The organism is Streptomyces sp. NPDC088730, from assembly GCF_044751215.1.
Lineage (GTDB): Bacteria > Actinomycetota > Actinomycetes > Streptomycetales > Streptomycetaceae > Streptomyces.
This window is the reverse complement of the sequence record NZ_JBIVLK010000011.1, coordinates 170,699-227,693: the sequence shown is the minus strand read 5'-3', so window position 1 is coordinate 227,693 and position 56,995 is coordinate 170,699. Positions and strand designations below refer to the sequence as shown.

53 protein-coding genes (2 of these 53 cut by a window edge) are annotated in these 56,995 nt (G+C 70.4%); 32 read left to right on the top strand and 21 right to left on the bottom strand.

Annotated elements, in window-relative coordinates; all coding sequences use genetic code 11:
* The 4 genes from ACIP89_RS28250 to ACIP89_RS28235 all read right to left on the bottom strand — a co-directional run.
* Positions 1-256 carry the 5' portion of an acyl-CoA dehydrogenase family protein gene (locus ACIP89_RS28250; RefSeq protein ID WP_402117407.1) on the bottom strand. It extends 959 nt beyond the left edge of the window, so only the first 256 of its 1,215 coding nucleotides appear in the window; it begins with the start codon at positions 254-256; its stop codon lies off the left edge, out of view.
* A gap of 4 nt (positions 257-260) precedes the next feature.
* Complete coding sequence (locus ACIP89_RS28245) at positions 261-734, bottom strand: SCP2 sterol-binding domain-containing protein (RefSeq protein ID WP_401925460.1); 474 nt, start codon at positions 732-734, stop codon at positions 261-263.
* Between the two features lie 92 nt (positions 735-826).
* On the bottom strand, positions 827-1,090 hold the full coding sequence (locus ACIP89_RS28240; RefSeq protein WP_073734355.1) for a hypothetical protein: 264 nt from the start codon (positions 1,088-1,090) through the stop codon (positions 827-829).
* A 217-nt stretch (positions 1,091-1,307) separates the two neighbouring features.
* The gene (locus tag ACIP89_RS28235; RefSeq protein WP_401925458.1) at positions 1,308-2,522 is read right to left on the bottom strand and encodes a helix-turn-helix domain-containing protein; all 1,215 of its coding nucleotides are present in this window, start codon (positions 2,520-2,522) and stop codon (positions 1,308-1,310) included.
* 958 nt (positions 2,523-3,480) lie between these two features.
* On the opposite strand from ACIP89_RS28235, the gene ACIP89_RS28230 reads away from it, so the two are divergent.
* The 17 genes from ACIP89_RS28230 (at position 3,481) to ACIP89_RS28150 (ending at position 20,719) form a co-directional block, all read left to right on the top strand.
* The gene (locus ACIP89_RS28230) at positions 3,481-4,098 is read left to right on the top strand and encodes a hypothetical protein (protein WP_401925456.1); all 618 of its coding nucleotides are present in this window, start codon (positions 3,481-3,483) and stop codon (positions 4,096-4,098) included.
* Between the two features lie 137 nt (positions 4,099-4,235).
* Positions 4,236-5,702 carry a DUF6801 domain-containing protein gene (locus tag ACIP89_RS28225; RefSeq protein ID WP_402117406.1) on the top strand — a complete coding sequence of 489 codons (1,467 nt, stop codon included), beginning with the start codon at positions 4,236-4,238 and terminating at the stop codon, positions 5,700-5,702.
* A 78-nt stretch (positions 5,703-5,780) separates the two neighbouring features.
* A complete protein-coding gene (locus ACIP89_RS28220) occupies positions 5,781-6,734 on the top strand; it encodes a hypothetical protein (RefSeq protein ID WP_401925451.1) in 954 nt (317 codons plus the stop codon).
* 541 nt (positions 6,735-7,275) lie between these two features.
* Positions 7,276-8,271 (top strand): ABC transporter ATP-binding protein, encoded by a 996-nt coding sequence (locus tag ACIP89_RS28215; RefSeq protein ID WP_401925450.1) that lies wholly within the window; start codon positions 7,276-7,278, stop codon positions 8,269-8,271.
* Positions 8,268-9,125: an MlaE family ABC transporter permease gene (locus ACIP89_RS28210; protein ID WP_401925448.1), complete on the top strand. Its 858-nt coding sequence runs from the start codon at positions 8,268-8,270 to the stop codon at positions 9,123-9,125. Before ACIP89_RS28215 ends, ACIP89_RS28210 begins: the two co-directional genes overlap by 4 nt.
* 3 nt (positions 9,126-9,128) lie before the next feature.
* Positions 9,129-9,932 (top strand): MlaE family ABC transporter permease, encoded by an 804-nt coding sequence (locus ACIP89_RS28205; RefSeq protein ID WP_401925446.1) that lies wholly within the window; start codon positions 9,129-9,131, stop codon positions 9,930-9,932.
* Positions 9,932-11,245 carry an MCE family protein gene (locus ACIP89_RS28200; RefSeq protein ID WP_402117404.1) on the top strand — a complete coding sequence of 438 codons (1,314 nt, stop codon included), beginning with the start codon at positions 9,932-9,934 and terminating at the stop codon, positions 11,243-11,245. Before ACIP89_RS28205 ends, ACIP89_RS28200 begins: the two co-directional genes overlap by 1 nt.
* Positions 11,242-12,273 carry an MCE family protein gene (locus tag ACIP89_RS28195; protein ID WP_401925441.1) on the top strand — a complete coding sequence of 344 codons (1,032 nt, stop codon included), beginning with the start codon at positions 11,242-11,244 and terminating at the stop codon, positions 12,271-12,273. The genes ACIP89_RS28200 and ACIP89_RS28195 overlap by 4 nt, the downstream gene beginning before the upstream one ends.
* Entirely contained in the window at positions 12,270-13,289 is a 1,020-nt protein-coding gene (locus ACIP89_RS28190; protein ID WP_401925440.1) for an MCE family protein, read from the top strand. The genes ACIP89_RS28195 and ACIP89_RS28190 overlap by 4 nt, the downstream gene beginning before the upstream one ends.
* A 1-nt stretch (position 13,290) precedes the next feature.
* Complete coding sequence (locus ACIP89_RS28185; protein WP_402117402.1) at positions 13,291-14,406, top strand: MCE family protein; 1,116 nt, start codon at positions 13,291-13,293, stop codon at positions 14,404-14,406.
* The gene (locus tag ACIP89_RS28180) at positions 14,403-15,566 is read left to right on the top strand and encodes an MCE family protein (protein WP_402117400.1); all 1,164 of its coding nucleotides are present in this window, start codon (positions 14,403-14,405) and stop codon (positions 15,564-15,566) included. Before ACIP89_RS28185 ends, ACIP89_RS28180 begins: the two co-directional genes overlap by 4 nt.
* A complete protein-coding gene (locus ACIP89_RS28175; protein WP_401925432.1) occupies positions 15,563-16,828 on the top strand; it encodes an MCE family protein in 1,266 nt (421 codons plus the stop codon). The genes ACIP89_RS28180 and ACIP89_RS28175 overlap by 4 nt, the downstream gene beginning before the upstream one ends.
* Positions 16,825-17,346, top strand: a complete 522-nt coding sequence (locus tag ACIP89_RS28170) for a hypothetical protein (RefSeq protein ID WP_402117399.1) — start codon at positions 16,825-16,827, stop codon at positions 17,344-17,346. Before ACIP89_RS28175 ends, ACIP89_RS28170 begins: the two co-directional genes overlap by 4 nt.
* Entirely contained in the window at positions 17,343-18,071 is a 729-nt protein-coding gene (locus ACIP89_RS28165; RefSeq protein ID WP_402117397.1) for a hypothetical protein, read from the top strand. Before ACIP89_RS28170 ends, ACIP89_RS28165 begins: the two co-directional genes overlap by 4 nt.
* A gap of 70 nt (positions 18,072-18,141) precedes the next feature.
* Positions 18,142-18,672, top strand: a complete 531-nt coding sequence (locus tag ACIP89_RS28160; RefSeq protein WP_401925428.1) for a hypothetical protein — start codon at positions 18,142-18,144, stop codon at positions 18,670-18,672.
* Positions 18,673-18,711: 39 nt separating this feature from the next.
* The gene (locus ACIP89_RS28155) at positions 18,712-19,458 is read left to right on the top strand and encodes a hypothetical protein (protein ID WP_402117395.1); all 747 of its coding nucleotides are present in this window, start codon (positions 18,712-18,714) and stop codon (positions 19,456-19,458) included.
* Positions 19,459-19,480: 22 nt separating this feature from the next.
* Positions 19,481-20,719 carry a hypothetical protein gene (locus ACIP89_RS28150; protein WP_401927615.1) on the top strand — a complete coding sequence of 413 codons (1,239 nt, stop codon included), beginning with the start codon at positions 19,481-19,483 and terminating at the stop codon, positions 20,717-20,719.
* A 15-nt stretch (positions 20,720-20,734) separates the two neighbouring features.
* Here ACIP89_RS28150 and ACIP89_RS28145 read toward each other — a convergent pair whose 3' ends face one another.
* Positions 20,735-21,802, bottom strand: coding sequence for an ATP-dependent DNA ligase (locus tag ACIP89_RS28145; protein WP_402117394.1), 1,068 nt, complete (start codon positions 21,800-21,802; stop codon positions 20,735-20,737).
* A gap of 97 nt (positions 21,803-21,899) precedes the next feature.
* Here ACIP89_RS28145 and ligD point away from each other — a divergent pair, with 97 nt between their 5' ends.
* Together ligD and ACIP89_RS28135 are read left to right on the top strand one after the other, a co-directional pair.
* Positions 21,900-22,910, top strand: a complete 1,011-nt coding sequence (gene ligD / locus ACIP89_RS28140; protein WP_402117428.1) for a non-homologous end-joining DNA ligase — start codon at positions 21,900-21,902, stop codon at positions 22,908-22,910.
* Entirely contained in the window at positions 22,907-24,025 is a 1,119-nt protein-coding gene (locus ACIP89_RS28135; RefSeq protein ID WP_402117392.1) for an ABC transporter permease, read from the top strand. Before ligD ends, ACIP89_RS28135 begins: the two co-directional genes overlap by 4 nt.
* A gap of 20 nt (positions 24,026-24,045) precedes the next feature.
* Here the strand turns inward: ACIP89_RS28135 and ACIP89_RS28130 are convergent, their stop codons facing one another.
* Together ACIP89_RS28130 and ACIP89_RS28125 are read right to left on the bottom strand one after the other, a co-directional pair.
* Complete coding sequence (locus ACIP89_RS28130; protein ID WP_402117391.1) at positions 24,046-26,289, bottom strand: OmpL47-type beta-barrel domain-containing protein; 2,244 nt, start codon at positions 26,287-26,289, stop codon at positions 24,046-24,048.
* A complete protein-coding gene (locus ACIP89_RS28125) occupies positions 26,286-28,775 on the bottom strand; it encodes a ThuA domain-containing protein (protein WP_402117389.1) in 2,490 nt (829 codons plus the stop codon). The genes ACIP89_RS28130 and ACIP89_RS28125 overlap by 4 nt, the downstream gene beginning before the upstream one ends.
* 263 nt (positions 28,776-29,038) lie before the next feature.
* Here ACIP89_RS28125 and ACIP89_RS28120 point away from each other — a divergent pair, with 263 nt between their 5' ends.
* Positions 29,039-30,109, top strand: a complete 1,071-nt coding sequence (locus ACIP89_RS28120) for a multicopper oxidase domain-containing protein (RefSeq protein ID WP_402117387.1) — start codon at positions 29,039-29,041, stop codon at positions 30,107-30,109.
* A 48-nt stretch (positions 30,110-30,157) separates the two neighbouring features.
* Here ACIP89_RS28120 and ACIP89_RS28115 read toward each other — a convergent pair whose 3' ends face one another.
* The gene (locus ACIP89_RS28115) at positions 30,158-30,886 is read right to left on the bottom strand and encodes a restriction endonuclease (RefSeq protein WP_402117386.1); all 729 of its coding nucleotides are present in this window, start codon (positions 30,884-30,886) and stop codon (positions 30,158-30,160) included.
* A 178-nt stretch (positions 30,887-31,064) separates the two neighbouring features.
* Entirely contained in the window at positions 31,065-33,314 is a 2,250-nt protein-coding gene (locus ACIP89_RS28110) for a DEAD/DEAH box helicase (protein ID WP_402117385.1), read from the bottom strand.
* Positions 33,315-33,498: 184 nt separating this feature from the next.
* On the opposite strand from ACIP89_RS28110, the gene ACIP89_RS28105 reads away from it, so the two are divergent.
* The gene (locus ACIP89_RS28105; protein ID WP_401925409.1) at positions 33,499-34,284 is read left to right on the top strand and encodes a VOC family protein; all 786 of its coding nucleotides are present in this window, start codon (positions 33,499-33,501) and stop codon (positions 34,282-34,284) included.
* 83 nt (positions 34,285-34,367) lie between these two features.
* Positions 34,368-34,622, top strand: a complete 255-nt coding sequence (locus ACIP89_RS28100; RefSeq protein ID WP_024490309.1) for a WhiB family transcriptional regulator — start codon at positions 34,368-34,370, stop codon at positions 34,620-34,622.
* 72 nt (positions 34,623-34,694) lie between these two features.
* Here ACIP89_RS28100 and ACIP89_RS28095 read toward each other — a convergent pair whose 3' ends face one another.
* From ACIP89_RS28095 to ACIP89_RS28080, 4 genes are all read right to left on the bottom strand, one after another.
* Entirely contained in the window at positions 34,695-35,612 is a 918-nt protein-coding gene (locus ACIP89_RS28095) for a chitosanase (protein ID WP_401927889.1), read from the bottom strand.
* Between the two features lie 94 nt (positions 35,613-35,706).
* Positions 35,707-36,681, bottom strand: coding sequence for an acyl-ACP desaturase (locus ACIP89_RS28090; RefSeq protein WP_401927636.1), 975 nt, complete (start codon positions 36,679-36,681; stop codon positions 35,707-35,709).
* Between the two features lie 278 nt (positions 36,682-36,959).
* Complete coding sequence (locus ACIP89_RS28085; protein WP_401925405.1) at positions 36,960-37,151, bottom strand: hypothetical protein; 192 nt, start codon at positions 37,149-37,151, stop codon at positions 36,960-36,962.
* Between the two features lie 9 nt (positions 37,152-37,160).
* Positions 37,161-38,012, bottom strand: coding sequence for a helix-turn-helix domain-containing protein (locus ACIP89_RS28080; protein ID WP_402117383.1), 852 nt, complete (start codon positions 38,010-38,012; stop codon positions 37,161-37,163).
* Between the two features lie 154 nt (positions 38,013-38,166).
* On the opposite strand from ACIP89_RS28080, the gene ACIP89_RS28075 reads away from it, so the two are divergent.
* Positions 38,167-38,640, top strand: a complete 474-nt coding sequence (locus tag ACIP89_RS28075; RefSeq protein WP_402117382.1) for an ATP-binding protein — start codon at positions 38,167-38,169, stop codon at positions 38,638-38,640.
* Positions 38,641-38,685: 45 nt separating this feature from the next.
* On the opposite strand, the gene ACIP89_RS28070 is transcribed toward ACIP89_RS28075, so the two are convergent.
* The 3 genes from ACIP89_RS28070 to ACIP89_RS28060 form a co-directional block, all read right to left on the bottom strand.
* Complete coding sequence (locus tag ACIP89_RS28070) at positions 38,686-40,317, bottom strand: ABC-F family ATP-binding cassette domain-containing protein (RefSeq protein WP_402117381.1); 1,632 nt, start codon at positions 40,315-40,317, stop codon at positions 38,686-38,688.
* Positions 40,318-40,608: 291 nt separating this feature from the next.
* Entirely contained in the window at positions 40,609-41,025 is a 417-nt protein-coding gene (locus tag ACIP89_RS28065; RefSeq protein ID WP_401925397.1) for an SsgA family sporulation/cell division regulator, read from the bottom strand.
* Between the two features lie 125 nt (positions 41,026-41,150).
* Positions 41,151-41,444 carry a YciI family protein gene (locus tag ACIP89_RS28060; protein WP_402117379.1) on the bottom strand — a complete coding sequence of 98 codons (294 nt, stop codon included), beginning with the start codon at positions 41,442-41,444 and terminating at the stop codon, positions 41,151-41,153.
* Between the two features lie 99 nt (positions 41,445-41,543).
* Between ACIP89_RS28060 and ACIP89_RS28055 the strand changes: the two genes are divergently transcribed.
* Positions 41,544-42,221 carry an endonuclease V gene (locus tag ACIP89_RS28055; RefSeq protein WP_401925393.1) on the top strand — a complete coding sequence of 226 codons (678 nt, stop codon included), beginning with the start codon at positions 41,544-41,546 and terminating at the stop codon, positions 42,219-42,221.
* 79 nt (positions 42,222-42,300) lie between these two features.
* Entirely contained in the window at positions 42,301-42,444 is a 144-nt protein-coding gene (gene mmpA / locus ACIP89_RS28050) for a morphogenic membrane protein MmpA (RefSeq protein WP_401925391.1), read from the top strand.
* Between the two features lie 28 nt (positions 42,445-42,472).
* Here the strand turns inward: mmpA and ACIP89_RS28045 are convergent, their stop codons facing one another.
* A complete protein-coding gene (locus tag ACIP89_RS28045; RefSeq protein ID WP_401925388.1) occupies positions 42,473-43,663 on the bottom strand; it encodes a saccharopine dehydrogenase family protein in 1,191 nt (396 codons plus the stop codon).
* 230 nt (positions 43,664-43,893) lie between these two features.
* Between ACIP89_RS28045 and ACIP89_RS28040 the strand changes: the two genes are divergently transcribed.
* From ACIP89_RS28040 to ACIP89_RS28025, 4 genes are read left to right on the top strand one after another with little or no spacing between them, the layout of a single operon-like run.
* A complete protein-coding gene (locus ACIP89_RS28040; protein ID WP_402117378.1) occupies positions 43,894-45,054 on the top strand; it encodes a CaiB/BaiF CoA transferase family protein in 1,161 nt (386 codons plus the stop codon).
* Positions 45,054-46,196, top strand: a complete 1,143-nt coding sequence (locus tag ACIP89_RS28035; RefSeq protein WP_401927644.1) for an acyl-CoA dehydrogenase family protein — start codon at positions 45,054-45,056, stop codon at positions 46,194-46,196. Before ACIP89_RS28040 ends, ACIP89_RS28035 begins: the two co-directional genes overlap by 1 nt.
* A 50-nt stretch (positions 46,197-46,246) precedes the next feature.
* Complete coding sequence (locus ACIP89_RS28030; RefSeq protein ID WP_401927646.1) at positions 46,247-47,461, top strand: acetyl-CoA C-acetyltransferase; 1,215 nt, start codon at positions 46,247-46,249, stop codon at positions 47,459-47,461.
* Positions 47,462-47,492: 31 nt separating this feature from the next.
* Positions 47,493-49,700, top strand: a complete 2,208-nt coding sequence (locus ACIP89_RS28025) for a 3-hydroxyacyl-CoA dehydrogenase NAD-binding domain-containing protein (protein ID WP_402117376.1) — start codon at positions 47,493-47,495, stop codon at positions 49,698-49,700.
* A gap of 30 nt (positions 49,701-49,730) precedes the next feature.
* On the opposite strand, the gene ACIP89_RS28020 is transcribed toward ACIP89_RS28025, so the two are convergent.
* The gene (locus ACIP89_RS28020) at positions 49,731-50,462 is read right to left on the bottom strand and encodes a MerR family transcriptional regulator (RefSeq protein ID WP_402117374.1); all 732 of its coding nucleotides are present in this window, start codon (positions 50,460-50,462) and stop codon (positions 49,731-49,733) included.
* 237 nt (positions 50,463-50,699) lie between these two features.
* Between ACIP89_RS28020 and ACIP89_RS28015 the strand changes: the two genes are divergently transcribed.
* On the top strand, positions 50,700-51,176 hold the full coding sequence (locus ACIP89_RS28015) for a macro domain-containing protein (protein ID WP_402117373.1): 477 nt from the start codon (positions 50,700-50,702) through the stop codon (positions 51,174-51,176).
* An 86-nt stretch (positions 51,177-51,262) separates the two neighbouring features.
* Positions 51,263-51,919 carry a TetR/AcrR family transcriptional regulator gene (locus ACIP89_RS28010; RefSeq protein WP_402117372.1) on the top strand — a complete coding sequence of 219 codons (657 nt, stop codon included), beginning with the start codon at positions 51,263-51,265 and terminating at the stop codon, positions 51,917-51,919.
* A 16-nt stretch (positions 51,920-51,935) separates the two neighbouring features.
* On the opposite strand, the gene ACIP89_RS28005 is transcribed toward ACIP89_RS28010, so the two are convergent.
* A complete protein-coding gene (locus ACIP89_RS28005; protein ID WP_402117370.1) occupies positions 51,936-53,936 on the bottom strand; it encodes a PQQ-binding-like beta-propeller repeat protein in 2,001 nt (666 codons plus the stop codon).
* Between the two features lie 502 nt (positions 53,937-54,438).
* Here ACIP89_RS28005 and ACIP89_RS28000 point away from each other — a divergent pair.
* On the top strand, positions 54,439-55,326 hold the full coding sequence (locus tag ACIP89_RS28000) for a polysaccharide lyase (RefSeq protein WP_402117368.1): 888 nt from the start codon (positions 54,439-54,441) through the stop codon (positions 55,324-55,326).
* A gap of 18 nt (positions 55,327-55,344) precedes the next feature.
* Here ACIP89_RS28000 and ACIP89_RS27995 read toward each other — a convergent pair whose 3' ends face one another.
* Both ACIP89_RS27995 and ACIP89_RS27990 read right to left on the bottom strand, forming a co-directional pair.
* Positions 55,345-56,310 (bottom strand): formylglycine-generating enzyme family protein, encoded by a 966-nt coding sequence (locus tag ACIP89_RS27995; RefSeq protein WP_402117366.1) that lies wholly within the window; start codon positions 56,308-56,310, stop codon positions 55,345-55,347.
* On the bottom strand, positions 56,307-56,995 hold the 3' portion of the coding sequence (locus ACIP89_RS27990) for a Gfo/Idh/MocA family protein (RefSeq protein WP_402117364.1). 235 nt of this gene lie beyond the right edge of the window; only the last 689 of its 924 coding nucleotides appear in the window; the start codon falls outside the window, past its right edge; the stop codon is at positions 56,307-56,309. The genes ACIP89_RS27995 and ACIP89_RS27990 overlap by 4 nt, the downstream gene beginning before the upstream one ends.

Sequence of the window (56,995 nt, the reverse complement as noted above, 5' to 3'; positions counted from 1 at the left end):
CGATTCCGGCATCGCCCCAGAACAGCTCCTCGTTGGCTATCTGGAGGGAGAGCCCCGAAGGGTCGCCGTACATGTCGGCCAGTGACTCGAACCCGTACAGACCGATCCGGGCCGCCTCCTGGATGACCGGCCACGGGGTCTCCTCGCGGGCGTCCCATTCGGCGGCCGCCGGCCGCACCACCTGGGCGGCGAAGCCGTGCACCCAGTTGCGCAGGTCCTGCTGCTCCTCGGTGAGGGCGAGGGAGAAGTAGCTCATCGGCTCAGGCCTTCGGGATGTCGAAGTAGCGGGTGAGGCCCGAGGCCAGGCCGACGTCGCCGGCCACCTTCAGCTTGCGCATCATGAACATCGTCACGGGATTGCCGTTGCCGGAGACCAGTTTGAGGAACTCCGCGTCGCCCATCACCAGCGTGGTGCGCGGTTCGGCGTCGGAGCGGCCCGCGCTGACGGTGCAGGCGCCGTCGGCTATCGCGGTCTCGTACACCTCGTCGGTGTCCCCGGTGATCTTCCAGCGGATCAGCGCCCTGAGCTGTCCGGCCGCCTCCGGGCGGAACTGCTGCCTCATCCGGCCGAAGACCTCGCCGAGCACCCGGGCGCGCAGTTCACCGTGCATGACCTCGCCGAGCTGCCTGGCGGACAGGCCCTTCACGATCCGCGCGAACTCCGGCGGGGAGACGGCCGCGAAGTCGAGTGCGGCCAGTTCACCGGTGAGGTTGCCGCTGCTGTTGTCGGCCACGCCAGTTCCTTACTCTGAAGTAAACTTACTTTTGAGTAAGGTAAGCGCCGGGCCGCCCCTCCGCAAGCAGGTGCCGCCCGTCCGTGCCGGGGTCACCAGGCGCTGCCGGGGCGCACCGTCAGCAGGGGGTGGTGGGCGGCCAGGACCTTGTTGGCGCGGGCCAGCTCCGACAGGGCCTGCTCGCGGTCCGCCTGGTCCTCGATGCCGAGCCGCGGACCGCGGAACCTGCGGACCTCGCGTGCGGCGCACTCGGCGTCGAACTCCGCCTCCAGGATGTGCTGCGGGATGCAGGAGCCGATCAGTGCGGCGACCCGGTCCGGAATCGGCACGGGGACGAGCAGGTGCGAGGCGGTCATGGGTGTTCCCTCTCGAATGGTGGCCAGGAGGTCGAACGGTGCGGCCGCCGGTTGGGCGGTCGTCTCCTCCATATAACGGGACGCGGTTCCGGGTTTCTCGTTGAGAACGTCTCCGTGTGGCAACCGTTTGGGAGTGACCGGGTATTTCGCCTTACCCATAAGTAAGTTGACTCGACGTGAGGGCCGTGATCCGGCCTGAGACCGTTCCGCGGGACTACTACAGGACGGATTCCTGACTCCGGGCCTGCAACTGCAGCGCCCGCAGCACCGCCTCGGTGGAGAACCTGCTTGCGGGGTCGATCAGTTGTTCTCCGAAGATGGACTCCAGGTTGCGCATGCGGTAACGGACGGTCTGGGGGTGGACGTCGAGCAGCTCGCCCATGTGGGCCGCGGTGCCGCGGGTGTCGAGCCAGATGCGCAGGGTCTCGACGAGGCGTTCGCGGCGGTTGGCGCTGATTCCGGCGATGGGCGCGAGTTCCCGCTGGGCGAGCTGGTCCAGGAGGACCGGATCGGACAGCAGCCACAGGGTGATGAGGTGGTCCTCGCACAGGACGAACGGCGCGTCGTCGATGACACCGGCGTCGACGAGTTCGAGGACCCGCCTGGCCCAGCGGATCGAGTCCGAGGCCAGCGCGGTGGGGACGGTCAGGCCGATCGCCGCGCGGGTGCCCAGGAGCGACTGGTCGAGCATGGATCTTCGCGCGTCGTCGAGCGGTCCCGGGATCAGTAAATGCGGCTGCGGATCGCTGAGATCGGCCAGGATGTCGCGGTCGGCGCCGACCCGGTCGAGCCTGGCCGGGGCGCGCACGGCGACGAGGGTGACCTTCTCGGGCAGCGTCCACCCGGTCTGTTCGCACAGCTCGGCGATGGCGGTACGGGGCACGGGGCGGCCGGCCAGGATCAGGTGGAGCAGGCGCCGGCGCATGGCCTCGCCCTGCTCGCCCGACTGCGACTGCACCTCCAGGAAGCCCTCGCGGGAGAGCGATTCGAGCTCGTCTATGTAGGCGAAGAGGGCGTCCGCGAAGCTGAGCATCAGGGTCGGCGAGAAGTTGTAACTGCGGCCGACCTTCTTCGCCCGCCGCAGCGCGACCCGGGCGCCGAGCCGGTACGCGCCCTGGAGCGTTTCCATGGTGCGGCCCTCGTAGGCCTCGAACCGGCCGAAACGGCGGCACATGTCGTCACGCAGCGAGGTCGATGTGGACGGTTCGGCGACCAGGTCCACGAAGGAGGAGAGGCTCTGTTCCACGCCGACCCGAATGGCCTGCCCGTTGGGTCCGCTGAGCAGGCGCGCGTATTCCGGATAGGCCCGGGTGACCTCGACGCCGATCTCCTTTATGAGGCTCGGCAGTTCGGGCCGCATGATGGCGGCGAACTCCTGGGGGAGCGGCCCCAGCGGATCCCCTGTGTCCAATGGCGAAATGACTTCTCGCATGACGTGTCCCCTCGCTCTCCGGCGCCCGGTGGGGGGTGAGGCAGTGGGGGAAAGCGCTCCCACGAACCGACAGGTGCGTACCAAGTCCGCGATGAAGATAGACCAAGTCAGCTGTTGTTCCCACCACTTGTGCAAGATCGAAGTGCAGGGGGCACACATGCCGGCCGCATCGTGGTGCTCCGGTGCAGGTAGGGCGGGAGTGCTCACTTCCGGACAATATTTTCAGCCGCCCGCTTCGTCACGGAATAGGGGCGGCCGGGCGGCGGGGTGCCGGACTGTGGCGCCAGGAGCGGATTCGGCCCGTTCGGCAAAGCGGAGCCGGACATTCAGCGATCTGTCTTTCCTGCTCACCGAGTGACAAAGGGGCCGTGGAAGCGGTTTCGTCCGGGGTGCGCGGAATGCCCCGGCCGGCTTCCGGTGCGCCGGCGCCCGGCGGGAGCGGCGGGGGCGGGAAAGGCCGGGCGGGTGGATATGCGCTCCTCCGCCGGGAGAACGCTTCCGCCGCTGAGCGGTCCGGGCCGCCGACCGGTGCTCTCCGTGTCCGCGCCGGGCGCCGCGGTCCCCGGTCCGGTGGGCGGGTCCGGGCCCTCCTGGCGCATCGATGGTGTGCCAGCCCCTGCCGGTGAACCGTGGGCACCGCCGCGGCCCGTACGACTGCCCGGTGCCGGCTGCCCGGCGGAACCGCCGGCGATACTGCGCACTAAATGACAAGTGGTTCGGGAGAGTTAGTAAGCCGGGTACGAGAAAAGAACTCCGTGCGAGCAATTTCGACCAGCAGGATTGTGCTGGAAGTTTCTCGCAAGTAACGTCACGGCCTGTCACAGATTAGATGTGGCCGAGAGTGTACGTCTCCCCCTCGGAGAAGTGGTTCGTAGACGTGCTTCCTGCCCCTTGGGCAGCTGTGAAGCACGTCCCCGCAAGCAGTGCCGCCCGCATTGTCGAATCGGAGGAACTAACTGTGCGTAATACCCTCAAGAAGATCGCCGTCACCACCGGCGTGGCTTCTGCGGCTGTCGTACTCGGTGCCGTCCCGTCCATGGCCCTCGCCGCCACCACCTGGACGGTCGCGCCCAACCCGGCACCCTTCACCGCGGTGTCGACCAACACCGTCCTGTCGGTGAGCGGCATCCCGCTCACGTGTCCGACGGCGAGCGCGGGCGGTTCCGCGTTCAGCGCCACGGGCAACCCGGCCACCGTCGGCAACATCACCTCCGCCACCTTCGGTACGACGGCCAGCCCGTGCACGAGTGCGCTCGGCCCCGTCACGCCGGTCGCCACGACCACGCCGGCGTGGCAGCTCGTGGCCCAGGACTACACCTCCGGTGTGACGACCGGCTACATCAAGAACATCCAGGCCAAGCTCACGGTCCTCACCTGCAGCTTCAACGTCACCGGTGAGGTCAACGCCAAGTACACGAACAGCACCAAGAAGCTGTCGGTCTCCAACTCGAGCGCCCACCAGCTGACCGTCTCGGGCGCCACCGCCGCCTGTGCCGGGATCGTCGCCAACGGGGCTCACCCGACCTTCACGGGCGACTACAGCGTCACCGGGATCACGAGCATCATCGGCACCTGACGGACTGCCGGACTGCCGGGCAGTCGAACGTTCAGCAGACCGCACCGCGGGAACCCTGCCGTGCGGTCTGCGCCGTCGATGGAAGGAAATGACGAGGAATGATGATGCGCGGGACAGCGGGGCGGAGCCGTGGGCGTGTGACGGCACGGAGCGGAGCCGTTCTGGCCGCGGTCCTCATGGCCGGAATGATCCCTGGCGCCCAGGCGTCCGCCGGGGATCGTGACGTCCACATCGACGTGAAGTACGGCTGCGACTTCCCCTCCGGGACCAGACCGGTCTCGGTCCGCGTGTCCGCGACGGTCCCGGAGGAGGGTGAGGTGGACAAGCCCGTTCAGCTCAGGGACGTCAGCACCGAGCTGGCCCTGCCGGAGGCCGGGCTCCCGGACCTGGCCGGCCTCGGGGAGGCGGGCGTCGAGGCCGAGACCAAGCTGACCATGGGTGTGGCGCAGGGCGATCACACTGCCGAGACCGTATGGATCGGGACCACCGACGACCCGGTGGCCGTTCCGGACGCGGGGGAGTTCGCCGTCACCTCATCCGGTGACGTCCCCTCGGTGACCGCGGGTTCGTCCGGCGGCCTCACCTTCACGGCGGGGAAGCTCACCGCGCTGCTGACCTCGCCGAAGACCGCCGACCCGGCCGCCGAGCCCTCGGCCGTGATGCTGAACTGTGTCCCGGAGCCGGACCAGGTCCTGGAGCTCGGCACGGTACGGATCGCCGGAGACCCGCAATGGCCTTCGCCGCAGCCCTCCGGGACCGGAGAGGACACGGCCTCCGGCGACAGCGGCATTAGCCGGGACGAGGCGACGCCGAAGGTGGACGACCCGGTGAAACCGACCCTCCAGGACGGGAAGGCCCCGCCCTGTGTGGGCGACCAGGACGACCAGTTCAGCCTGAACGCCTACGTCACCGGCTACGCGAACGTGGCCAAGCTCAAGGGCGCCACGCTGTTTCCGGTCGCCTGCTCGCAGATCGAACAGGGTGTGACGGAGATCAAGTTCCAGGACGGTCTCATCCACATCTTCCAGGACTCGTCGGTGATCCTGGACTACCAGGGGAAGCCCCAACTGCCGCCTGCCACGGGCACGTTCCTGACGTTCGGCTTCATGCCGACGACCGCGACCCTGGAGATGACCCAGATCCCGCCGGCCGACGGACCGGACGGCAAGCCGTCGGCGAACATCCACTCCGACCTGAAGATCCTCAGCCCGGGAAACAGTGAGGGCACGACCACCATCGATCTCCAGCTCCAGTTGCGGCTGCACGACGTGAAGGTCAACGGCGTCCCCCTGGACGTCGGCGCCAACTGCCGTACCGCACGGCCCTTCAAGCTGCCGCTTCAGGGGAACATGGTCCTCAAGGACGGCGTCCAGACCGGATACACGCTGGTGACGGGCGGTGTCCTCACCGGCCAGGTCACCCTGCCGCCGTTCTCGGGCTGCGGGGTCGGTGAGGACCTGGACGACATCTTCACCGCCTCCATATCGGGTGTACCCGGCTATGTGAAGCAGGTCCAGGCGCCGCCCTGCGCGGCGGCCCAGCACGACCAGTCGGTGTGCACGGAGGACAACCAGCCGGTACACGTTCCCAAGCCGGAACGCTGAACCGGAGTCTGTCCCCCCTTTCCCGCCGTCGCTACCGAACCATCCCATTCGCTCGGCCCACCATGAATTGAGGGAGTAATGAGAGCTGTCCCGAAGAGATGGCGTACCGGCCTGCTCGCCGCCGGCGCCGCCGCGGTGGTCGCGATCCCGCTGACCCCTCTGTCCGCCTCCGCCGCCTCCGCCGCGAACCTCAACGGGGACTGGGCGCCCTTCTCCCGCTGCCCCGTCGACGATCCCGCCATGCTCGCCGCGGACGGCCAGGACCTCGTCGCGTCCTGTGTGTCCTCGTACTCGCCCAGCGGGGCCATCAAGCTGGGCAGCACGGAGGCCACCACCGGCGCCAACGACATGCAGTTCGGTGTCATCCAGGACACCGCGGCCGGCACGTTCAAGGTCATTCCGCCGGCCGGCGGCTCGCTCGTGGGCGCGCCGACGGCGATACCCGGCGGGCTGCTCGGGCTCATGTGCCCCAGTGACATTCCCGTGGTCACGGGAGTCTGCAACTCGATCACCAATATCAGCCTGAACAAGGTGATGGCGACGGTCGAGTCGGCCGGCACGCCCACCGAGTTCAACCTGACGGCCGGGCTCACCACCGGCCAGCAGATCGTCAAGCTGCCGGTCCGGATTCACCTGGAGAACCCGCTCCTCGGCTCCAACTGCTACATAGGCTCGGCCTCGGACCCGGTGATCCTGCGCCCGCAGAACACCACGGCTCCGGCCGTCGCCATCGAGCGCTTCGACGGTGACGGCACGCCCAACGCGACCGACGGCTCGATGCTGAGGTTCGCGCTCACCGGCAACACCCAGGGCGACACCACGTTCTCCGTGCCGAAGGCCACCGGCTGCGGTCTGGGCGGAATCCTGAGCTGGGCGGTGAACCTGAAGACGGGCCTGCCGTCCGCCTCGGGGAACAACCACCTCACGCTCAACAACGCCTCGACGTACAGCGGCGCGCTCACCGCTCCCGGGCTCGTCCTGCCCAATGCCGGCAAGGTGCTTTCCCAGAACTGGCACTCCGCGGTGAAGTAGCACCGCTTCTCACCGCCGTTCGACGATGCCCGCCCCGTCCGGGAAATCCGCCGGAGGGGTGGGCATCGTCATGGGCCGTTCCATACGAAAGTGAGCACTCCGGATGACAACGGATGCTCCGGAGCTACTCACTTTCCGATAACTCCGCATGGGTCCCTGCTCATCTCCGTACAGAAACAGCACCGTCGTCGAGAACCGTGCAAAAAGTTCAGGAACCGCTATTGCGAAGGCAGGTTACTGAGCCGTAGCGTCCCAGGACCAGGGGCGGTTCCCCCGTTGCCGGGGCCCAGCGGCCCCGACTCGCACGCCGGCGATCTTGCGCAGATTCCGACAAAGCCGCCGTACGGCTTTGTCACTCGGTGACAAGTGATCCACAACGAGCACCTCGTTCGTCGATTCCCGCTGTTCAACGGCTTGTCCTGGCGGTTTCAGCGGACATACCGTGCGCCTCCTGGTGCATGTGTGACGAGCCGCCATCGGATTTCTCAGAGCCGGAGCGCTGACAGATGACCACGTTCACCTACACGTCGAGGGAGGGCCGATGGGAATCGAAGTAGTCGTTGAAGGCCTAACGAAATCCTTCGGAAAGCAGAACATCTGGCAGGACGTCAGCCTCACCCTGCCCGCCGGCGAAGTGAGTGTGATGCTCGGTCCTTCCGGTACCGGAAAGACCGTCTTCCTGAAATCGCTCATCGGGCTGCTCAAGCCCGAGCAGGGGCGCGTGCTCATCAATGGCGTCGACATGGTGAACAGCCCCGAGCGGAAGATCATGGAGACCCGGAAGCTGTTCGGTCTCATGTTCCAGGACGGTGCGCTCTTCGGATCGATGTCCCTCTTCGACAACATCGCCTTTCCGCTGCGTGAGCACACCCGCAAAAAGGAATCGGAAATCCGCCGGATCGTCATGGAGCGGATCGACATCGTCGGACTGCTCGGCGCCGAGGACAAACTGCCCGGCGAGATATCCGGCGGTATGCGCAAGCGGGCGGGGCTGGCCCGCGCCCTGGTGCTGGACCCGCAGATCATCCTGTGCGACGAGCCGGACTCCGGGCTCGACCCGGTCCGCACCGCCTACATCTCGCAGCTGCTCATCGACCTCAACGCGCAGATCGACGCGACGATGCTGATCGTCACCCACAACCTCGACATCGCGGCCACCGTCCCGGACAACATGGGCATGCTGTTCTGCCGCAACCTGGTCACCTTCGGACCGCGCGAGGTACTGCTGACCAGCGACCTGCCCGTCGTCTCCCAGTTCCTCTCCGGCCGCCGCGAGGGGCCCATCGGCATGTCGGAGGAGAAGGACGCCGCCACGCTCGCCGCCGAGGAGGTCAACGGCTACGGGCAGGGCATCAGCTCGGCCAACGCCCCCCGCACCGTGGTCCCGCAGCTGGAGCCCTCGCCGGGCCTGCCCGTACGGCAGGGCGCGCTGCGCCGCCGGGAGCGGGTCATGTCGATGATGGGCCAGCTGCCGGAGGCCGCCCGTACGGCCATCCTGAACAGCTACAGCCCGGCGGCGGGCGGTGGACGCCCGTGACCGCCCCCATGCCGGTGCGGCCCCCCGAGCCCACCGGGCCGCCCATGGACCGGGTGCCGGAGAAGGCGCCGGAGCAGAGACGCCCGACCCGGCTGTTCGCGCCGCTGCGCGAGACGGGCAGGCTCTTCACCCTCGCCGGGACCGTGTGCCGCGAGACCTTCCGCCGGCCCTTCCAGGTGCGGGAGTTCATCGAGCAGTTCTGGTTCGTCGCCAGCGTCACGATCCTGCCCGCCGCCCTCGTCTCCATCCCGTTCGGCGCGGTCATCGCCCTCCAGGTCGGCTCCCTCACCCAGCAGCTCGGCGCCCAGTCGTTCACCGGTGGCGCCAGCGTCCTCGCCGTCATCCAGCAGGCCAGCCCGATCATCGTCGCGCTGCTGGTCTCCGGGGCCGCCGGGTCCGCGATCTGCGCCGACCTCGGATCACGCAAGATCCGCGAGGAGCTCGACGCGATGGAGGTCATGGGCGTCTCGCCCGTACAGCGCCTCGTCGTCCCCCGGGTACTGGCGACGATGCTGGTGGCCGTGCTGCTGAACGGACTGGTCTCCGTCGTCGGCACCCTCGGCGGCTACTTCTTCAACGTGATCCTCCAGCACGGCACCCCCGGCGCCTACCTGTCCAGCTTCTCCGCCCTGGCCCAGCTGCCCGACCTGTACATCAGCGAGATCAAGGCCCTGATCTTCGGCTTCATCGCGGGCATCGTCGCCGCCTACCGCGGCCTCAACCCGCGCGGCGGGCCGAAGGGGGTCGGGGACGCGGTCAACCAGTCCGTCGTCATCACCTTCATGCTGCTGTTCTTCGTGAACATGATCCTCACGGCGATCTACCTCCAGATCGTCCCCGCGAAGGGGAGCTGACCGATGTCGATGCTCAGCTGGCTCGACCGGTCCGGCGACCAACTCACCTTCTACGTACGGGCACTGGTCTGGATACCCAGGACCCTGCGGCGCTACCTCAAGGAGGTGCAGCGGCTGCTGGCCGAAGTCGCCTTCGGCAGCGGCGGCCTCGGCGTCGTCGGCGGCACCATCGGCGTGATGATCGCGATGACGCTGGCCACCGGCACGGTCGTCGGCCTCCAGGGGTACGCGGCGCTCAACCAGATCGGCACCGCCGCGTTCACCGGCTTCATCTCCGCCTACTTCAACACCCGGGAGATCGCCCCGCTCGTCGCCGGGCTCGCGCTCTCCGCGACCGTGGGAGCGGGCTTCACCGCCCAGCTCGGCGCCATGCGGATCAACGAGGAGATCGACGGCCTGGAGGCGATGGGCGTGCGGTCCATGCCCTACCTCGTCACCACCCGCATCATCGCCGGGGTCGTCGCCATCATCCCGCTGTACGCGATCGGGCTGCTCTCCTCCTACGTCTCCTCCCGCTACGTCACCGTCCTGTTCAACGGGCAGTCGGCCGGCACCTACGACCACTACTTCAACCTCTTCCTCTCCCCGCAGGACGTACTGCTGTCGGTGCTCAAAGTGCTGATCTTCAGCGTGATGGTGATCCTCGCGCACTGCTACTACGGCTTCCACGCCACCGGCGGACCCGCCGGGGTGGGGGTGGCGGTGGGCCGCTCCGTGCGCAACGCGATCGTGCTGATCAGCGTCACCGACTTCTTCCTCTCGCTCGCCATCTGGGGCGCCACGACGACGGTGAAGGTGGCCGGCTGATGAACAACCGGACCACGCGGAACACCCGCCGCAGACTCGCCGGAGTGGCCCTCCTGCTCGTGCCCGTCGTGCTCATCTGGGTGTCGATAGCGGTGTACAACAAGGACTTCACCGACGACGCGACCGTGACGGTACGCACCGGAAGCGTCGGCAACGAGATGCACGACAACGCCGATGTGAAGCTGCGCGGAGTCGTCATCGGGCAGGTCCGCGACATCTCCGCCGACGGCGAGGGCGCCCGCCTCACCCTGGCCATCGAGCCCGGCAAGCTCGACCGGATCCCCGCCGACGTCACCGCCCAGATGCTGCCCACCACCCTGTTCGGGGAACGGTTCGTGGCCCTCGTACCGCCCCCCGTACCCTCCGCGGACACGCTGCGGGCCGGGGCCGTCATCCCGCAGGACCGCTCCAGCAACGCCATCGAGCTGGAAGAGGTCCTCGACAACGTCCTGCCGCTGCTGACCGCCGTCCAGCCGGAGAAGCTCTCCGCCACCCTCAACGCGGTCTCCCAGGCGCTCAGGGGACGCGGCGAGAAGCTCGGCGACACCCTCGTCAGGCTCGACGCGCACCTGGCGAAGTTCAACCCGCAACTCCCCACGCTCAACGCCGACATCAGGGAACTCGTCAAGGTGAGCAGGGTGTACGGGGACGCCGCCCCCGATGTCCTGGACGCGCTCACCGACTTCACCACCACCAGCGGGACACTCGCGGACCAGCAGGCGCAGCTCGCGGACCTCTACGGTTCCACCAACGCCTCCGCGCAGGACCTCACGACGTTCCTCCAGGAGAACAAGGACAACCTGATCCGGCTCTCCGCCACCGGCCGGCCGACGCTTCAACTCCTCGCGAAGTACTCCGACGAGTTCCCCTGCACCCTGCGGACCGTGGCCGGATTCGTCCCGGCGATGGACAAGGCGCTCGGCAAGGGCACCGGACAGCCCGGTCTCCACGTCACCCTCAAGTCCGTGAAGTCCAAGGGGAAGTACGTGGCCGGCAAGGACACCCCGGTCTACGACGCGACCGGCGGACCGCACTGCTACTCCGTGCCGTACGTCGGTACGACGGAGCCGACGGCGGCCGGACGGGCCGCGGCGTCCCAGGCCCCCGGCGACAAGCCGGCCGCGGACCCGCCGTCCGGCACCGGCCCGAAGGCGACGGACACCTCCCTCGGCATGCCCAACTCCCCGCAGGAGAGCCGGCTCGTCAACGAGCTGGTCGCTCCCTCACTGAAAGTCCAGCCGCAGAGCCTGCCCGACTGGAGCAGCGTGCTCATCGGCCCGGCCTTCCGCGGCGCGGAGGTGAAGCTCAAGTGAAGCGCCGCTCCCTCGCGGGACCGCTCGCGAAATCGATCGTCTTCATCCTGGTGACCGTTCTGGCCACCACCGTCCTGGGGCTGTCCATCGCCAACACCGGGGTCGGTGACACCACCTCGTACAAGGCGAGGTTCACCGACGCCACCGGGCTGATCGTCGGTGACAGCGTGCGGATCGCCGGGGTGAAGGTCGGGCAGGTCGAGTCGATCAAGGTGGCGGACAGGCGGGTCGCCGAGGTCGGCTTCGCCGTCCGCAAGGGGCGCAGCCTCCCCGCCTCCGTGACCGCCTCGATCAAGTACCTCAACATGGTCGGCCAGCGCTACATCGACCTCGACCGGGGCGCCGGACCGGTCGGCCGCAACTTTCAGGCCGGAGCGACGATCCCGCTCTCGCGCACCACACCGGCCCTCGACCTCACCCAGCTCTTCAACGGCTTCCAGCCGCTCTTCGAAGGACTCTCCCCGCCCGACGTCAACCAGCTGGCCGGCTCCATCGTCCAGGTGCTCCAGGGCGAGGGCGGCACCGTCGACAGCATCCTCCAGCACGTCGGCTCACTGACCTCCACGGTCGCGGCCAAGGACAAGGTGATCGGTGAGGTGATCAAGAACCTCAACACGGTCCTGAAGACCGTGAACGACCGGGAGGCCGGCTTCAACGACCTCGTCGACACGCTCCAGAAGCTCGTCACCGGCTTCTCCGGCGACCGCAAACCCCTCGGGCAGGCGGTCACCGCGATGGGCGCGCTGACCACCGTCACCGCAGGGCTGCTCCAGGACGGCCGGAAGCCCCTCAAGGACGACATCAAGCAACTCGGGCGGCTTTCGGACCAGTTGGGCAAGGGGACTCCGCAGATCGAGAACTTCCTCCAGAAGACCCCCGCCAAGATGGAGGCGATCAGCCGGCTCGCCTCCTACGGTTCCTGGCTCAACCTCTACCTCTGCGAAGCCAAGGTCAGCGGTGTGACGACAGAGGACGGCAGCACGCCGCCCACCGGCATCGCGATCACCCAGCCGAGGTGCCTGGCATGAGAATCAAACCCCTGCGGGAACGCAACCCCGTCGCCATCGGCATCGCCGGACTGCTCGTCCTTGCCCTGATCGGCTTCGGCGCCTACCGCGCCGACTCGCTGCCCTTCATCGGCGGCGGCACCACCTACACCGCCGACTTCACCGAATCCGCCGGACTCGGCTCCGGCGACGAGGTACGGATCGCCGGCGTCAAGGTCGGAGAGGTCACCGGCGTCTCGCTCGACGGCGCCAAGGTCAAGGTCAGCTTCCGGGTCAAGGACGCCTGGATCGGCAACTCCTCCACGGTGGGCATCGCCATCAAGACCCTGCTGGGCGACAAGTACCTCGCCGTCGATCCGCTCGGCACCGGCCCCCAGGACCCGGACCGGCGCATTACGGCGAGCCGCACCACCTCCCCGTACGACGTCACCCAGGCGTTCAACGGACTCGGCGAGACCATCGGGGAGATCGACACCAAGCAGCTCGCCAAGAGCTTCGAGACGATCTCCGCCACCTTCAAGGACTCACCGCCCGACGTGAAGAGCGCCGCCGACGGGCTCTCCGCACTCTCCAGAACGGTCTCCCAGCGCGACGCCCAGCTGGCCACCCTCCTCAAGGGCAGCAAGCAGCTGACGAAGACCCTCGCCCACAAGAAGAGCAGCTTCGAGACCCTGCTGGAGGACGGCAACCTGCTCCTCGGCGAGATCCAGGCCCGCCGCGACTCCATCCATCTGCTGCTCACCGGCACCCAGAACCTCGGCAGCCAGCTCACCGGGCTGGTCGCGGACAACAACAAGCAGCTCAAGCCCACCCTGGAGTCGCTCGGCAGGGTCACCGCCGTCCTGGTGAAGAACCGCAAGAGCCTCGACAAGGTGCTGTCCCTGACGGGCTCCTACAACCGGCTCGTCGGCAACACCCTCGGGAACGGCCGCTGGCTCGACAACTACGTCTGCGGAGTCGTGCCCAGGGACTACCTCCCCGCCGGCACGCCCCCGGCCACCGGATGCATGCCACCCAAGCAGCAAGGCGGCCGCTGACATGAGAATCACGCGCATCGTCGGCATCGGCGCCGGACTCGCCGTCGTGGCCGTCGCCGCCACCTCGGGGGTGATGGCCATGGACGACGAGGGCAAGACGACGGTCACCGCCTACTTCGACCAGGCCACCGGCGTGTACGCCGGATCGGACCTGCGGATCCTCGGGGTGAAGGTCGGCACGGTCGAGTCCGTGCGGCCCAAGGGCGAGGAGGTCGAGGTGAGGCTCCGCGTCGACAAGGGCGTCAAGGTGCCCAAGGACGCCCACGCCGTCGTCGTGGCCCCCAGCCTGGTGGCCGACCGGTACATCCAGCTCGCCCCCGCCTACCACGGGGGACCGCTGCTGGCGGACGAGGCCGAACTGCCCGCGTCGCACAACGCCACCCCGGTCGAGGTCGACCAGCTGTACGCCTCCATCACGGAACTCTCCACCGCGCTCGGCCCCGACGGAGCCAACTCCGACGGCGCACTGGCCAGACTGCTGGACACCGGAGCGAAGAACCTCGACGGCAACGGGAAGGCGATCGGGAACTCCATCGAGCAGTTCGGCAAGGCGACGAAGACCCTCGACAAGAGCAGCGGAAACCTCTTCGACACCCTGTCCTACCTGCAGACCTTCACCACCATGCTGAAGGACAACGACGGCAACGTCCGCAAGGCGGAGCAACAGCTCAACTCGGTCACCGGATTCCTGGCCGACGACAAGGAGAACCTCAGCGCGGCCCTGAAGGAACTCGGCACCGCCCTGGGCCAGGTCAAGACCTTCATCAAGGACAACCGCGGCGTCCTGAAGGCGAACGTGGACGCCCTGGTACCGATCACCCAGACCCTGGTGGACCAGCGGGCCTCGCTGGCCGAGTCGATGGACACCCTGCCGCTCGCCGCGGACAACGTGATCAAGGCCTACGACCCGTTGAACCGCACCATCAACGGACGCACCAACCTCAACGAACTCTCCATGGGCGGACCGCTCACCGACGAATCCGCCGGACTGAGCGGACTCACGCCGGTGGACACCGCCCGCCGGAAGGCGCTGCCCTCGCTGCCGCTGCCCGCGGTGGGCACCGTCTACGGCACCCCGGAGAAGTCCGCCACGCAGAAGAAGGGGGCGAAGCGATGAGCCGCTTCCCGCGCCGGGCCGGCGCCCGCGCGACCGGCGTCGCCGCCGTGCTGGCGGTGGGCGTCGGCCTGGCCCTGATCGCCACCACGGTCGACCTGCCGACGTTCACCGGCATCGACCAGGTGCCGCTGCCCGGCGGCGCGGACCTCGGCGACCACCCGTACGAGATCACCGCCGAGTTCGGGGACGTGCTCAGCCTTGCCCCGCAGTCCTCCGTGAAGGTCAACGACGTGGCCGTCGGCCGGGTCACCAAGATCTCGCTCGCCTCCGGCAGCTGGAACGCCAAGGTGACCATGCGGGTCAACGGGGGGATCAGACTCCCCGCGAACGCGTACGCGCACCTGGAACAGTCCAGCCTGCTCGGTGAGAAGTACATCCAGCTCTCACCCCCCGCGGCCGGCACCGCCAAGGGCGCCCTCGCGGACGGGGACCGCATCCCGCTCACCCGGACCAACCGGAACCCGGAGGTCGAGGAGGTGTTCGGCGCCCTCTCGATGCTCCTCAACGGCGGCGGCATCAACCAGCTCAAGACCATCACCACCGAGCTCAACAAGGCACTGGCCGGACAGGAACCCCAGGTCCGCTCCATGCTCAAGCGGGTCAACACCCTCGTCACCAACCTGGACGACCACCGGGCGGACATCACCGAGGCCCTCGACGGCGTCAACCGGCTGTCCGCCACCCTCGCCACCCGCAAACAGGACGTCGGCACGGTCCTCACCAAGCTCAGCCCCGGCATGAAGGTCCTGGAGAAGCAGCGCGGCTCGCTCATGACGATGCTGCACTCGCTCGACACCCTCTCCACCGTCGCCGTCGACACCGTGAACAGGAGCAAGGCCGACATCGTCGCGGACCTCAAGGCCCTCGCTCCCACCCTCCAGGCACTCGCGGACTCCGGCCAGGACCTGCCCGACTCCCTCCAGGTGCTGCTCACCTACCCGTTCACCGACGAGGTGCTGCGCGGCGTCAAGGGCGACTACCTCAACGTCTACCTGGACGTCACCGCACTGCCCGGCACCCAGATCATTCCGCCGATCATCCCGGCCGGCGGCGCCACACCCCCGGCCGTCCAGGGCGCCACCACCCAGAAGTCCGACGCGGCACTGCCGCTGCCCCTTCCCTCGGTGACGGGCCCGGCCACGAAGGGGAGCAACCGATGATCACCCTGGCCATCCGGCTCAAGAACATCGCCTTCCTGATCATCGCGGTGCTCGTCCTCGGCTACCTCGGGGTGCGCTACGCGGACCTCGGCCACTACGTCGGCATGCGCGACTACTACACCGTCAAGGTCCAGCTCCCGCGGACCGGCGGCCTGTTCACCCACTCCAACGTCACCTACCGGGGCGTGTCCGTGGGCCGGGTCGGACCGATCGAGCTCACCGACGACGGAGTGGAGGCCGAACTCCGCATCGAGAAGGACGCCCCGCGCATCCCGGACGCCCTGAAGGCCGTCGTCGCCAACCTCTCCTCGGTGGGCGAGCAGTACGTCGACCTGCGGCCGACCCGCTCCGAAGGCCCGTACCTGGCGAACGGCTCCGTGATCGACCAGGCCGACACCACGGTCCCGGCCCCCGTCACCGACGTGCTCACCAGCGTCAACGACCTCGCCGGCTCCGTCGACCTGGAGTCCCTGCGCACGGTCGTCGACGAATTCGGCACCGCTTTCGAGGGGCGCGGCGACGACCTCCAGGTCCTGCTGGACACCAGTAGCGACTTCGTCCAGGCGGCCGACGACGCGCTGCCCGTCAACACCCGGCTGATGATCGACGGAGAGACCGTGCTGCGCACCCAGGCCGAACAGGGCGACGCGCTGAAGGGCTTCGCGTCCGGAGCCGAGGAACTGGCCGCGGAGCTCAAGGGATCCGACACCGATCTGCGCAAGCTGATCGCCGTCGCCCCCGACGCCACCGGCCAGATCAGCGGACTGCTGCGGGACCTCGACCCGAGCTTCGGAGTCGTGGTCGCCAACCTCCTCACCACCTCGGACGTGGCCGTCACCCGGCAGCGCGGACTGGAGGAACTGCTGGTGAGGCTCCCGGAGGTGGCGGCCGTGGGCTCCAGCGCCGTCGACGAGGACGGGGCCAGGTTCGGCATGTCCGTCACCTTCTTCGAACCGCTGCCCTGCACCTCCGGCTACGGCGGTACGACCTACCGCAACGGACTCGACGTCACGGCCGGCCCCGCGCTCAACACCAAGGCCCGCTGCGCCTCTTCGCCCGGGACGGGCATCAACGTCCGGGGCAGCGCGAACGCGCCGAAGGGCGGGGCCCTGCCCCCGCCGGCCAAGCCCGGCTCGATGCTCCTGGGCGCCGGCAAGAAGGCGGACCGGCTGCCCGGGGCACTCGGTGTCGCCCCCGACACCGCTCCGGCCGCCGACGGCATGGCCGGACTGCTGGGCCTCGGACAGGGAGACGGCTCATGACCGCACGTACGAGGAACTCGATCGGCTGGGCCGCGCTGCTCGCCGCCGTACTCGTCTGCGCACTCGGCGGCTGGTCCTACGCCCAGGCGCGCGGTGACGACGACCTGGCCTACGCCAAGAGCCGGGACACCGCGCTGGCCGAGGGGAAGGCGCACCTCGCCCGGCTCAACAGCCTGGACGGCAAGGACGCCAAGAGTGTGGACGCCGGACTGGCCGGCTGGCTCGGGTCATCGACCGGCCCCCTGCGCGACCAGCTGAAGCGCACCCGTGCCAAGGACGCGAGCGAGCTGACCAAGTCCGGTTCGACGGCGCGCGGCAAGGTCACCGACGCGGCGCTCACCGCGCTCGACGAACGGACCGGAACGGCACAGATGATCGCGACGGTCGATGTCCAGGTGACTCCGCGCACCGGAAAGGGCGGCACGGAACGCAAGCGTTTCGAGGCCACCCTCGCCCGGACACCGGACGGCTGGAAGGTCAAGGCACTGACGGCGATACCGGTCGGGAGCGGCACATGAGGCGACAGGGCGGGGCGACGGCCGTGACCACCGGAACGGAGAACCTCACCACCGGGGAACCGGCCGCGGAAGACACCACGACGGGCGAACCCACGACGGTCGAACCCACCACGGAGGACCCCACAGCGGACGAACCCGCGGCGAAGAAGACCGCGGCGGGGAAGGCAGTACCGGACGGGGCCGTGCCGGACGAGGCAGTACCGGACGAGGCGCCGCCCGGCGCGGGCCACCGCAGGCTGCGCTTCGTGGTCTGGACCCTGGTCGCGGCGCTGCTCGTCGTCGGAGGCGGGCTCTTCGTCATGGGCCGCCAGCTGCGCGACACGCCCGCCACCTCCAATGCGGCGCTCACCGACAGCGAGGCGACGAGCCGGGTCGCGGGGGACGTCACCAACGCGCTGGGCAAGGTCTTCTCCTACAGCCCCTCGGCCACCGCCGTCACCAAGGAGTCCGCGAAGCAGCTGCTGGCGGGCAAGGCGCTCCAGCAGTACGCGGCGCTGTTCGGCCAGGTGGAGAAGCAGGCCGCCGATCAGAAGCTCACCCTCACCACCCACGTCGTACGGGCCGGGGTGACCCGGCTGACCGACGACAGCGCCCATCTGCTCGTCTTCCTCGACCAGGTCTACGAACGCCGGGGCAGGACCGCCAGCACGGCGGCGGCGCAGCTCTCCGTCACCGCCCAACTGCGGGACGGACGCTGGACCATCGTCGAGATCACCTCCAGATAGCGCAGCGGTACGGAACCGAACAGCACCAGCACAGCACAGCACAGCACAGGGCCGGCAGGGAGAGGCAGCAATGGCACGGGTACGGATGACGGGCAATCCGCTGGTGGCGGCGGCGATCGTGCTGACGGTCGCGGCGGCGGGCGCGGCGGGCTGGGGCGGGGTGTCCCGGTATCAGGCATCGCACGACGACTCGGCGGCGTACGCGCGGACCCGCGACGACGCGCTGGCCGCGGGCGAGCAGGCCGTGCAGAACATGAACACGCTCGACCACCAGAAGCTCGTCCAGGGGCTCGACAGCTGGGAGGACTCCACCACGGGCGACCTCCACCAGCAACTCGTGGACGGGCGGGACGCGTTCGTGAAGCAGATCAAGGAGGCGAAGACCGTCAGCACAGCCAAGGTGCTGTCCGGTGCCGTCACCGAGCTCGACGACCGGGCGGGCCGGGCCGGGGTCATGGTGGCGCTGCGGGTGACCGTGACCGCGCCGAAGGGAAAGCCCGCGGTGAAGGAGAGCCGGATGCTCGGGCAGCTCACCCGTACCTCCGAGGGGTGGAAGCTCAGCGCCCTCGGTCAGGCGCCCGTCGGCAACACCGCCGGCTGACGCCACCGACTCCCACCCCGCACCGAGAGGACCCCGGACATGTCGACGACCCGTCACCTCGTCAACCGGCAGCGCCGCCTGGCCACCGTCGCCGCGGCGGAACGCACCGCCACCACCGCCGCCACGACCACCACCGCGCCCGAGCCCGCCGGGCCGGACACCGAGTCCGACTCCCGGTCCGAGGGCGAACCGGCGGGCGAACCGGGGGAGGAGGAAGCGAAGGAGAAGGCGAAGGAGAAGGCGGAGACGCCCCGGTCCGTGGGTCCGGTGCGGCTGCGGGTCTCGCTGCCCGCCGTGCTGTGCGTCCTGACCGTGCTGCTCGGTTCCTTCGCCGCCTGGTCGTTCACCTCCGCGGGCGCCCTGCGCGACGAACCCGGCCGGCGGAACACCGCCCTCACCGACATCGGCCGCACCAGTGAGGTGAAGGGGCAGATCACCGAGGCGGTGGGCGCGGTGTTCTCGTACAACTACGCCTCGCCTGCCAAGGCCGACACCGCGGTGAAGACCTATCTGGTGGGCAAGGCGGTCCAGCAGCACAAGGACATGCTCGCGGAGGTACGGGCCCAGGCGCCCAAGCAGAAACTCGTCCTCACCACGACGGTCACCGAGAGCGGTGTGGAGCTGCTCGACGGCGACCGGGCCCGGCTGCTGATCTTCGCCGACCAGAGCAACACCCGTACCGGCAAGTCGGAGCAGACGACCTACGCCGCGGCCATGTTCGCGGTGGACGCGGTCCGCCGGGGCGGCAGCTGGCGGATATCGGCCATCGACACGTTCTCCCGGTGACCCGGGGGAGAGGAGAGCACGCATGAGGTTCAACGGCACCATGCGCCGCGGACTCGGCGGCACCGCAGCCGCCGTCGCCGCGATGGCAGCGCTCACCGCCTCCCAGGGGCCGGGGCTCGTGGCGCACGAGGAGACGCCGAAGCAGCGCCAGGAGTCCGACGAGGTCAGATGGTCGGAGGTCCCCAACGACGACTCGTACCACACCGAACTGCCGCCGCTGAAGAGCCCCGAGCCTCCGGAACCGGGCGTGCAGCGGAGCCCGGCCGTCGTCGCCTCGTGGGCCCAGGCGGGGATTCCGGCCACCGTGCTCGACGCCTACCGCAAGGCGGAGGCCGCAATGCGACGCGGCGATCCCGGCTGCGGGCTGCCGTGGCAGTTGCTGGCCGCCATCGGAAAGGTCGAGTCCGGACACGCGGGCGGCGGCAGGGTCGACGCCCATGGCACGACGCTCTCCCCGATCCTCGGACCGGTGCTCAACGGCGCGGGCTTCGCCCATATCCCGGACACCGACGGCGGGGCGTACGACGGGGACAAGACCTTCGACCGGGCGGTCGGCCCGATGCAGTTCATCCCCTCGACCTGGGCGCACTGGAAGCGGGACGGGAACGGCGACGGGCGCCGCGACCCGGGCAACATCTACGACGCGGCCCTGGCGGCGGGGGCCTACCTCTGCGCCGGATCGCGTGATCTGACGGCACGGTCCGGTCTCGACGCGGCGATCCTGAGCTACAACCACTCGGACACCTATCTGCGCACCGTGCTGTCGTGGCTGGAGTTCTACCGCAAGGGCACCCATCCGGTAGCCGACGGCAAGGGCCCCGTGCCGAAGAGCCCCGGCGCCGGGAGCCCGAACGAGCCCCGGCATCCCGTGGGCGGCCCCGGCAGCCAGAAGGACGGCGACCACGGGGGCATCGAGGTCGGCCCCCAGCCGGGCCGCACGAAGACCCCGTCGCCATCGGCGTCCCCGGACCCCTCGCCCGGCGATTCCGGCTCCCCGGACCCCGGCGGCTCCACCGGCCCGGGCTCCTCGCCCGATCCGACCGACAGCGGGTCCGCCACCCCGGACCCCGGCACCAGCCCCGACCCGTCCACCAGTCCGGACCCCGACCCGAGCACCACGGAGCCCGCTCCGGGCTGTACGACGGGCGCCCCGTCGCCGGACCCCGCCGACACGGCCGGGGCCACCGAGTCGCCGTCCGCCGACCCGAGCACGACCCCCGGGCCCTGCACCACGCCCACCGCGCCGCCCGTCGGAGACTGAGCCCCGGCGGTCCGTTCAGCCGCCACCGGCAGACAGCACCGAGGCGAGGTCGTACCGCACCACCTCTTCCAGCTGCTCGTACGTGCAGCTGCCGGGGGCGCGGTCCGGCCGCCACCGGCGGAACTGGGCCGTGTGCCGGAACCGGTCACCCTCCATGTGGTCGTACGCCACCTCGCAGACCCGCTCCGGGCGCACCGGCACCCACGACTGGTCCTTCTTCCCGGACCACCGGCTCGGGGTGCCGGGCAGCCGGGCGTGCTCGTGCGCCTCCGCGTCCTGCCAGGCCCCCCAGGGATGGCCGGCGAAATCGGTGACCAGGGGCTCCAGTTCCGCGACGAGCTCCGCGCGGCGCTTCATCGGGAAGGCCGCGCACACCCCCACGTGCTGGAGGGCGCCCGCCCCGTCGTACAGACCGAGCAGCAGGGATCCGACGACCGGGCCGCTCTTGTGGTGGCGGTAGCCCGCCACCACGCAGTCGGCGGTCCGCTCGTGCTTGATCTTGTACATCACCCGGGTGTCCGGCCGGTAGGGCAGGTCGAGCGGTTTGGCGACGATCCCGTCGAGACCCGCCCCCTCGTACCGTTCGAACCACTCCTGGGCGACGGCCGGATCGGTGGTCGCCGGGGCGAGGTGGACGGGGGCGGAGGCGGCGGACAGCGCGGCCTCCAGCACCCTTCTCCGGTCAGCCTGCCGCGTACCCAGCAGCGAGTCGTCGCCCACCGCGAGGATGTCGAAGGCGACCAGCGAGGCCGGGGTCTGCTCGGCCAGCAGCCGCACCCGGGAGTCCGCGGGGTGGATGCGCTCGCTGAGCCGCTCGAAGTCGAGCCGGCCCCCGTACGCGATCACGATCTCGCCGTCGATCACACAGCGCTCCGGCAGGTTGTCCCGGACCGCCGTGACCAGCTCGGGGAAGTAGCGGGTGAGCGGCTTCCCGGTGCGGCTGCCGATCACCACCTCGTCGCCGTCCCGGTGCACGATCGCCCGGAAGCCGTCCCATTTGGCCTCGTAACTCATCCCCGGCGGGATCCGGGAGACGGACTTGGCGAGCATCGGCTTCACGGGCGGCATCACCGGCAGGTCCATGGACCGATTGTGGACCGTCCAGCGGCTGGAGTCTCCCGATATGCGGCATATGTGCGTCCGGCCTACCGTGGCCGACATGGCAGCAGCGGTCAAAGCGGTGGAGCTGGACGCGGGCGGACGGCCCGTCCGGCTGTCCAGTCCGGACAAGGTCTACTTCCCGGAGAAGGGTTACACCAAGAGGGACGTGGCCGAGTACTTCCTGGCCGTGGGGCCGGGCATCACCCGCGCCCTGCGCGACCGGCCGACCACCCTCCAGCGCTTCGTGGACGGGGTCGAGGGCGAGTTCTTCTACCAGAAGCGGGCCCCGAAGAACCTCCCCGAATGGATTCCCACGGCCCGCATCGCCTTCCCCAGCGGCCGCCCGGCCGACGAGATCTGCCCCACGGAGGTGGCCGCCGTCATCTGGGCCGCCAACCTCGGGACGCTCACCTTCCACCCCTGGCCGGTCCGTGGCGCCGACACCGACCACCCCGACGAGATGCGCATCGACCTCGACCCCCAGCCGGGCACCGGTTACGCCGACGCGGTGCGGGCCGCCCACGAGCTGCGCTCCGTACTGGACGACCACGGGCTGCGCGGCTGGCCCAAGACCTCCGGCGGCCGGGGCATCCACGTCTTCGTCCCGATCGAGCCCCGCTGGACGTTCACCGAGGTCCGGCGGGCGACCATCGCGGCCGGCCGCGAGCTGGAGCGCCGGATGCCGGAGCGGGTCACCACCGCCTGGTGGAAGGAGGAGCGCGGCGAGCGGATCTTCGTCGACTTCAACCAGACCGCCCGGGACCGCACGATCGCCTCCGCCTACTCCGTCCGCCCCCGCCCGCACGCCCCGGTCTCGGCGCCGCTGCGCTGGGAGGAGATCGACGACGCGGAGCCGCGCGACTTCGACATCCGGACCATGCCGGTCCGGTACGCGGAAGCGGGTGACGTGCACGCGGACATGGACGAGCACGCCTTCCGGCTCGACCGGCTGCTGGAGCTCGCGGAGCGCGACGAGAGGGAGCGCGGGCTCGGCGACATGCCTTACCCGCCGGAGTACCCCAAGATGCCCGGCGAACCCAAGCGGGTCCAGCCGAGCCGCGCCCGGCACGACGGGGCCGGTGACGCATGAGCACGCCCGACGAGCCGAGCCCGCCGGAATCCGTCCCCGGGCCGACCGGGCCGGAGACGAGGCCGCCGCACGGAGCGCACGGCCGGCCGCTGACCCGGGGCCAGAAGTGGACGACGTACAAGGAGTCGCCCTACTTCCCGGCGACCGTCCTCCTCCTCATCCTCGCGGCCGCCGCCGGGCTCTTCGCCGGTTCCTACACCTACGCGATGGCCAATCCGACCCCGCACCGGATCCCGGCCGCCGTGGTCAGCCTCCAGGAGACGGCCCGCGGCAAGGCGTTCGTCACCGCGATGGACGAGGCGCTCGACGCCTCCCTCGACGTCCACCGGTACGACACCGCCGCCGAGGCGCGCGAGGCCCTGGAGGAACAGCAGGTCTTCGCGATCGTGCGGCCCGGCAGAGCGGGGGTGGCCCTCGACGTGGCCGGCGCCTCGGGCGCGGCCGTCGCCCAGCTGCTCGCGGAGTCCGCGGTGAAGGTGGGGGACAAGCTCGAAGTGCCCGTCTCCGTCACGGACGTCAAACCGCTCCAGAAGGGCGACCCGCGCGGGCTCGCGCTCTTCTACATCTCGCTCGCGGCCGTGATCGTCGGCTTCGTCGGCTCCATCCAGCTGAGCGTGCACGCCAGGGGCCTGATCCCGCTGGAACGGATCGCGTTCACCGTCGCCTACTCGATGCTCGGCGCCTTCTCCATCGCCGCGGTGGTGGACTGGCTGCTGGGCGCCGTCCATCTGCCCTTCGCCGAGTCCTGGGCGATCCTGGCGTTCACGATGTTCACCTCCGGCATGGTCTTCACCATGTTCAACACCATGATGGGGCGCTGGGCCATGCTCCCGACCTGGGGCCTGATGGTGATTCTGGGGAACCCGTCCTCCGGCGGAGCCGTGTCCTGGCCGCTGCTGCCCTCACTGCTCGGTCACATCGGGCGCTGGCTGCCGCCGGGCGCCTCGGTCAACGCCCAGCACACCGCCGTCTACTACCAGGGGCACCAGCGGCTCTTCCCGTTCCTGGTGCTCGCGGCCTGGGCCCTGGGCTCCTGCACGGTCTTCTGGGTATGGCGCCACCGGCACCCAGGAGGCCGCGACCACATGCCTCAGCATGCGGCCGCGGCCACCTGAATCGCTCCCGGCCGTACTGCCTAGAGCTCCTGGATCCGGATGTCCCGGTAGGAGATCACGTCCGAGGTGCTGTGGACCTGGAGACCGATGTAGCCGGAGGCGTACCGCCGGCCGTCGGTGCCCGGGTCGTCGCCCCGCGGCGGTTCGAAGGACTGACCGCCGTTGTTGTCGAACTCATTGAGCAGGACACCGTTGCGGTAGATCGAGTAGTGCTGGTCCACCACCCGGATCTCGTAGTCGTTCCAGGTGCCCTTGGGGGTGACCCCGGCGCCGCCGAGACCGACCCGGTCGAATCCGTAGACCGAACCCGTCTTGTACATGTCGCCGTCCGGCCGGTCGTTGATCTGGATCTCATGGCCGTACTTGATGGCGACCCACTCCGGATTCGGCTCCTCCGGGTTGTCGTGGACGTTCGGGAACCGCACGAACACACCGCCGTTGGCGTTGCCCGTGCCCGGGGCGTCGTCCCGGAACTGGAGCTTCAGCGAGAAGTCACCGTACTGCCGGCCCGGGAGCCACAGCATGCCCATGCCGTCCACCGTGGTGGAGCTGTTGAGCGAGCCGTCCTCCTCGTTCAGCGAGAACTGCCCGCCGCCGACCTGCTGCCACTTGGCGAAGGACTCCGCCGTGCCGTCGAAGAGCTTGTGGTAGCCCTCGTCCTGGCCCGGCTTGCCGATCCCCGACTGCTTGGCCGCCTTGTAGATCTTCTTGACCTCGCGGGCGTCGACCACCCCGGCGGTGAGCAGCTGGTCGAGGACCTTGTCGACGTGCTTGAGGAACAGCGCGTGCGACGACCAGTCCTTCTCGTCCTCGATCAGCTCGTTGATCGTGCAGCGGTTGCCGGTGATCCGGTTGGGGACCCCGGTGTCGACGGTGCCCACGATGACGGTGAGCCGTTCGTCGAACTCCGGGCAGTTGGGCGCCGGCACGCCGCCGCTCTGTGCGACGGTGAACGACGTCCGCTTCGCCTCCGAGGTGTTGCCCGCCTTGTCCGTGGCCCGGTGGGCGACGGTGTGGTAGCCGACGCGGTCGACGATGACCGTGGCGGTGTAGGCGAGGTAGGGGCCGCCGTCGAGGGAGTACTCGACCTTGTCCACCCCGGTGTCCGCGTCGGTCGCGGTGACCGTCACCTTGGCGCTGGTGAGGTAGGCGCCGTCGGAGTTCTTGTCGCCCGCGACCTTCGCGGAGGTCTCCGGCGGCGTGGTGTCCTTCGTCGGCGGCTCGACGACGGTGAACTCCACCGCCTGCTCGGCGGCGGCGTTGCCCGCCTTGTCCGTCGCGCGGTACCGGATCTTCTGCGCGCCGGGCTCGTGCACCATCACGGGGCCGGTGTACGGCTGCCAGGCGCCGTCCGCGCCGACCGCGTACTCGATGGTGTTGACGCCGGACCCGGTGTCGGAGGCGGTCACGGTGACCGTCGCCATGCCCAGGTACTGCCCCTGGTCGTCCTTCTCGCCGGAGACGGTCGCGGAGGTCTCCGGCGGTGTGGTGTCGTCCGTCGGCGGGGCGGCGACGGTGAACTCCGCCGTCTTCTCGGCGGCGGCGTTGCCCGCCTTGTCGGTCGCGCGGTAGCGGATGGCGTGCGCGCCGACCTCGTCCACGACGACGGGCACGGTGTACGGCTGCCACTCGCCGTCGGCACCGACCGCGAACTCGACGGTGTCGACGCCCGATCCCTCGTCGGTGGCGGAGACGGTGACCGTCGCGGAGCCGATGTAGGCGCCGTCGGCGTTCTTGTCGCCGTCGACCTTGGCCGAGGTCTCGGGTGCGGTCGTGTCGTCCTCGCCGCCGCCCCCGTCGGTCACGGTCAGGATGCCCTGCATCGCCTCGTGCCCCGGCATCGTGCAGTGGTAGAAGTACCGGCCGGGGGTGAGCGTGACCTCCGCGGTCTGCTTGCCGCCCTGGTCGTCGCCCGGGTTGGCCAGCAGGTTCAGCGGGACGTCGTTGTTGAACTCCGGGTCCGAGACGCTGAAGGTCAGCGTGTGCGGCATCCCGCTGGTGTTCCCGGTCCCCTCACTGTTCTCGAAGACGATGGTCGCCTTGCCGGCCACCGCCGTCTTCGGCGCGGACAGGTAGTGGTCGATGGGGTTGCCGGCCGTCCAGGTGAGCACCTGGTCGGCCGCCGCGGCGCCGGCCGGGGCGGTGGTACGCCCGTAGGCCGCCGTCGAGGTCAGTCCCAGCACCATCAGGAACGACCCCAGCAGGGCGAGCCACAGCCGGGCGGGCCGTGACCGCCTTCGGAAGAAGATCGAACGGTGTCTCACTGCACTGCCGCCTTCCTGGCCAGGTCCTTGACGGCCGGGGTCGGTGCGCCGCCCTTGTACGTCACGCGCCACAGCGCGGACTTGGAGTCGGAGGTGAAGAAACCGCGCCCGTAGTCCAGGACGTACAGCGAACCGTCCGGGGCGAACTTCCAGTCCATCAGGTTGCGGATGCCGTCCGCGCCGACCGGGATGATCTCCTTGAGGGACTCGGCGTGCGTGGGCAGTCCGCCCTTGCCGACCGTCTTCGGGTCGGTGAGCACGGCGTGCCGCGGCTGGGTGTCGTCGTAGAAGTCACCGACGAACCACTTGCCGTCCCAGTAGGACGGCCACTTGTCGGCGCCGGCCTTCTCGTCGTACCGGTAGACCGGGCCGTTCATCGTGGCCTGGCCGCCGCCCTTGAGCCAGGGCAGCAGCTCCTTCTGGTCCTCGACCTTGTAGCTCGGGATGCCGTTCTCGTCGCGCGGGTAGTCCACGCCACCGCCCTGCGGCGAGTACCAGATGGTGTTCGACGTGATCGGCGGCAGGTTCACCAGACCGTCGTTGTTCGGGGACTCGTTCTTGGGGTGGTCGCAGTCGTACCAGCCGAGCGGCTTGCTCGGATCGGGCAGATTGCGGTCCCGGTAGGGCTGCTTGTTGCCCATGCAGTACGGCCAGCCGTGGTTGCCCGCCTTGGTGATCGCGGCGAACGTGTCGTACTTGGCCGGGCCCCAGGTGGTGCTCGGCTCGCCCGCGTCGGGGCCGACCCAGCCCGCGTACAGCGTGTCGGTCGACTTGTCGATCGAGATCCTCGCCGGGTTGCGCACCCCCATCACGTAGATCTCGCCACGGGTCTTGCCGCCGCCCTCGTCCGGCTCCTTGCCGGTGAAGAGGTTGCCGGCGGGCAGGGTGTAGGTGCCGTCGTCCTCGGGGTGGATCCGCAGGATCTTGCCGTTGAGGTTGTTCGTGTTGCCCGCGGTGCGCCGGGCATCGGAGAACGAGACGCCCTTGTAGTTCGGCTCCGGGTTGTTGCCCGAGTAACCGTCGCTGAACTGCGAGGAGTTGTTGTCACCGACCGCGATGTACAGGTTGCCCTTGGAGTCCCAGGCCATACCGCCGCCCGCGTGGCAGCAGCTGTGGATCTGGACCGGCCAGTGCAGCAGCACCTTCTCCGAGGAGAGGTCCAGCTTGTTCGTGGCCGGATCCATCGTGAACCTGGAGACCTGACGGACCGCCATCTGCTTGTCGCGGTCGATCTTGTCGTGGGGTGTGTAGTGCAGGTACACCCAGCCGTTCTTCTCGAAGTCCGGGTCGAGCTCGATACCGAGCAGACCCTCCTCGACCTTGACCAGTTCGTCGCCGCCGCCCTTGTTGCCGAAGACCGTCAGCTCTCCGGCGAGGGTGACCTTCTTGGTCTCCGGGTCGTAGACGTGGATCTGGCCCAGGCCCTTGCCGACGTTCGGGTCCTTCCAGTCGGTGACGACGGGCACGCTGCTGTCGGCGCCGCCGCGGCCGATGTACAGCACGCGTCCGTCGGGGGCGGTCACCAGCCCGTGCGGCTCACCGATCTGGTCGTTCTTGCCGGGCTGGTTGGGCTGGGTGACCCGCTCCGCCTTGTAGTTGGAGGTGATCGTCGCCTTGCAGTCGGCCTGCGAGATCCGGGTCGTCCAGTCGAGCGCGCCGCGCAGGTGGTCGCGGAAGTCGGCCTCCGCGAAGCTGTCGGCCGTACCGCCCATCGCGGTGTAGAAGGACCGGCCGCCGTCGTAGTCGCGGCACCAGGAGACCGGGTGGTCCCAGCCGTTGGCACTGGCTCCCGGCTTGTACGTGATCTCCCGCACGCGCGCCACGGTGTGCACGTCGCCGGACGGGTTCTCCTTCCAGTTCAGCCACTTGTCGGGACGCTTCCACTCCAGCGGAAGGTTCTTGGTGGCCGGGTGCTGCCGGTCCCCGATCTCCACCGTCGCACGCTGCACGGCGGTGGGGCTGTCGGCCGCCGGGCGGGCACCGACCAGACCGGTGAACCAGTCGGAGTACGGCTCGGTGCGCGCCGCGTCGTGGATGCCCAGGAAGCCGCCGCCGGCCTCCATGTACGCCTCGAGACCGGCCTCCTGCTCCGGATCCAGGACGTCGCCGCCACCCGTCAGGAAGACGACGGCGTTGTACTTGCCGAGCTGCTTGCCGTTGGTGAAGACGGCGGGGTCGTCACTGGCCACGGTCTTGAAGCGGCCCGCCTCCGGACCGGTGAGCCCGATCTTCTCGATCGCCGCGATACCGGCGTCGACCGTCGGGGACTCGTCGGACGCGGAGGCGTGGAAGACCAGCACCTTCACGTTCGCGCCGCCGGGCGGCGTCGGCAGGGACAACGTTGTCGCCATGGACTCGTGCGGTCCGGGATACGGCCTGGCACTGGCGGCATTGCCGCCGAGCAGGGATGCGGTCAGTGCGCCGGCCGCTACGGCCGCCGCAAGTCCACGTCGCGATCTGGACCTGTGATGTGGTGTGCGCTGCATGTGGTCACCCACCCCTCGTTGGTCACTTCAACAGCGCATGAAGCTAGACCTCTTTTCGCGACTCGCCAATAGCTATGGCAGCAATCGCACGAACTTTGTCCTTAGTGTGGATAAACGAAGATCCCCGGGCTACGGTATGGCCCGTCCCCGAGGCCCACCCGTGCCCGGCGGCGTTGACCGCCATGACCTGCGTACCTCTGTGCCGCGTGCCGTAGTTGCCTTGGGTTTCTCCGCAACACCCGTCCGAAAGTGGGGAGTTCGACATGGATCGACGTAGCTTCAACCGGCGGATTCTGATGGGCGGCGGGGTGGCGGCGGCGACCGGGGTGACATCGTTGTCCCTCGGCGCGATCGAGGCCACCTCCGCCGAGAACCCGCCCCGCACGGCGCCGGCGGGAGGCGTGGTCCGCCACCTCAAGATGTACGCGGAGAAGCTGCCGGACGGGCAGATGGGGTACGGCTTCGAGAAGGGCAAGGCGTCGATCCCCGGTCCCCTCATCGAGATCAACGAGGGCGACACGCTGCACATCGAGTTCGAGAACACGATGGACGTGGCGGCCAGCCTCCACGCGCACGGCGTCGACTACGACATCGCGAGCGACGGCACCCGGATGAACAAGAGCATCGTCGAACCGGGCGAGACCCGTACCTACACCTGGCGCACCCACGCCCCGGGCCGGCGGAAGGACGGCACCTGGCAGGCGGGCAGCGCGGGTTACTGGCACTACCACGACCACGTCGTCGGTACCGATCACGGCACGGGCGGCATCCGAAAGGGGCTGTACGGTCCGGTGATCGTCCGGCGCAAGGGCGACATCCTGCCGGACAAGACGATCACGATCGTCTTCAACGACATGCTGATCAACAACAAGCCCGCCGACAAGAGCCCCGACTTCGAGACCACGGTGGGGGACCGGCTCGAAGTCGTCATGATCACGCACGGCGAGTACTACCACACGTTCCATGTCCACGGTCACCGCTGGGCGGACAACCGCACGGGCCTGCTCAGCGGCCCCGACGACCCGACCCGGGTCATCGACACGAAGATCGTCGGTCCGGCGGACTCGTTCGGCTTCCAGGTCATCGCCGGCGAACACGTGGGCGCGGGCGCGTGGATGTACCACTGCCATGTGCAGAGCCACTCCGACATGGGCATGGCCGGGATGCTGCTGGTCGCCAAGGCCGACGGGACGGTGCCGGGGCACGGGGCGCACTCGATGTCCTCGCACGACGCGAAGAGCCCGGACGCGGAGACTCCGGACGCGAAGAGCCCGGACGCGAAGACCTCCGGCTCCAAGGCATCGGAGAAGGCCATGTCGCATGGCAGCCATTGACGGCTGAGGGGACCGGCCCGCGCGCCCCCCGAGCGGGCCGTGGACGGCTCAGGACAGGCGGTCGGCCTTGCGCGGCGGCGGGACGGCCCCGAGCAGCTTCCACAGCGGACGGGAGCCGGACGCCCACGCCGCGAGGGTGTGCCGGTCGACGACGTGCAGCCGCTGCTGTCCGGCGAAGGCCACGGCCGGTGCGGTCACCCTGCCGTTCGTCACGATCACCGCGATGTCGGCGCCGTGCACCTGGCGGGCGGTGCCGTTGAGGACCTGGAGATCCGGTGTCCCCACCGCCGATCCGGCCAGGCCGTCGCGCCGGTGTTTGCACTGGATCACCCAGCGGCGCCCGTAGGGGTCGGTGGCCTTCACATCGGCGCCCAGGTCTCCGCCGCCACCGACGCGCAGCGCGTCCCGGCAGCCGTCGCGGCGCATCAGGTCCCGGACGACGTCCTCGAACCGGGTGTGGTGCAGGGCGTCCAGCTGGGCCAGCCCGTACCGCAGGCCCTGCGCGCGGACCGCCTCCCACCGGGCGTTCTGCCGCCGCCGGTGGAGCAGGACGCCGCCGGTCAGCAGCGCGATCGTGCCGAGGGTCAGCAGGACCCACCAGTGGGCCAGCAGCCAGTTGACCAGCGCCACCGCCGCGACGGCGGCCAGGACCACGGCCACGAGGCGGCCGGTCAGCCGGTCGTCCGTGCGCCGGCTCCGCCTCCCGGGCCCGCCGGTACGGCGCCGTACCGGCGGGCGCCTGCTCGTCGCCCGGCCTCTGCGCGACCGGGGGCTCATCGCTCGGACCGCGTGATCAACAGCAACTGCCGGACCTCCCACCAGAACACGGACGTTCCCGGAGAGCAGCGGACGCCGGTCCGAGCTCCTGACTTGTTTAGCCCGGTCCCGCGGCTGCCGTGACCGGGTTGCCGGTGAATGGCAGTAAAACGATGCCCTGGCCGAATCGCCGCAGTCGTCAGGAACCGTCCCCCGCGTCCACGCCCGCCTCCACCTCCCTCTCCGCCGCGGCCCCCGCCTCCGTCCTCGGCTCCACGGCGAGGCGCTGCTGTTCCTCCTCGACGATGCGGCGGGCCAGCGAGCCGTCCGACACGTCCACGGCGTCCGGTGTCGTCTCCGCGACATCGCTGCGCCGCGCGTAGGCGTCGAACAGCCGTTCCTTGCGGGCCAGGATGTCCAGCATGCGTTCGTCGACGCTGTCCGCCACGAGCAGCCGGTGCACCTGGACCGTGCGTATCTGGCCCATCCGATGGGCGCGGGCCACCGCCTGGTGCTCCATCGTCGGCTTGATCTGCGGCTCGCAGAGGATGACGACCGAAGCGGCCTGCATGTTGAGCCCGATCCCGCCGGCCTGGATCTGGCTCAGCAGGACCGCGTGGCCGTCGGCCGCCGTGAAGGTGTCGATCATCTCCTGACGCCGGGCGGCCGGCACGCTCCCGGACACGGGGCCGAACACCTCCTCGCCCAGGGCCTGGCGGACCGTCTCCAGCACCTCACGGAAGTACGAGAACACCACGACCTTCAGCCCGTTGCCCGCCGCCTCCGCGACCAGCTCGCGCAGCCGGTTCAGCTTCGCGGAGGCGGCCGGGGCGGCGTACGCGGCCCGGCGCATCCGCATGAACTGCCCGGCGGCCACCGCCTCCCGGTAGGCCAGCAGGTCGGCCTCGCTGAACTCCTCCCACTCGTCGACCTGCACCAGCGCCGGGAGTTCGGTGAGGACGTCGCGCTGGTTGCGGCGCAGATAGGCGGGGGCGACGGCACGGCGGAACGCCCGGGATCCGGCGGCGCCGTGGCTGGTGCTGATCAACGGGGCCAGCTCGGGCTGGAGCTGGCTGACGAGGCTGCGGAACTCCGCCACCCGGTTCTCCATCGGCGTGCCGGTCAGGAACAGCACCCGCTCGGTCCGCTGCGACCAGCCGGACACCGCCCGGGAGCGCCGGGTGGCGGGATTCTTGACGTAGTGCGCCTCGTCGACCACGAGCATGCCGGGCCGTATGCCGCAGTCGGCCGCGACGGGCAGGCTGTGCAGGGCGTCGTACGTGGTGAGGGCGACCCCGCCGCCCTCACGCCACTGCGCGAACGCGTCCTGCCGGTCTGGACCGTGCACCGGCAGCACCCGCAGTGTCGAGCGGGACCTGACCTCCCGGGTCCAGTTGATCAGCACGCTCGCCGGGCAGACGACCAGGAAGTGGGTCTCGCCCCGGGCCGCGAGATGGGCCAGCGCGGCGATGGCCTGGACCGTCTTGCCGAGCCCCATCTCGTCGCCGAGGATCACCCGCTTCTGCGCGAGCGCGAACCGGGCTCCGAAGGACTGGTAGCCGCGCAACGACACCCGCAGCCGGGCGTCGTCCAGCCGCAGACCGCGCACCCGGTCGGCGATCCCCGAGGGCAGGAACCCCTCGGCCGCGTCCCGGTCCGGTCCGGTGCCGGACATCTCGGCGAGCAGGCTGTAGTACTCGGCGGAGCGCACCTCGAAGTCGACCCAGGCCGCGATCGGGGAGTCCGGAACGCGCAGCAGATCGGCCGAGACCTGCCCGAACAGCAGCGGGAGTTCACGCTCCCGCGCATCGGCCAGCACCGCGCGGGCGGCGGCGACGGCGGCCAGTGCCCGCGTCCGGGCCGGCCGCCGGGTGAAGACCATCCGCAGCCGCCCCCGCGCGGGCGCCGCCGTGACGAGCAGCGGATCCAGCCGCTCGGCCAGCCCGCGGGCGCCGTCCACCGCCCGCCGGACGTCCGGCCCCGCCTCTACCAGCCGGTACAAGGCCGTGACCAGGGCGGTCGTGGCCTCGTCCGGGGATTCGACCGCTATCCGCACCGTGACCGTGTCCCGTACGGCGTGGGCGATCTGGCCCGCCGCGGCAAGCGCCTGGTCGGCGGTCTGCGCACCGACGCCGGGGATCTGGCGGAGCTCGTAGCGGCTGGCTCCGTGCACCTGCCCGACGGTGGTGAAACCGGCCTGCTCGATCGCGCCGATCCGCAGCCGGCCCTCGGTGACGTCCTTGAGCCGGGACGCCGGGATGGCCGACAGCTCGCCCCGGACGAGCGCGTCGAGCAGGGGGTCCAGGGCGGCGCGCACGGCGTCTACGGCACGGCCGTGATCGGCCAGCACCGCCCGTGCCGCGCCCAGCAGCTCCCCGGCCCGCGCGAGCAGCTCCCTGGCCGCCCGCCCGGTCGTCGCCCCGCCCTCCGTGGACCCGGCCTCAGTCATGTACGTCCTCTGTCCCGCAGCCTCACCGCCGCTCCGCCCGGCAGCCGTCCGGAGCGATTCGTATCGTCCCATGCGCGGCTGACAGCGGGCCGACGGACTGCGGTTGTCAGTGCCCGGTGCAAGACTCGGACACATCAGGAGAAACCCTGTTTGTACGAGGACGGGACCACTGAAGGAGCGCACCATGCTCACCACCCGTTTTGTCGACGGAGCCCCCAACTGGCTGGATCTCGGCACCCCGGATCTCGATGGGGCCGCGGCCTTCTACACCGCCCTCTTCGGCTGGGGGTACGAGGCCGGAGGCCCCGAGACCGGTGGCTACGGCATGTTCACGCTCGACGGGAAGTCGGTCGGGGGCGTGATGACCGTCCCGGAGGAGCAGGCGAAGACATCCTGGTCGGTGTACTTCCAGTCGGCGGACACCGATGCCACCGCGCGGCTCGTGGAGAAGTCCGGCGGTTCTGTGCCGTTCGCGCCGATGGACGTGCTGGAGTTCGGCCGGATGGGCGGGTTCACCGACCGGGGCGGGGCGTACTTCGGCGTCTGGCAGCCGAAGCGGCTCCCGGGACTCGGAGCCGTGGGGGACACCGGCAGCCTGTGCTGGGCGGAGCTGTACACGCCGGACGTTCCGGCCGCCGCGGCGTTCTACGCCGCCGTCTTCGGCTGGGAGAGCAGCCAGGTGCCCTACCCGGAAGGCGGCGGATCGTACACACTGGTCCGGACCGGAGGCGGCGGCGAGGAGGCCGGCTTCGGCGGGCTCGTCCCGCTCGACGCCGTACCGGTCAGGGCGGTCGTGGGCCCGCACTGGCTGCCGTACATCGAGGTCGACGACTGCGACGCCACGGTGGCGGAGGTCGAGCGGCTGGGCGGGAAACTGACGCTGGAGCCGCTGGAGATGGACGGCGTGGGCAGGTTCGCCAACGTCACCGATCCCTACGGTGCGCCGTTCGCCGTGATCAAGAGCGCGTAGCCGTCCGCCGGGACCGGCGGACCTGACGGGTGGTTGATGCATCGTTGATCAGTCGTTTATCGCGGCAGGGCACTGTGTGCGGCATGCTGATCAACACCCCGACCGACCCCGCTCTCGCCTGGCAGGAGACAGCGCTGTGCGCGCAAGCGGGGCCCGAGTTCTTCTTTCCCGCCCCCGGCAGCTCCACCCGGGAGGCCAAGCAGCTCTGCAACGCCTGCGAAGGGCGCGTGGCCTGCCTTGAGTACGCCCTCGACAACGACGAGCGCTTCGGCGTGTGGGGCGGCCTCTCGGAGAAGGAGCGGGACCGGCTGCGCAGAGCGGGGCGCGACCGGGCGTGACCGCCGGCGCCGGGCCGGCGGCCCGGCCCCGGCCGGTCACCCGGTGCGGTGCGCCGTGTCAGGGCGCCCGTGTCAGGACGCGACGTGGAAGGTCTCGCCGTACATCTTCCAGGTCAGCGGCGGTTTCAGCGCCAGGTTGCCGTCGTACAGGAACTCCCGCTGCGCCGTGTCGATGCGCGAGGTGTCGTGCTGGTTCCTCTTCGACTTCATCACGGCTCGCGCGGCGTCCAGGAACGCGTCCAGATAGGTCTTCTCGTCCCCGCCCTCGTCGACCGTGTCGGCCTCGGCGAGTGCCGCCTTCCGGATTCCGTAGAAGGCGTCCGGTTCCGTTCCGGGGCCCTGGAGCACCATGGCGTCGAAGTAGATGAACTGGCCCAGGGTGCCGAGCCCGTCCAGTTTGGCCAGCCGCACGGCGGGCTCGAAGTACTGCTTGTCCCTGACCCGGTCCTGCGCGGCACGGAACACCGGATCCTCGGCCGACTTCTTCCACGCGGCGGTGAAGCCGGGGTCCAGGCCCTTGTGCGAGCCGGTGCCGTCCACCTCGCGCAGAGCGGGGAGGTACGGCTTCAGCGGGCTGTCCGGGTGGTCCTTGGCGAACGCCTCGACGAACGTGAGCATGTCGTGCGTTCCGGAGCAGAATCCGACGGTCCCGGCCGTGTAGCCGGTGCCGTCGCCGTTGTCGTCGATCATGCCGTACTGGCTGCGCCAGTCCAGCGTCGAGCTCTCCGAGGTGGCCAGCAGCTTCCAGGCCAGTTCGCGTCCGGCCGGTGCGGCCAGCCCGGCCGGCATCGCCTTCACCCGCTCGTCCAGCTGCCGGCGCCCCTCGTCGTCCGCGGCGGCGTACGGGTCCGGGCCCACGGCCGAGTCGGCCGGGTCCGCCGCAGCGGCGGCGGGGGAGTCCGCGGGCGGCTCGGGGTCGTCGCCGCCACCGTTGAAGACGATGGAGGCGGCGATGGCCACCGGCGCGGCGAGGAGAACTAAACGCGTCACAGGTTTCACCGGCAACAGCGTACGGTCCGCGGGCCGGCGGTGAGGGCTCATTGCGCCCTGCGGTGACGGGTCACCGCAGGGCGGAACAGAGGCGTCAGGCCTGGGCGCGGGCGGCCATCCGCTCCTTGCGGGCGGCCAGCTTCGCGTCGAACTTCGACGCCTCGCTGTCCAGCCCGTTCATGTACAGGCCGAGCTCCTCCTGCGCCTTCAGACCCTCCGGGCCGAGCCCGTCGATGTCCAGCACCTTCAGGTAGCGCAGCACCGGCTGGATGACGTCGTCGTGGTGGATGCGCATGTTGTAGATCTCGCCGATCGCCATCTGCGCGGCGGCCCGCTCGAAGCCGGGCATGCCGTGGCCGGGCATCCGGAAGTTCACGACGACGTCGCGCACGGACTGCATGGTCAGGTCCGGTGCGAGCTCGAAGGCCGCGCCCAGGAGGTTGCGGTAGAACACCATGTGCAGGTTCTCGTCGGTCGCGATCCGGGCCAGCATCCGGTCACAGACCGGGTCGCCCGACTGGTGGCCGGTGTTCCGGTGGGAGACCCGGGTGGCCAGCTCCTGGAAGGCGACATAGGCCACCGAGTGCAGCATCGAGTGGCGGTTGTCGGACTCGAAGCCCTCCGCCATGTGTGCCATCCGGAACTGCTCCAGCTTGTCCGGGTCGACGGCGCGCGACGTGAGCAGGTAGTCGCGCATCACGATGCCGTGCCGGCCCTCCTCGGCCGTCCAGCGGTGCACCCAGGTGCCCCAGGCGCCGTCGCGGCCGAAGAGCGAGGCGATCTCGTGGTGGTAGCTGGGGAGGTTGTCCTCGGTCAGCAGGTTCACGACCAGGGCGACCTTGCCGATGTCGGTGACCTTGGACTGCTCGGACTCCCAGGCCTGGCCGTCCTCGAAGACGCCGGGGAAATTCCGGCCGTCGGAGAACGGCACGTACTCGTGCGGCATCCAGTCCTTGGCGACCTTGAGATGGCGGTTGAGTTCCTTCTCCACCACCTCTTCCAGCGCGTACAGCAGTTGGGCGTCAGTCCACGCCTGTGAACTGCCGAGGTGGGGAGAGGTGATCGTCACGGGGAGCTCCTGGGGACGGGAGAATTACCTACGGCTTCGTAGGTTACGAGACCGTAGGTTAAAGCGGCGGTAAGGCCGGAGCCAAGCCCGTCCGGGCGATACCCGGTTACGTTGTGTCATATTCGCAGTTCAGGTGGGTGTGCGGAGGGTCGGGAACGCCGCTGAGGAGGGCGCTCAGACAGGGATGCGGCCGGGCCCGGTCCCCGGTGGCGGTGCGCTCTGAACAGTCGGCGTACTCGGAGCGCGGGCGCACGGGGGACTCGGCCGGTCGGTCGGGGTCAGAGCAGATGGTCCGCCGCGCCGGACTTCACCGCGAAGATCAGTGCTCGCAGCGCCTCCGTGGAGTCACTGACGTAGGCGGCGGTGTCGGTGGTGGAGCCGATGTAGGCGCGGCCCTGGTCGTCCAGTCCGAAACGGAAGCAGTTCGCCCCCTCGCTGCAGAACGCTTCGTCCCAGCTGATCTCGTTCATGGTCTCTCCTTAGAGGTCCTTGGCTATGCACCGGATGAAATCGCGTGATTCCGCGATGGGCAGTGCGAGCGTACGAAGCCGCTGCAACAGGCCTCGGTAGCGCCGGAGTTGCATGTCGGCGTCGAGCAGCATCGAGCCGTGCGAGGAATCGAGCTGCACGGTATCGAGCTGGGGCACCGCCGCGCCGACATAAGTGAAGGACTGCCCGGCGCCGGGGAATCCGCCGGCCGCGAACGGGATCACCCGGACGGTGGTCCGGTCCCGTTCGGACTGGCCGAGGATGTGGTCCAGCTGTGCCTCCGTGACCTTCGGGCCGCCGAACTGCATCCGGAGGGCGGCCTCGTGGATCACCGCCTCGTACAGGGGCGGGCGGTCCCGTTCGAGCACCTCCTGGCGGCGCAGCCGCAGCGAGAGCCGGGCCATCAGGTCGGGGCGGGGCAGCTGGGGGTCGGCGGTGTCGAAGACCGCCCGCGCGTGTTCCTCCGTCTGCAGCAGGCCGGGGATGTGCGTGGTGGTCGCGGTGTTCAACTCGACCGCGTGGAATTCGAGTTCGGCGATGTCCAGCAGGCTGGGCAGCAGGAGTCCGCGATGCTCCTCCCACCACCCCCTGGCCCGCTCCTGCGCCATCTCGGCCAGGAGGTCCACGAGCCCCGTGTCCGGACAGCCGTAGTTGAAGGCGAGGGTGCGGACCCGCTCGGCGCTGATGCCGAACCTGCCCGACTCGATGTTGGGGATCCGGGTGCGGTCGACGCCGAGCAGTGCGGCGGCCTGCTGTGCCGTCATGCCGGACTGTTCGCGCAGCTTGCGCAGTTCGTGCCCGAGGCGCTGCTGCCGGGCGGTCGGGGTGCTCCTGGGAGGCACGGTGTGTGTCCTTCCGGGTGTGGGGAGTCAGTGAAATGACCGGAACCACACAAGTAGTAGCACTGTGCTCCACTTGTGGGCTACGGTCGGTAGCGTAAGTCTCACACGGGGCGACCATGCCTCTGTGTGACCGTCGCCACATGAACCGGGAACCGTGAGTACTTTGATGAAGGGCGCACTGCGTTGCCTCCCCGCCCTCGCCCCCGCCGGGCCTCATCCGCCGAAAGCGGACAATCTGAGCTATTCGTTCGCTCTGCCCGGTGGCGCCTTCTGCGCCGGTCTCGCCCGTCGGGTCGTCAGTGACCTGCTCACCCGGCACGACCTCGCGGAACTCCGCGACACGGCGGTGCTCGCCACCTCCGAACTGGTCGCCGTCGCCTACCGGTTCACTCCGGACCGGGAGATGCTGCTGCGGATCCACTGGCAGTTCGACGCGCTGCGGATCGTCCTCTACGACCAGCACCCGTGCCACGGAACGCCCGAGAGGGCCGAGGAGTGCAGGGAGCGCCGCAGCGCCGACATGTGGCTGCTGGCGGCCGCGGTCGAGGCGCACGGCGGGGACTGGGGGCTCGCCCCCGCGCTGACCGCCACCGGCGGCTCGAAGACCTGGGCGTTACTCCACCTCTAGCCCCGCACGGTCCCGCCCCGTGCCCCCGTACCGCCTCCCCGTACCTCACATGCTCGCGCGAACCTCCTCCGCCGTGGTGTCCCGCAGCCCGCCGTCGAGCAGCAGCCAGCGCGTGATCCCGAGCGACTCCAGGAACGGCACGTCGTGACTCGCCACGATGAGCGCTCCCTCGTACGCCGCCAGCGCGGCCGTCAGCCGGCGCACGCTCGACAGGTCCAGGTTGTTCGTCGGTTCGTCCAGCATCAGCAGCTGAGGAGCCGGCTCCGCGAGCAGCAGCGCGGCCAGAGCCGCACGGAACCGCTCCCCGCCCGACAGCGTTCCCGCGAGCCGGTCGGACCGTGCCCCCTTGAACAGAAAGCGTGCCAGCCTCGCCCTGATGGCGTTGTCCGTGGCGTCCGGTGCGAACCGCGCCACGTTCTCCACCACGCTCAGCCCGTCGTCGAGCACGTCCAGCCGCTGCGGCAGGAACCGCGTCGGGACCTCCACCGCGGCCTCCCCGGACACCGGCGCCAGCTCACCGACGAGCGTCCGCAGCAGCGTGGTCTTGCCCGCCCCGTTCCGCCCCACCAGTGCGATGCGCTCGGGACCGCGCACCTCGAACGAGCCCTGGACCCGGGCCCCGTGGGCCAGTTCCAGATCGCGCAGCACCAGCACGCCACGGCCCGGATGGACCTTGGTGCGCGGGAGCTCGACCCGGATCTCGTCGTCGTCACGCACCGACTCCTCCGCGGCGTCCAGGCGCTCCCTCGCCTCGGCCAGCCGCTCGGTGTGCATGATGCGGTGCTTGCCCGCGGACTCCTGCGCGGCGCGCTTGCGGGCGCCCATGACTACCTTCGGCTCACGCTTCTGGTCGTTCATCTTCTGCCCGTAGCGCTTGCGCCGGGCCAGCTTGACCTGAGCGTCCGCGAGTTCGCGCTTCTGCCGGTGCACGTCGGCCTCCGCGACCCGCACCATGCGCTCGGCCGCCTCCTGTTCCACGGCGAGCGCCTCCTCGTACGCCGAGAGGTTTCCGCCGTACCAGGTGACCTCCGAACCCCGCAGATCGGCGATCTGATCGACGCGGTCCAGGAGTTCCCGGTCGTGACTGACGACGACCAGCACCCCGCTCCACGCCTCGACCGCGGCGTACAGGCGCTGCCGGGCGTACAGGTCCAGGTTGTTCGTCGGCTCGTCGAGCAGCAGCACGTCCGGCCGGGCCAGCAGCAGCGCGGCCAGCCGCAGCAGCACGCACTCCCCGCCGGAGACCTCACCGATCGTCCGGTCGAGCCCGATGTGTCCGAGGCCGAGCTGGTCGAGCGTGGCGCGGGCCCGCTCCTCCACGTCCCAGTCGTCGCCGACGGCCGCGAACCGCTCCTCGCCGACGTCGCCCGCCTCGATGGCGTGCAGCGCCTCACGGGCCGCGGCGATGCCCAGGGCCGCGTCGACCCGCAGCGCGGTGTCCAGGGTCAGGTTCTGCGGCAGGTACCCGACCTCGCCCGTGGCCGTGATCCGGCCCTCGGCCGGGGTGAGGTCCCCGGCGATCAGCCGCAGCAGGGTCGACTTGCCGGCGCCGTTGACGCCGATGAGGCCCGTACGGCCGGGCCCCACGGTCAGCTGGAAGCCGTCGAACACCTCGCTGCCGTCGGGCCAGGCGAAGGACAGCGAGGAGCAGGTGATGTGTGCGAGCGGAACTGACATGAGGGAATCTCCCGGTTGCGAGGAAGGTCAGGGGCAACGGGATGAGACACCGGTCACTGGCGTTCCACGGAAGGATTCCGGGGGTGTGGAGGAAGGCCCTGGTCACGGAGGACGGCTCGGAGAGCTGAGGTCACACTCGGGCACGCGGGCATGTACGGACATGGCACGGCGTGCGACACGGTGTCTCAAGACCTCAGACGAGCAACGTCCTACTCCGATCGGCGACGACAAGGACACCGCAGACGCTACGCCCGGCCCCGGGGGACCGGCAATCGAATTACGGCAGACGGATCAACAGGGGCCGTCGAGCAGATCCGTCAGGCTCCGGTCCAGGTCCAGGAACCGGTGCTCCGCGCCGACGGGCACCAGCTGCTGGACCCGGCGCAGGAACCGGCGCAGCTCCGCGGTGCGCACGTGCACCATCGCGACGCCCTCCGGGGCGTGGAACTCCAGCACCGTACGGTCGTACCCGAAGGGCCTGATCCGTACGTCACCCAGCCCCGCCGGTACGTCCATGCCCTCCGCGAGCAGCTCCCGGGAGAACTCCCAGGACACCTCGGTGCCCTCCAGCGTCGCGGGTGCGGGGAAGGCCATGCGGATCGCGAACGGGTCCGTGCGGTCGTAACTCAGGAGGGCGGGAAGCGTCTCCATCCGCGGTGCGGACGCCACCATGCGGGCCTGTACGGACTGCTCGATAACGATGGACAAGACCTGCTCCCTCTCGCGACCGGATGAACGGGTTCCCGGCACTGATACAGACGAGGGATGCCGCCGATCCGTGCACCGGGACACCGCGTGAGCTGCGTCACCGCCCGCCGGGCCCGGGTGCGCGGTCACACCTGCTGGCGGTGGGGCGCGAGGACGTCCGACGTCCTGGTCGCGATGAACTCCGTGATCCGGTACACGCAGACACCGTGCACGGCGAACGGATCGGTCGCCGCGAGCCGCTCGATCTCGGCCCGGTCCTCCCCGACCGCGAGGATCACTCCGCCGTCCCGCGGGTTCTTGCGTCCGGAGGCGATGAAGACCCCGGCCGCGTACTGCGTGTCGAGCCAGCCGGCGTGATCCTTCATCAGCGCGTCGACACGGTTCAGCGGGGCGGCGTAGGAAAGCTCAAGTACGAACATGATCTCCAGGCTACGGGAGCGGCGGGGTGGCTGCGGGAGGCCGGGGATCCCTTCCCCCCGGCCGTCACGCGCCGGGCAGATCCTAAGCTGGTCGGCACCATGACAAGTCTTCAGATGCCCGCCGACGAGGCCGCCGCCCGCGCCCTCCAGGACTCCCTGCGCGCCCGGGTGGTGCTCGACGAGCCGGGGCCGCCGCCCGGCACCGGACGGGTGACCGGTGTCGACGTCGCCTACGACGACGAGCGCGACGTCGTCGTGGCCGCGGCCGTGGTGCTCGACGCGGCCACCCTGGACGTGGTGGCCGAGTCGACCGCCGTCGGCCGGGTCACCTTCCCGTACGTGCCCGGACTCCTGGCCTTCCGCGAGATCCCCACGGTGCTGTCGGCGCTGGAGTCCCTGCCGGCCGACCCGGGCCTCGTCGTCTGCGACGGATACGGTCGGGCGCACCCGCGCCGCTTCGGGCTCGCCAGCCATCTGGGGGTGCTCACCGGGCTGCCGGTCATCGGCGTGGCGAAGAACCCGTTCACCTTCTCGTACGAACAGCCCGGACCGCGTCGCGGCGACTGCTCGCCGCTGCTCGACGGGGACGAGGAGGTGGGCCGGGCGCTGCGCACCCAGGACGGCACCAAACCGGTGTTCGTCTCCGTCGGCCACCGCACCGGCCTCGACAACGCCTGCGCGCACACCCTGCTGCTCGCCCGCGACTTCCGCCAGCCCGAGACCACCCGCCGGGCGGACGCGCTCTGCCGGCGGGTGCTGCGCGAGGCGACCGGCTGAGGGCGGTGCGGGCGGGGGCGAGGGCGTCTGAGTACCCGTACGGATAGCGTTCGACGATCATGGTCGGCACTCTGGACACATGAACGTACCTCGCACACCCACCCGAACCGCACCCCTCCATCCCCCTCGGCGCCGTGCGGAGGCGGGCATGCTGATCGGGGGTGCGGTGGCGTTCGTCTGGGCCGGGGCGATGCTCTACACACTCGCCTCATGGATCTTCTAGTGCCGCCCCGCCCGGCCGTCGCGGCGCGTCAGCGGACCGCCGCCACCCGGAACCGCAGGCCGGACGCCCGAAGGCGTTCCCCCAGCGCGTCGCCCATCGCGACGGCCGTGGTGACCTGCCCCGACACCGCCGGCAGCTCGTCCAGCGCCAGGCACAGCGCGGCCTCCGCCAGCATCCGGGCCGTCTCGCCGTAGCCCGGATCGCCGCCCGACACCTCGGTGAGCACCCGGCGGCCGCCGCCCTCGCCGACGAACCGGACCGTGAACCAGCTGCGGTGCCTGCGCTCCGCGTCCGGGCCCGCGCCGGGCTCGTACCGGCTCATCAGCCACGCCCGCGCCGCCGGGACCTGTGCCGCGCCCAGCAGGGCGCCCATCGCCGCCGTGCCGCCCAGGGCCACCGGGAGGTGCTTGACCGAGGCGTAGTGGCGGTAGCGGAAGTCGGGGCCGTAGCGGGGCAGGGCGCTGGCGGAGCGCTTCACGAGCTGCCCGTCGATCGTCGGCAGCGGCAGCGCCCAGGTGCCGGTCTCCGTGCTGAAGCGCGGCCCGCCGAGCGGTGCGCGGGCGCGGCGGCCGACCAGGCGCGGCTCGTGCAGCCGGCGCTCCCGCGCGGCGCGCACCATCTGGGGGCCGCGGCTCATCGTGTTGAGCGCGGAGGCGAACGTACCGCCGGAGAAGGCCGCGTTGCTGCGGACGAAGCCGTCGATGCGCAGGGGCACCCCCTCGGGCAGCTGCTGGACCGTGAAGTACACCCCGAGGTCGTGCGGTACGGAGTCGAAGCCGCACGCGTGCACGATCCGGGCGCCGGTCTCGCGCGCCCGTGCGTCGTGCTCCAGATAGACCCGGTCGATGAACTCCGGCTCGCCGGAGAGGTCCGTGTAGTCCGTCCCCGCCTCCGCGCAGGCCGCGACCAGTTTCTCGCCGTACCAGATGTACGGGCCGACCGTCGTGGCCACCACGTGGGTGGACTCGGCCAGTTCGCGCAGCGATCCGGCGTCGTCCGCGTCGGCGTGCAGCAGGGGGATGTCCGCGCAGGCGGGATCGAGGGAGACGAGGTGATTGCGCAACTGCTCCAGTTTGGCGCGATTACGACCGGCCAGGGCCCACCGGCAGCCCTCGGGCGCGTGTGACGCCAGGTATTCGGCGGTGAGGACTCCCACGAATCCCGTGGCACCGAAGAGGACTACGTCATAGGGGCGTTGTGCCCCGCTCTGCCTGTTCACGAGTGCCTCCGCACGGGCCGGCGCCGATGTAGCAGCCAGAGGTTAGCGGAGGCGGACGTGGCGGTGCGCGGCCGGGCGGGTTCCGTGGTGCAGGATCGGCCGAAAAGATCACCCGCTCCCCAATTGCCAGGCCCGCTAAGCGCTTGCTCGGCCGAAAGGGTTGTGCGGAGCGCGGTCCGTTCTTAGCATCATCGGTGTTACATCGGTTGTGTCATACCGCTGGGGGCTTGATGGCAACAGCAGGGAACGGCGCGCACGGCCCCCGGGGCCCGCTCGCCGGAGTACGGGTGGTCGAGCTGGCGGGCATCGGGCCCGGTCCGTTCGCCGCGATGCTCCTGGCCGATCTGGGCGCCGACGTGGTGCGGGTCGACCGGCCCGGCGGCGCCGGGCTCGGCATCGATCCGGCCCACGACCTCACCAACCGCAACAAGCGCTCCGTCCTCGTCGACCTCAAGGCCGAGGGCGGCCCGGACACGGTCCTGGACCTGGCCGGACGCGCCGACATCCTGATCGAGGGCTACCGGCCGGGCGTCGCCGAGCGGCTGGGGGTGGGCCCCGACGCCTGCCTGGCGCGCAACCCGCGCCTCGTCTACGGGCGGATGACCGGCTGGGGCCAGGACGGGCCGCTGGCCGAGCGGGCCGGGCACGACATCGCCTACATCGCGCTCACCGGCACCCTCTCCGTGATCGGGAAGCCGGACGAGCCGCCCACCGTCCCGGCCAACCTGCTCGGGGACTACGCGGGCGGCTCGCTGTACCTCGTCGTCGGCGTGCTCGCCGCCCTCCAGCACGCCCGCACCCCCGGCGGCTCGGGCCAGGTCGTGGACGCGGCGATCGTCGACGGCACCGCCCATCTCGCCATGATGATCCACGGGATGCTCGCGGCCGGCGGCTGGCAGGACCGGCGCGGCTCCAACCTGCTGGACGGCGGCTGCCCGTTCTACGGCTCGTACGAGACCGCCGACGGCGAGTACATGGCGGTCGGCCCGCTGGAGCAGCGGTTCTACGCCGAGTTCACCGAGCTCCTCGGCATCGGGGAGACGGCGCCGGACCGCGGCGACCTCTCCCGCTGGGACGAACTGCGCGAGGTCGTCGCCGCCCGGTTCCGCACCCGCACCCGCGCCGAGTGGACCGAGGTGTTCACCGGCTCCGACGCCTGCGTGGCGCCGGTCCTCTCGCTCCGCGAGGCACCGCACCACCCGCACCTCGCCGCCCGCGCCACCTTCGTCGAGCACGGCGGACTCACCCAGCCCGCGCCCGCGCCCCGGTTCTCGGCCACCCCCGCCTCCGTGCACAGCGGCCCGGCCCGGCCGGGCGCCGACACGGAGGCCGTCGCCGCCGACTGGGACGTACCGGCCCTGCGGACCACCCGGAAGGACACCACCGACTGATGCAGCGGCAGATCTTCACCGAAGAGCACGACGCGTTCCGCGAGGCCGTCCGCACCTTCCTGGCCAAGGAGGTCCTCCCGCACTACGAGCAGTGGGAGAAGGACGGCATCGTCTCGCGGGAGGCCTGGCGCGCGGCCGGCCGCCAGGGGCTCCTCGGCCTCGCGGTGCCGGAGGAGTACGGGGGCGGCGGCAACCCCGACTTCCGCTTCAGCGCCGTGCTCGCCGAGGAATTCACCCGCGCCGGCGCCCCCGGGCTCGCGCTCGGCCTGCACAACGACATCATCGGCCCCTACCTCACCGGCCTCGGCACAGCGGAGCAGAAGCGGCGCTGGCTGCCCGGGTTCTGCAGCGGCGAGACCATCACCGCCATCGCCATGACCGAACCCGGTGCGGGATCCGACCTCCAGGGCATCCGCACCACGGCCGAGGACAAGGGCGACCACTGGCTGCTCAACGGCTCCAAGACCTTCATCTCCAACGGCATCCTGGCCGACCTGGTCGTCGTCGTGGCGAAGACCACTCCGGAGGGCGGCGCGAAGGGGCTCTCGCTCCTCGTCGTCGAGCGCGGTACGGAGGGCTTCGAGCGCGGCCGCAACCTCGACAAGATCGGCCAGAAGTCCCAGGACACCGCCGAGCTGTTCTTCAACGACGTCCGTGTGCCCAAGGAGAACCTCCTCGGTGAGCGGGACGGCGCCTTCATCCACCTGATGACCAACCTGGCCCAGGAGCGGATGGGCATAGCCGTCGCCGGAATCGCCGCCGCCGAACACCTGCTGGAGATCACCACCGAGTACGTCAAGGAGCGCGAGGCCTTCGGGCGGCCGCTCGCCAAGCTCCAGCACATCCGGTTCGAGATCGCGGAGATGGCCACCGAGTGCGCCGTGACCCGCGCCTTCCTCGACCGGTGCATCGTCGACCACTCCGAGGGAACGCTCGACGCCGTGCACGCCTCGATGGCCAAGTGGTGGGCCACCGAACTGCAGAAGCGGGTGGCCGACCGCTGCCTCCAGCTCCACGGCGGCTACGGCTACATGACGGAGTACCGGGTGGCCAAGGCGTTCACCGACGGCCGCATCCAGACCATCTACGGCGGAACGACCGAGATCATGAAGGAGATCATCGGCCGCTCGCTGCTCGCCTGACCCCGCTCGCCGAACCCCTGTCGCGCCACCACCCCCGAAAGGCAGCTGTCTTGAGTACCGAAGCATTCGTCTACGACGCGATCCGCACCCCGCGCGGCCGAGGCAAGGCCAATGGCGCCCTGCACGGCACCAAGCCGATCGACCTCGTCGTCGGCCTGATCCACGAGCTCCGAGGCCGCTTCCCGGGCCTGGACCCGGCGGCCATCGACGACATCGTCCTCGGCGTGGTCAGCCCGCTCGGGGACCAGGGCTCCGACATCGCCCGCATCGCCGCCATCGCGGCCGGCCTCCCGGACACCGTCGCGGGCGTCCAGGAGAACCGCTTCTGTGCCTCGGGCCTGGAGGCCGTCAACCTGGCCGCCGCCAAGGTCCGTTCCGGCTGGGAGGACCTCGTCCTCGCGGGCGGCGTCGAGTCGATGTCCCGGGTGCCGATGGGCTCGGACGGCGGCGCGTGGGCGATGGACCCGATGACCAACTACGAGACCGGCTTCGCGCCGCAGGGCGTCGGCGCCGACCTCATCGCGACGATCGAGGGCTTCTCGCGCCGCGACGTCGACGAGTTCGCCGCGCTGTCGCAGGAACGGGCCGCCGAGGCGTGGAAGGACAACCGCTTCGCCCGGTCCGTCGTCCCCGTCAAGGACCGCAACGGTCTCGTCGTCCTCGACCACGACGAGCACATGCGGCCCGGCACCACCGCCGACTCCCTCGCCGCGCTCAAGCCGTCGTTCGCGGCCATCGGTGAGATGGGCGGCTTCGACGCCGTGGCCCTTCAGAAGTACCACTGGGTGGAGAGGATCGACCACGTCCACCACGCGGGCAACTCCTCCGGCATCGTCGACGGCGCGGCCCTGGTCGCGATCGGCTCGAAGGAGATCGGGGAGCGGTACGGGCTCACGCCGCGCGCCCGGATCGTCTCCGCGGCCGTCTCCGGCTCCGAGCCCACCATCATGCTCACCGGACCGGCGCCCGCGACCCGCAAGGCACTCGCCAAGGCCGGGCTCACCATCGACGACATCGACCTCGTCGAGATCAACGAGGCCTTCGCCGGCGTCGTCCTGCGCTTCGCCAGGGACATGGGGCTCTCCCTCGACAAGGTCAACGTCAACGGCGGCGCCATCGCGCTCGGCCACCCGCTCGGCGCCACCGGCGCGATGATCCTCGGCACTCTCATCGACGAACTGGAGCGCCGGGACCAGCGCTACGGACTGGCCACCCTGTGCGTCGGCGGCGGCATGGGCGTCGCCACCGTCATCGAGCGTCTCTGACCGTTCCCCTTCCTACGGAGAAGACAGACACATGACCGAGAGCACGACCATCCGCTGGGAACAGGACGAGACCGGCGTCGTCACCCTCGTACTCGACGACCCCGACCAGTCCGCCAACACGATGAACCAGGCCTTCAAGGACTCCATCGCGGCGATCGCCGACCGCGCCGAGGCCGAGAAGGACACCATCAGGGGCATCATCTACACCTCCGCGAAGAAGACCTTCTTCGCGGGCGGCGACCTCAAGGACATGATCAAGGTCGGTCCGGAGAACGCCCAGGCCGCCTTCGACACCGGCACCGCGATCAAGAGGTCGCTCCGCCGCATCGAGACCCTCGGCAAGCCCGTCGTCGCCGCCATCAACGGGGCCGCCCTCGGCGGCGGTTACGAGATCGCCCTCGCCTCGCACCACCGCGTCGCCCTCGACGCGCCCGGCTCCCGGATCGGCCTGCCCGAGGTCACCCTCGGCCTGCTCCCCGCGGGCGGCGGGGTCACCCGCACCGTACGCCTGATGGGCATCGCGGACGCGCTGCTCAAGGTCCTCCTCCAGGGCACCCAGTACACCCCGTCGCGCGCCCTGGAGAACGGCCTGGTCCACGAGGTCGCCGCGACCCCCGAGGAGATGCTCGACAAGGCCCGCGCCTTCATCGACGCCAACCCCGAGTCCCAGCAGCCCTGGGACGTCAAGGGCTACCGGATCCCCGGCGGCACCCCCTCGAACCCCAAGTTCGCCGCCAACCTGCCGGCCTTCCCGTCCAACCTGAAGAAGCAGCTGAACGGCGCCCCGATGCCCGCGCCGCGCAACATCCTGGCCGCGGCCGTCGAGGGCTCCCAGGTCGACTTCGAGACCGCCCTGACCATCGAGGCGCGCTACTTCACCGAGCTGGTCACCGGCCAGGTCTCGAAGAACATGATCCAGGCGTTCTTCTTCGACCTCCAGGCCGTCAACTCCGGCGCCAGCCGCCCCAAGGACATCGAGGAGCGCCAGGTCCGCAAGGTCGCCGTGCTCGGCGCCGGGATGATGGGCGCCGGCATCGCGTACTCCTGCGCCCGCGCGGGGATCGACGTCGTCCTCAAGGACGTCTCCGCGGAGGCCGCCGCCAAGGGCAAGGCGTACAGCGAGAAGCTGCTCGACAAGGCGCTGTCCCGGGGCCGTACGACCGAGGCCGAGCGCGACGGGCTGCTGGCCCGCATCACCCCGACCGGCGACCCGGCCGACCTCGCGGGCTGTGACGCCGTCATCGAGGCCGTCTTCGAGAACACCGCGCTCAAGCACCAGGTGTTCCAGGAGATCCAGGACATCATCGAGCCCGACGCGCTGCTCTGCTCCAACACCTCCACGCTGCCCATCACGGCCCTGGCCGAAGGGGTCTCGCGCCCGGCCGACTTCATCGGGCTGCACTTCTTCTCGCCCGTCGACAAGATGCCGCTGGTCGAGATCATCAAGGGCGAGAAGACCGGCGACGAGGCCCTGGCCCGCGCCTTCGACCTGGTCCGCCGGATCAAGAAGACGCCGATCGTCGTCAACGACTCGCGCGGCTTCTTCACCTCGCGCGTCATCGGCCAGTTCATCAACGAGGGGGTCGCGATGGTCGGCGAGGGCGTCGAGCCCGCCTCCGTCGAACAGGCCGCCGCCCAGGCCGGATACCCGGCCAAGGTGCTCTCCCTGATGGACGAGCTGACCCTCACCCTGCCCCGAAAGATCCGTGACGAGACCCGCAGGGCCGTCGAGGAGGCGGGCGGCAGCTGGGCCGGCCACCCCTCGGACTCGGTCATCGACCGGATGGTCGACGAGTTCGGCCGCCCCGGACGCAGCGGCGGCGCGGGCTTCTACGACTACGACGAGAACGGCAGGCGCACCCGCCTCTGGCCCGGCCTGCGCGAGCACTTCGGGCGCTCCGGGGGCCGTTCCCCGGGTGGGCACAGCACCCAGCCGGACACGGACATCCCGTTCACCGACATGCAGGAGCGGATGCTCTTCTCGGAGGCCCTGGACAGCGTCCGCTGCCTGGAGGAGAACGTGCTGATCTCCGTCGCGGACGCCAACATCGGCTCCATCATGGGCATCGGCTTCCCGCCGTGGACGGGCGGCGTGCTCCAGTACATCAACGGCTACGAGGGCGGCCTGCCCGGCTTCGTGGCCCGCGCCCGGGAGCTCGCCGGACGGTACGGGGACCGGTTCCTGCCGCCCGCGCTGCTCGTCTCGAAGGCGGAACGGGGCGAGACCTTCCACGACTGAGGCCGCCGGGCCGCGTTCACCCCGCTCACCTCACTCGGCGGTGAACGCGGCCCGCAGCTCCTCCTTCAGCGACCGCTGGAAGGCGGTCACCAGCGCCTGGAGCACCATCGGCTGCATGTGCGCCGACAGCGACTTCATCGCCTTGAGGTGCTCCGGATCCGACTCCCGCTCGCGGTACGGACTCCACACCTCGTCCCGGAAGAGCCGGGTCAGCTCCTGGGCGGCCGAGCGGGTGTGCTCCAGCAGGACCGTACGGGCGGCCAGGATCGTCTCGTGCGCGATCGGCACGTCGAGCAGCTCCACCCCGAGCCGCAGCAGTCCCGGATCCACCCGGTAGGGGGCCTCGCCCGGATCGGCCCGTTCCAGCACCCCCATCGCGGCCAGCCGGTCGAGGTCCTGCCCGGTCAGTGCCCGCCCCGCCCGGCGTTCCAGCTCCGGCCGGGTCACGTCCTCCGCCGAGTCCGGTGCCCAGGAGGCCACCAGCGCCCGGTGGATCGCCAGGTCCTGGGCGCTCAGATCGGGCGGCAGCTGCTCCAGGTAGCGTTCGATCGCGGCGAGCGTCATGCCCTGGTGCTGGAGCTCCTCTATCAGCGCGAGCCGGGAGAGGTGGCCGTGCCCGTAGTGCCCCACCCGGCGCGGCCCGATCACCGGCGGCGGCAGCAGCCCCCGGGTGCTGTAGAAGCGCACCGTGCGCACCGTCACCCCGGCGCGAGCGGCCAGCTCGTCGACCGTGAGCGTCGGCTCCTCTGTACCGGTCGCCATCTCTGCTCCTCGTGTCCGACGCCGCGGATGAACTGCCGGGCGTGTGCGTCGATCAGGTTCAACAGTATTGCTGTCTCACCACTGTTGTGAAAGTGCCCGGCGGAGCGCGAGGTGATCCCACCGTCGCCGCCGGGGCGGGGCACGAGGCCGTCACCGCGCCACGTCTTTCCTGCCGTATCCCGGAGCCGGTGCACGCGGACTCCCCGAATCCGCCCCTCCCGCTCGTACGCTGGTGCGATGACCGAGATCGTTTACGTACGGGGGGACGCCACCGCCCCGCAGGGCAAAGGCGTCAAGCTGATCGCCCATGTCTGCAACGACCTGGGCGGCTGGGGGAAGGGCTTCGTCCTGGCCGTCTCGCGCCGCTGGCCCGAACCGGAGGACCGGTACCGCACCTGGCACCGCGAACGGGCCGGCAACGACTTCGGGCTCGGCGCCGTCCAGTTCGTCCGGGTGAGTCCGTACATCTGGGTGGCGAACATGGTGGGCCAGCGGGGGATGCGCACCGGCAGCCAGGGGGTGCCGGTGCGCTACGAGGCGATCGACACGGCGCTGGACACGGTGGCCGGCAGGGCCCTTGAGCTGGGCGCCTCGGTGCATCTGCCGCGGATCGGCTGCGGGCTGGCGGGCGGGAAGTGGTCCCGGATCGAACCCCTGCTGGAACAGCGGCTGTTGAGCCGGGGGATCGAGGTGACGGTGTACGACTTCGACTGACGCGGAAGTAACAGAGTGACAGGACCCAGCTCTCTGTTGCGGCGCCACTATGGTGGACCCGAACCGGCACAGAGCGGGGAGGTCCCATGGCCGCACGGAGCACGGACGAGGCGCTGCTGGCTGGGGCGCTGGACGGGACGCCGCCCTCCGACGCCCTGAGCGAGCAGATCCTCGACGCCGCGCGTGAGCAGTTCATGACCTTCGGGCTGCGCCGCTCCACCGTCGACGACGTCGCCAAACGGGCCGGGGTCTCGCGCGTGACCGTCTACCGGAGGATCGGCAACAAGGACAGCCTCGTCTCCGCCTGCCTGCTGCGCGAGTACCGGCGCTTCCTCGTGGAGGTGGACGAGGCGGTGGCCGCCCTGCCCACGACGGAGGACCGGCTCGTCGAGGGCTTCACCGCGGTGCTCCGGCACATCCGCGAGCATCCGCTCATCGGCGGTCTGCTGAGGCTGGAGCCCGAGACCATGCTGCCGTTCCTGACCCTGGAGAGCGGACCGGCCCTCCTCGCCATCCGCGGGTACCTGGCGGACCGGCTGCGCGACGCCCGGCGCGCGGAGGGCCGTCCGGCCAGCGATCCGACACCGGTCGCCGAACTGATGGTGCGGATCACCGTCTCCTTCCTCCTCAACCCCGTCAGCTGTTTCCGGCTGGACGACGACACCCAGGTGCGGGAGTTCGCCCGGCGCTATCTGGTGCCGCTGCTCGCTCACCGTTCCGCGGACCGCCCGCCCGGTCGCTGAGGCGCCGGGACCGGGATCAGCGCCGGTCGTCGATCCGGACCAGGTTCGTACCGCGCAGGGTGTAGAGGTGCCCGTGCTCGTCGTGGTTCAGGTGCGGACCGCTGTACCAGCCGCCGTTGATGCCGGACACCACGGTGCTCGCCGCGAAGGTCCTGCGGTCGAACCGGAACAGGGTGGTGTCCGACACCCCGTACACGACACCCCTGTTGGTGACCATCGCCGCGAATCCGGGCGAGACCTCCTTGAGGTCGGCGGTGTGCACCACCCGTCGGCGGGGGACGTCGATGACGAAGAACTCGCCGCGCCTGGACAGTCCGTACAGATGCCTGCCCAGGACGGTCATCGCCGCGACGCCCCCCTGCTGGTCCAGGTCGAGTCGCCACAGCTCCCTGCCCCCGCGCGGGTCGAAGGCGACGACCGTGGCGCGGGGGCCCTGGTCCTGGAGGTTGTCGCCGCCGAGGAACGCCACCCCCTGCCGGGTCGCGACCGCCCTGATGAGCTGGCGGTCGTCGACCGGGTTGACGTGGATGGCGGACCGCCCGCTCGCCGGGTCGTACGTCCACAGCGAGCCGCCTCCTTCGGTGTCGGACTGCACGCCGACGAGCAGCAGGCCGTGGTGCGGATCCCAGCAGGTGTCCAGCGGGCGGTTCTGTTCGGCGGCGAAACTCGCCACCTGGTGGGGGAGCCGTCCGCCGGCGGGGTCGTACGACCAGATCCCCTGCGCGTTGTACTGGCCGGTGTACAGCACACCGTCCACCACCTCGGCGTCCTTCGCCTCGCCGGGAACGCGGAACCTGACCACCTCGCCGGTGCGCACGTCGTGGCGGGCGATGGTGCCGGTGCCGCCCGTGTACACGTACCCCCCTCCAGCGGCGATCCCCATCCCCAGCTGCGGCCCGGCGGGAGCACCGGCCTCGCCCAGGTCGGTGACGACGGCGGTGCGGGCCGTCAGGTCGATCTCGGCCACGAATCCGTAGGCGGAGACGACCACCAGCGTGCCGTCCCGGTGATCCACCCCCCAGACCTCGCCGAGGTCGAGGCCCTCGGCGTCGATCCGGCTGATCTCACCGGTGGTCATGGAGTAGGCGTGCGCGCCCGTCTCGTCGGAGAAGTACACGGACGTCGTGTCGGCGGCCATGGTCTTGACCATGTTGCCCCCGGCGGACGTCACGGTGTACGAGGAGTAGTCGGCCAGGTCCATCACGGCCAGCTTGGCCGGACCGCCGGACGCGGAGGTGCCGATCACCAGGCTGTCCCCGAGGACGGCCAGTTCACGCACGGACGGATCCGTCTCGAACTCCTTCGGCACGATGGAGGTGAACGTCTTCGTGGCGCGGTCGAAGGCGAACAGCGAAGCCCTGCTCGCGTCACCGCCGCCGGACAGCACGCTGCCCGCCCCGAAGAAGACCGTGCTGTCGGTGGCCGCGACGGCCCTGGCCAGGGTGGCCTTGGGGTCGGGCACGCCCAGGCTGGTCAGGGCCCCGGTGGCCGGGTCGTACTCCCAGAGGGCCGGCGGGACGCCCGGGAGGCCGCCCACCGAGTAGACCTTGCCGTCCGGTGCGACGGCCAGATCCCGGACGTCCGTCTCGCTTCCGGTCCGCCCCAGCGTCACGGCGGCCTCTGCCGGGTTGTCCAGGTCCCACCGGAAGAGGTTCGGCTCGCCCTTCTTCTTGGACAGCACGCCGGCGTACAGGTACCGGCCCGTCGGATCGGCCGCGAGGGCGGAGACCGTCGAGCCCGCCGGCAGGTCGGTCCGCGAGACCACGGCGCGGGTCGGCAGGTGGAAGCCGATCACGCGGGCCGGGCTCAGATTGCGGGACCCGATGTAGACGGTGTCACCGACCAGCAGGCCGCTCATCAGGGAGAACTGGACGACGGCGGGCCCGAGGTCGGTGACGGTGGTGCGCGCCCCGGCGGCCACCGCCTGAGGGGCCAGGGTCGCCGCCGCGGTGGTGAGCCCGGCCGCACCGGCGAACCGCAGGACCTGGCGCCTGCTCGGTGACGGGAACTGGTGCATGGGAACTCCTCGATGTTCGGCGGTGCGCTCGTGGCGGAGGCGGGGCGGGGCGGCGGAGCAGCCGGGAGACGGGGTTCGCCGAGCGCCTGAGGCGTGGCGGGGGCCATCTGGCGGGAGGCGCGCCGTCGGGGCCGACCGCGCTGCCTGGAGCGGAAACCTGCCAGGCCATCGGCCTTTTGTCAATGACAAAAGCATCTTTTGAACTCAGGCCAGGGGGTACATCTCCCTTGCCGGGCAAGGGCATTGACCGGCCCTCAGCGACCGTGCGAACATCCGCTGCCAACGCCCCGCAGCCACGGACCGGCCGACGGACGACGGGGACACCCGGCTGTCCCGGCCCTCGCCCGGGGTTCCCACGGATCCCCGGCGCCGCACCCTGCCGGGCAGCTGACCCGGGGCCCGCCGCGACGCCCGCCGCCGCGCTCACCGGCCTTTCCACCGACTCGCCGGCGCACCGCCGGAACCGGCCCGCACCCCGCACACCTCGCGGAAAGAGAGCTCCATGACCACCACACCCACCGCCACCACCCCCGGCCCGGACGGCGCACCTCGGGCGAAGGGCCGCCGTCTGTCGCGCAGCGCGCGGCTCGGCTGCGTCGCCGTCCTTGTCGCGGGCACCGGCGCCCTGATGCCCGCCGCTGAGGGGGCTTCCGCTGAGGCCACGGCCCTTCCGGCCGGCTGCGCGGACTCCGTCACCGGGAAGACCGTCTTCAGCGACGGATTCGAGGGAACCGCGCCCGACTTCGGGTTCGTGAAGCACCGCTACGACGGCACCGGCGCCACCAGTTCCATCCGGTCGGCAACCTCGCCCGTCCTGGACGGCAGCGGTTCCGGCAGATTCACCGTCCCCGGCGACGGGAAGTCCTGGCGGTCCGAGGTCGCCAACGACGCCCTGGGCTACGGTGCCTACCGGTTCAGCTTCTCCGATTTCCTGCCCACCGACTGGGAATGGTCCAACTACGACACCATCCTCGCCCAGTGGCACGGCAAACCGCTGGCCGACGGCTCGGACACCAACCCGCCCATCGCCCTCTCGGTACGCAACTCCGAGTGGCTGCTCAGCGTGTTCCACCTGGAGAACCCGGACGACACCACCCCCGTCCGGCGGTCGTACTCCCTGGGCCCCGTCACGCGCGGCGTCTGGAACCACTGGACCTTCGACATCGACTGGTCCACCGCAGACCACCCCGGCACGCTCCGGGTGTGCCGCGACGGGGTCCAGCTCGTCGACGACTCGGGGGAGAACAACTACCACCAGCCCGCCGAGCCCTACTTCAAGCTCGGCGTCTACCGGCCGTCGTGGAACCCCGCCAAGGGCCGCGACTATCCCGTCGGCGTCTCGGTCGTCGACGTGTACGACGACTCCGTCTCCGTGACCGGTCTCGGCTGACGCCGGCGGGCCCGCTGCTCAGCCGGGGGCGGCCACGCAGCGGAAACCGATGTTGCCGGCGCTGCTGTCGGGTGTGTTGGAGCTGCGCGCGTCCACGCGGTAGCGGAAGCAGTAGCTCTCGTGGCAGAGGTAGGAGCCGCCGCGCATCGCCTTGCGCTCACCCCTCGGCGGCCCGGCCGGGGAGGTCCGCGGACCGGTGATGTGCCAGCTGGGATGGAACCAGTCGGAGCACCACTCCCATACATTCCCGCAGGTGTTGTACAAGCCGTATCCGTTGGGCTCGTACGCGTCCGCGGGAGCCGTCCCCAGGTAGCCGTCCGCGCCGCTGTCGCGCGTGGGGAACTCGCCCTGCCATACGTTCATCCGGTGCACGCCGTCGGGTTCGCGCTCGTCGCCCCACGGGTAGCGGGCCTGGACCAGACCGCCTCGGGCCGCGTACTCCCACTCGGCCTCCGTGGGGAGTCGCTTGCCCGCCCATCTGGCGTAGGCGCGTGCGTCGCGCCAGGTGACATGGACCACCGGGTGGTCCATCCGGCCGGCCAGATCGGATCCGGGTCCTTCCGGCCGGCGCCAGTCGGCGCCCCTGACCTCGTACCACCACGGCGTTGCCGGTACGGGGCGCGCCCCGCGTGGGTGCTCGGGCAGGAACGCGGCGAACACGAAGGAGGTGCCGAACCGCTCCGCCAGTGTGACCCAGCCGGTCGCCTCGGTGAACTCGGCGAACGCGCTGTTCGTGACCGCCGTGGTGTCGATCCGGAAGGGGGCCAGTTCCACCTCACGCACCGGGCCCTCGCCGTCGGCCGGGTAGCCCTGCCCGTCGTCGGTCCCCATCAGGAACCTGCCGCCGGGCAGCAGGGCCATTCCGTTGCGCGAGGGTTCCACGGGGCCGTTGAGGTCCTCCGTGGCCGGCCGGGGCTGCGGTACGGGCGGTGCCTGCGCCCCGGCCTCCCGGCTCGCTGCGCAGCACGACGCGTCACTGGTCACGGGCGCACCTCCCCGTCCGGGCGGGGAAGCCGCACCGGCGCACCGGTGAGCCGGCTGCGGTGGGCCGCCTCGACGACGGCCACGATGTCGAGGACTTCGGCCTCGGGGACGTTCGGGACGCCCGTCCGGCAGCTCTCGACGATCGATGTGAGCAGGCCGGTGAGCATGGCGGGCCCGGCCTCGATGGCGAAGGCGCGCCCGCCACCGGGGCCGTCGAGGCGCCCGGTCGTCGACGGGGACCACTCCGCGTCACCGCCCAGGGTCGCGACGCGTCCGTCGGCCCAGGTCAGTGACGTGCGCCCGGCGTCCGTGGCGTCGACCGCGACGCATCCGGGCCCGAGGGCCGCGACCGCCAGATCCACCAGGTGCACTCCGTACCAGGCCAGGAACGGGTGGCCGGGCTGGGTCGGCAGCGGCCCCGTCAGATCGATGCGGTCGATGTCGCCGGAGCCGAGCGCCTGCCGGAACTCGGGCGTGAAGCGCTTCGGCGAGCCGGCCAGCGGCAGACAGGCGTGCTGACGCGCCGTGGCCAGCATCGCGCGGGCGTCGGCGAGCGCGAGGGCGAACCGGGTGTCCACGTAGACCGGCTTGCCGAACGCCGCGAGCCGGGTGAAGTACCCGTGGTGGGTGCGGGCGTCGGAGGCGACGACCAGCAGCGCGTCGCAGCGCCCGGCCACCTCCTCGG

Excerpts from the sequence above, each read along its gene's own strand:
- ACIP89_RS28010 (WP_402117372.1), top strand. The coding sequence starts at position 51,263 with ATGGCCGCACGGAGCACGGACGAGGCGCTGCTGGCTGGGGCGCTGGAC.
- ACIP89_RS28100 (WP_024490309.1), top strand. The coding sequence starts at position 34,368 with ATGCTGATCAACACCCCGACCGACCCCGCTCTCGCCTGGCAGGAGACA.
- ACIP89_RS28205 (WP_401925446.1), top strand. The coding sequence starts at position 9,129 with ATGTCGATGCTCAGCTGGCTCGACCGGTCCGGCGACCAACTCACCTTC.
- ACIP89_RS28150 (WP_401927615.1), top strand. The coding sequence starts at position 19,481 with ATGAGGTTCAACGGCACCATGCGCCGCGGACTCGGCGGCACCGCAGCC.
- ACIP89_RS28190 (WP_401925440.1), top strand. The coding sequence starts at position 12,270 with ATGAGAATCAAACCCCTGCGGGAACGCAACCCCGTCGCCATCGGCATC.
- ACIP89_RS28005 (WP_402117370.1), bottom strand. The coding sequence starts at position 53,936 with ATGCACCAGTTCCCGTCACCGAGCAGGCGCCAGGTCCTGCGGTTCGCC.
- ACIP89_RS28120 (WP_402117387.1), top strand. The coding sequence starts at position 29,039 with ATGGATCGACGTAGCTTCAACCGGCGGATTCTGATGGGCGGCGGGGTG.
- ACIP89_RS28020 (WP_402117374.1), bottom strand. The coding sequence starts at position 50,462 with ATGGCGACCGGTACAGAGGAGCCGACGCTCACGGTCGACGAGCTGGCC.
- ACIP89_RS28175 (WP_401925432.1), top strand. The coding sequence starts at position 15,563 with ATGATCACCCTGGCCATCCGGCTCAAGAACATCGCCTTCCTGATCATC.
- ACIP89_RS28060 (WP_402117379.1), bottom strand. The coding sequence starts at position 41,444 with ATGTTCGTACTTGAGCTTTCCTACGCCGCCCCGCTGAACCGTGTCGAC.
- ACIP89_RS28185 (WP_402117402.1), top strand. The coding sequence starts at position 13,291 with ATGAGAATCACGCGCATCGTCGGCATCGGCGCCGGACTCGCCGTCGTG.
- ACIP89_RS28215 (WP_401925450.1), top strand. The coding sequence starts at position 7,276 with ATGGGAATCGAAGTAGTCGTTGAAGGCCTAACGAAATCCTTCGGAAAG.
- ACIP89_RS28135 (WP_402117392.1), top strand. The coding sequence starts at position 22,907 with ATGAGCACGCCCGACGAGCCGAGCCCGCCGGAATCCGTCCCCGGGCCG.
- ACIP89_RS28240 (WP_073734355.1), bottom strand. The coding sequence starts at position 1,090 with ATGACCGCCTCGCACCTGCTCGTCCCCGTGCCGATTCCGGACCGGGTC.
- ACIP89_RS28105 (WP_401925409.1), top strand. The coding sequence starts at position 33,499 with ATGCTCACCACCCGTTTTGTCGACGGAGCCCCCAACTGGCTGGATCTC.
- ACIP89_RS28160 (WP_401925428.1), top strand. The coding sequence starts at position 18,142 with ATGGCACGGGTACGGATGACGGGCAATCCGCTGGTGGCGGCGGCGATC.
- ACIP89_RS28035 (WP_401927644.1), top strand. The coding sequence starts at position 45,054 with ATGCAGCGGCAGATCTTCACCGAAGAGCACGACGCGTTCCGCGAGGCC.
- ACIP89_RS28070 (WP_402117381.1), bottom strand. The coding sequence starts at position 40,317 with ATGTCAGTTCCGCTCGCACACATCACCTGCTCCTCGCTGTCCTTCGCC.
- ACIP89_RS28110 (WP_402117385.1), bottom strand. The coding sequence starts at position 33,314 with ATGACTGAGGCCGGGTCCACGGAGGGCGGGGCGACGACCGGGCGGGCG.
- mmpA (WP_401925391.1), top strand. The coding sequence starts at position 42,301 with ATGAACGTACCTCGCACACCCACCCGAACCGCACCCCTCCATCCCCCT.
- ACIP89_RS28235 (WP_401925458.1), bottom strand. The coding sequence starts at position 2,522 with ATGCGAGAAGTCATTTCGCCATTGGACACAGGGGATCCGCTGGGGCCG.
- ACIP89_RS28170 (WP_402117399.1), top strand. The coding sequence starts at position 16,825 with ATGACCGCACGTACGAGGAACTCGATCGGCTGGGCCGCGCTGCTCGCC.
- ACIP89_RS28115 (WP_402117386.1), bottom strand. The coding sequence starts at position 30,886 with ATGAGCCCCCGGTCGCGCAGAGGCCGGGCGACGAGCAGGCGCCCGCCG.
- ACIP89_RS28145 (WP_402117394.1), bottom strand. The coding sequence starts at position 21,802 with ATGGACCTGCCGGTGATGCCGCCCGTGAAGCCGATGCTCGCCAAGTCC.
- ACIP89_RS28155 (WP_402117395.1), top strand. The coding sequence starts at position 18,712 with ATGTCGACGACCCGTCACCTCGTCAACCGGCAGCGCCGCCTGGCCACC.
- ACIP89_RS28200 (WP_402117404.1), top strand. The coding sequence starts at position 9,932 with ATGAACAACCGGACCACGCGGAACACCCGCCGCAGACTCGCCGGAGTG.
- ACIP89_RS28085 (WP_401925405.1), bottom strand. The coding sequence starts at position 37,151 with ATGAACGAGATCAGCTGGGACGAAGCGTTCTGCAGCGAGGGGGCGAAC.
- ACIP89_RS28125 (WP_402117389.1), bottom strand. The coding sequence starts at position 28,775 with ATGCAGCGCACACCACATCACAGGTCCAGATCGCGACGTGGACTTGCG.
- ACIP89_RS28055 (WP_401925393.1), top strand. The coding sequence starts at position 41,544 with ATGACAAGTCTTCAGATGCCCGCCGACGAGGCCGCCGCCCGCGCCCTC.
- ACIP89_RS28000 (WP_402117368.1), top strand. The coding sequence starts at position 54,439 with ATGACCACCACACCCACCGCCACCACCCCCGGCCCGGACGGCGCACCT.
- ACIP89_RS28015 (WP_402117373.1), top strand. The coding sequence starts at position 50,700 with ATGACCGAGATCGTTTACGTACGGGGGGACGCCACCGCCCCGCAGGGC.
- ACIP89_RS28180 (WP_402117400.1), top strand. The coding sequence starts at position 14,403 with ATGAGCCGCTTCCCGCGCCGGGCCGGCGCCCGCGCGACCGGCGTCGCC.
- ACIP89_RS28220 (WP_401925451.1), top strand. The coding sequence starts at position 5,781 with ATGAGAGCTGTCCCGAAGAGATGGCGTACCGGCCTGCTCGCCGCCGGC.
- ACIP89_RS28040 (WP_402117378.1), top strand. The coding sequence starts at position 43,894 with ATGGCAACAGCAGGGAACGGCGCGCACGGCCCCCGGGGCCCGCTCGCC.
- ACIP89_RS28165 (WP_402117397.1), top strand. The coding sequence starts at position 17,343 with ATGAGGCGACAGGGCGGGGCGACGGCCGTGACCACCGGAACGGAGAAC.
- ACIP89_RS28025 (WP_402117376.1), top strand. The coding sequence starts at position 47,493 with ATGACCGAGAGCACGACCATCCGCTGGGAACAGGACGAGACCGGCGTC.